General features: G+C 49.9%; 31 protein-coding genes. 5 read left to right on the forward strand and 26 right to left on the reverse strand.

Annotation, left to right across the window (positions count from 1 at the left end):
• Positions 1-360: 360 nt before the first annotated feature.
• Positions 361-807, forward strand: a complete 447-nt coding sequence (locus tag Q0J75_RS12345; protein WP_297201792.1) for a hypothetical protein — start codon at positions 361-363, stop codon at positions 805-807.
• A gap of 96 nt (positions 808-903) precedes the next feature.
• On the opposite strand, the gene Q0J75_RS12350 is transcribed toward Q0J75_RS12345, so the two are convergent.
• From Q0J75_RS12350 to Q0J75_RS12455, 22 genes are all read right to left on the reverse strand, one after another.
• Positions 904-3,252 carry a glycosyltransferase family A protein gene (locus tag Q0J75_RS12350; RefSeq protein ID WP_297201795.1) on the reverse strand — a complete coding sequence of 783 codons (2,349 nt, stop codon included), beginning with the start codon at positions 3,250-3,252 and terminating at the stop codon, positions 904-906.
• A 106-nt stretch (positions 3,253-3,358) separates the two neighbouring features.
• Positions 3,359-4,414 (reverse strand): glycosyltransferase family 2 protein, encoded by a 1,056-nt coding sequence (locus tag Q0J75_RS12355; RefSeq protein WP_297201798.1) that lies wholly within the window; start codon positions 4,412-4,414, stop codon positions 3,359-3,361.
• Positions 4,415-4,426: 12 nt separating this feature from the next.
• Complete coding sequence (locus Q0J75_RS12360) at positions 4,427-5,539, reverse strand: FkbM family methyltransferase (protein ID WP_297201800.1); 1,113 nt, start codon at positions 5,537-5,539, stop codon at positions 4,427-4,429.
• Between the two features lie 46 nt (positions 5,540-5,585).
• Positions 5,586-6,893 (reverse strand): radical SAM protein, encoded by a 1,308-nt coding sequence (locus Q0J75_RS12365; RefSeq protein WP_297201803.1) that lies wholly within the window; start codon positions 6,891-6,893, stop codon positions 5,586-5,588.
• Positions 6,894-8,186 (reverse strand): radical SAM protein, encoded by a 1,293-nt coding sequence (locus tag Q0J75_RS12370; RefSeq protein WP_297201806.1) that lies wholly within the window; start codon positions 8,184-8,186, stop codon positions 6,894-6,896.
• Positions 8,187-8,245: 59 nt separating this feature from the next.
• On the reverse strand, positions 8,246-9,367 hold the full coding sequence (locus tag Q0J75_RS12375) for an FkbM family methyltransferase (protein WP_297201883.1): 1,122 nt from the start codon (positions 9,365-9,367) through the stop codon (positions 8,246-8,248).
• A 96-nt stretch (positions 9,368-9,463) separates the two neighbouring features.
• Positions 9,464-10,591, reverse strand: coding sequence for an FkbM family methyltransferase (locus Q0J75_RS12380; RefSeq protein WP_297201809.1), 1,128 nt, complete (start codon positions 10,589-10,591; stop codon positions 9,464-9,466).
• On the reverse strand, positions 10,588-11,517 hold the full coding sequence (locus Q0J75_RS12385; RefSeq protein WP_297201812.1) for an NAD-dependent epimerase/dehydratase family protein: 930 nt from the start codon (positions 11,515-11,517) through the stop codon (positions 10,588-10,590). The genes Q0J75_RS12380 and Q0J75_RS12385 overlap by 4 nt, the downstream gene beginning before the upstream one ends.
• Positions 11,518-11,536: 19 nt before the next feature.
• Positions 11,537-13,324: a thiamine pyrophosphate-binding protein gene (locus Q0J75_RS12390; RefSeq protein WP_297201814.1), complete on the reverse strand. Its 1,788-nt coding sequence runs from the start codon at positions 13,322-13,324 to the stop codon at positions 11,537-11,539.
• 93 nt (positions 13,325-13,417) lie between these two features.
• The gene (locus Q0J75_RS12395; protein WP_297201817.1) at positions 13,418-14,575 is read right to left on the reverse strand and encodes an FkbM family methyltransferase; all 1,158 of its coding nucleotides are present in this window, start codon (positions 14,573-14,575) and stop codon (positions 13,418-13,420) included.
• A 13-nt stretch (positions 14,576-14,588) separates the two neighbouring features.
• On the reverse strand, positions 14,589-15,410 hold the full coding sequence (locus tag Q0J75_RS12400) for a pyruvate carboxyltransferase (RefSeq protein WP_297201820.1): 822 nt from the start codon (positions 15,408-15,410) through the stop codon (positions 14,589-14,591).
• Between the two features lie 24 nt (positions 15,411-15,434).
• Complete coding sequence (gene rfbH, locus Q0J75_RS12405; protein WP_297201823.1) at positions 15,435-16,751, reverse strand: lipopolysaccharide biosynthesis protein RfbH; 1,317 nt, start codon at positions 16,749-16,751, stop codon at positions 15,435-15,437.
• A 28-nt stretch (positions 16,752-16,779) separates the two neighbouring features.
• Positions 16,780-18,033 (reverse strand): UDP-glucose dehydrogenase family protein, encoded by a 1,254-nt coding sequence (locus Q0J75_RS12410; protein WP_297201826.1) that lies wholly within the window; start codon positions 18,031-18,033, stop codon positions 16,780-16,782.
• A complete protein-coding gene (locus tag Q0J75_RS12415) occupies positions 18,027-19,115 on the reverse strand; it encodes an NAD-dependent epimerase/dehydratase family protein (protein ID WP_297201829.1) in 1,089 nt (362 codons plus the stop codon). The genes Q0J75_RS12410 and Q0J75_RS12415 overlap by 7 nt, the downstream gene beginning before the upstream one ends.
• Before the next feature lie 5 nt (positions 19,116-19,120).
• Positions 19,121-19,894: a glucose-1-phosphate cytidylyltransferase gene (gene rfbF, locus Q0J75_RS12420; protein ID WP_297201831.1), complete on the reverse strand. Its 774-nt coding sequence runs from the start codon at positions 19,892-19,894 to the stop codon at positions 19,121-19,123.
• On the reverse strand, positions 19,891-21,993 hold the full coding sequence (locus Q0J75_RS12425; protein ID WP_297201834.1) for a glycosyltransferase: 2,103 nt from the start codon (positions 21,991-21,993) through the stop codon (positions 19,891-19,893). Before Q0J75_RS12425 ends, rfbF begins: the two co-directional genes overlap by 4 nt.
• A 101-nt stretch (positions 21,994-22,094) precedes the next feature.
• Positions 22,095-23,588: a flagellin gene (locus Q0J75_RS12430; protein ID WP_297201837.1), complete on the reverse strand. Its 1,494-nt coding sequence runs from the start codon at positions 23,586-23,588 to the stop codon at positions 22,095-22,097.
• A 360-nt stretch (positions 23,589-23,948) separates the two neighbouring features.
• Positions 23,949-24,155, reverse strand: coding sequence for an alpha/beta-type small acid-soluble spore protein (locus tag Q0J75_RS12435; RefSeq protein WP_297201840.1), 207 nt, complete (start codon positions 24,153-24,155; stop codon positions 23,949-23,951).
• A 183-nt stretch (positions 24,156-24,338) separates the two neighbouring features.
• Positions 24,339-25,787 carry a nicotinate phosphoribosyltransferase gene (locus tag Q0J75_RS12440; protein ID WP_297201845.1) on the reverse strand — a complete coding sequence of 483 codons (1,449 nt, stop codon included), beginning with the start codon at positions 25,785-25,787 and terminating at the stop codon, positions 24,339-24,341.
• Between the two features lie 5 nt (positions 25,788-25,792).
• Positions 25,793-26,329, reverse strand: a complete 537-nt coding sequence (locus Q0J75_RS12445; RefSeq protein ID WP_297201847.1) for a cysteine hydrolase family protein — start codon at positions 26,327-26,329, stop codon at positions 25,793-25,795.
• Between the two features lie 54 nt (positions 26,330-26,383).
• Positions 26,384-26,890 carry a GNAT family N-acetyltransferase gene (locus tag Q0J75_RS12450; protein WP_297201850.1) on the reverse strand — a complete coding sequence of 169 codons (507 nt, stop codon included), beginning with the start codon at positions 26,888-26,890 and terminating at the stop codon, positions 26,384-26,386.
• 9 nt (positions 26,891-26,899) lie between these two features.
• Positions 26,900-27,697, reverse strand: a complete 798-nt coding sequence (locus tag Q0J75_RS12455; RefSeq protein ID WP_297201853.1) for a TIGR04255 family protein — start codon at positions 27,695-27,697, stop codon at positions 26,900-26,902.
• 135 nt (positions 27,698-27,832) lie between these two features.
• Between Q0J75_RS12455 and Q0J75_RS12460 the strand changes: the two genes are divergently transcribed.
• Positions 27,833-28,711, forward strand: coding sequence for an aldose 1-epimerase family protein (locus tag Q0J75_RS12460; protein ID WP_297201855.1), 879 nt, complete (start codon positions 27,833-27,835; stop codon positions 28,709-28,711).
• A 61-nt stretch (positions 28,712-28,772) separates the two neighbouring features.
• Here the strand turns inward: Q0J75_RS12460 and proS are convergent, their stop codons facing one another.
• Complete coding sequence (gene proS / locus Q0J75_RS12465) at positions 28,773-30,212, reverse strand: proline--tRNA ligase (protein WP_297201859.1); 1,440 nt, start codon at positions 30,210-30,212, stop codon at positions 28,773-28,775.
• Between the two features lie 132 nt (positions 30,213-30,344).
• Positions 30,345-31,973 carry an S-layer homology domain-containing protein gene (locus tag Q0J75_RS12470; protein WP_297201862.1) on the reverse strand — a complete coding sequence of 543 codons (1,629 nt, stop codon included), beginning with the start codon at positions 31,971-31,973 and terminating at the stop codon, positions 30,345-30,347.
• 202 nt (positions 31,974-32,175) lie between these two features.
• On the opposite strand from Q0J75_RS12470, the gene Q0J75_RS12475 reads away from it, so the two are divergent.
• The 3 genes from Q0J75_RS12475 to Q0J75_RS12485 are packed head-to-tail and all read left to right on the forward strand — an operon-like array spanning position 32,176 to position 38,373.
• Positions 32,176-32,748: a TetR/AcrR family transcriptional regulator gene (locus Q0J75_RS12475; protein ID WP_297201865.1), complete on the forward strand. Its 573-nt coding sequence runs from the start codon at positions 32,176-32,178 to the stop codon at positions 32,746-32,748.
• 13 nt (positions 32,749-32,761) lie between these two features.
• Complete coding sequence (locus tag Q0J75_RS12480; RefSeq protein ID WP_297201868.1) at positions 32,762-35,206, forward strand: efflux RND transporter permease subunit; 2,445 nt, start codon at positions 32,762-32,764, stop codon at positions 35,204-35,206.
• Positions 35,203-38,373 carry a peptidase gene (locus Q0J75_RS12485; protein WP_297201872.1) on the forward strand — a complete coding sequence of 1,057 codons (3,171 nt, stop codon included), beginning with the start codon at positions 35,203-35,205 and terminating at the stop codon, positions 38,371-38,373. The genes Q0J75_RS12480 and Q0J75_RS12485 overlap by 4 nt, the downstream gene beginning before the upstream one ends.
• Before the next feature lie 111 nt (positions 38,374-38,484).
• Here Q0J75_RS12485 and Q0J75_RS12490 read toward each other — a convergent pair whose 3' ends face one another.
• Positions 38,485-40,086 (reverse strand): peptide chain release factor 3, encoded by a 1,602-nt coding sequence (locus Q0J75_RS12490; RefSeq protein WP_297201875.1) that lies wholly within the window; start codon positions 40,084-40,086, stop codon positions 38,485-38,487.
• 73 nt (positions 40,087-40,159) lie between these two features.
• Positions 40,160-40,807, reverse strand: coding sequence for an HAD family hydrolase (locus tag Q0J75_RS12495; protein ID WP_297201880.1), 648 nt, complete (start codon positions 40,805-40,807; stop codon positions 40,160-40,162).
• Positions 40,808-41,041: the final 234 nt, after the last annotated feature.

A 41,041-nucleotide genomic window follows, 5' to 3' on the forward strand; every position in this document is an offset into this window, starting at 1 on the left:
CTCCATTCCACCAACCGCTGTTGTTGATTGGCTCTCTGTAAACTTGCCGCCTTCTCCATGCCTGCACCTCACTATCTTGGAGTCTGGGATACTCTCTGGTACTACCTTGTACTACCATGCACTTCCTCAGACTCTTATAGTTTGGCAGAGGCTTTCTTTACTGACAAGTCGCCGACTGTTTTTACGCTTACTTTCGCTGGACTTTTTCGACAGGCTGAGGAACGGCCCGCCGTACGGCGGGCCGTTCCTGTTTTCTGCTGAAAAATATTTTTTGTTGGGTGTATGCAAACGTACACCAAAGCCCCCTGTTTCACCATAGGTAAACGGGGAAGCGCCGCTCCCCCTCAGGAGGGATGAGCTATGTCGGATTCTATGTTTTCTTTTTCGCCCCATACCAAGGGGGAGGCCCAGCAGCTTTACCGGTTGCTCCAACTGTTTGCCGCCCAACTGGAACCGGCCCAGGCCATGGAGGTTGCCTGGGTCTACCCGGAGTTTACCCCCGGAGCTGTCTATCAAACGGGTGAGTACATTCGCTGGGGGACCAACGGAGTGGGAGACCCCCAGCTCTATCAGGTAACGCTGGACCATCGCTCCAGTCCCGGCTGTTCACCGGAGCAGGCCCCAGAGCTCTATGAGGCCATTGGGGTGGACAGCCAGGGGGTGCCCTTATGGAGCCGCCCAGCGGGAGACGGGGACGGCTACGAGGCGGGGGATATCGTTTGCTTCCGGAAGGTCCGGTACCGCTGCCTGCGGGGGCCCTGCCTGTTCAGCCCCGAGGAGGCACCGGAGGAGTGGGTCATAACTTAAAGTGCACAAATAGATACCCAAAGATAAGTTAAGGCTATTTTCACATCATAGTTCTACTATTCTATTTTTATAGCATCATATTCTTATATAAACTACCTATATTGTGAAAGTATTGTCGTGAAATATTCTTTCAAATAATTTCACCGCATCATATACATTTTTAACCATATATTCTGACGCATCTAAAACAATACCGCCACCAGGCATTTTTTGTTTTTTATAGCTTTTTACCTGCTTCATTTCTTCAAGTCTATTGTTATCAATTGTTCTTGGAGACAGGCAATGATAGTAAATTTCCTGATCAAACCAGCATAAAAATTCTTCTCCTTTCCGCATAGCAGTATATCTCATTTCATGAATCTTTTTATCAAAAACGACATCACGAACATCTAATTCACTTGCAAGTTTTTTATATATTTGTTTCCAATCAAATAATCCATCCAAAGATTGTTCAGAAAGCACCCCTATAGTCATTGCTCTAAGCAAACTGCAATATAGCGACCATGTATCCGTACTTGTAAGGGGTATCTCTCTTTCCAGATATGAACGGCAAAAGCCGCCCATATTGTGGTCTGCTTTTGTCTCTTGGAGGATCTGCATATATTCTTGATCTGTGACAATTCCTTTGTTAGATTTTGTTCCAATAGAAGCACTGCTCATCCCTGCAATGGATAGTGGATATTCTAGATTTAAAATTACTGGTTTGATACATGCTGAAATTACTCCCATATAAATGTCCTGACAAGCCCAATCCCATAAGCGACCGGTTTTCTCCCACAATGTTGTAAAATAGCTTCTTTTAAAACAAGAATTGATATACATCATGGGCAGCGTATACATAGCCTGAGATTCTTTCAGGACAGTAGCAATATAACTGGCACCACTTTTATAATAACATCCATATTCCCCTTTTTTGTATGCTCGTGGAATAATAAATTGATTTTGTTGCCCATAGTTAAAGCCCGGCCAAGCATAAAAGCCTCTTTCCCATTGAATAATCTCTTCCTCTGGATACTGTTTAGTAACACTATCCAAAGTTTCCAATGCCCACGGTAATAAACCGTCATCTGATCCCAATGCAAATATATATTCTCCATGTGCTTGAAGATACGCATACTCGAAACTTTTACATAGTTGCAAATCTCTAGGTGTTTTTCTATAAATAATGCGTGGATCATTAATCTCTTTACACAGTGAATAGATTTCCGCATTTCCGCCCGTTGAATTATCGCTAACTACAATTTCATAGGACCCTTTATACGTCTGTTCCAAGCACGTCTTAATGGTATGAAAAAGTGTAGTTGCTGAATTACGTGCTGGGATTACAATGGAAAATTTACACTTGGCTGGTTGCATTATGGCTTCTTTGACTGAAAATCCGTAAATCTCACTTACATACGATAAATAATCTCCACACCACCCAAAGGTAAGGACACATTCATAATAATCTGTTTGAAAATTATAAAGTCTTCCCATTTGTTTTTGTAGCAACGGAGTTTGGCAGAGCTCGTCCATAAGATAGCCACTGCTTAACAACAAAGCATGATCATTGTAAAACTCGTTTTGATTGAGATGCTGAATAACATAATCAATGTTGCTTCCTAAGGATTCTCCATTTTGAATGAGTTCTATAGGATGTAGCGTTGTAAGAAGACCTTCTTCTTCGATATTTTGTAGTGTAATTGCCAAAGTTTCCTCTAACTGCACTGTATGTTGTACTTCAATTTGAATAGATATGTCGATAAAATATACCTTTTTGTTTAGCAGAGTTAATGCCTTGGCTACAGCTTTACATGTAGTTTGATCCGCAAAGTCACTGACAGCAACTATAAAAACGTGATTACTTTCCTGCCTCAGTCGGTATTCTAGCTCTCCACTATTTGGCAGTTCTTTTATCCACGGCCTAAAGCAACTATCGTCTTGGAAAATAGCTTCATAAGCAGCACTAAATATAGGATATGCAACAAGATCTTGCTGCACATAACTATAGTTTAACATCTTTAAAAACACAGCTTTTGAGTGATCGCCATCTAAAAAAGCTTGGTAAGTATTATTGATTTCTACGCCAATTTTTTCAATAAATTTCCGTTCTTCCTCATTTGATTCCCCATTCCATTGGTTAAAGCAGCAAAGCAAGTAGTAGATTCTTTTTGCATCCAAAGGATCGTCATAACTTCTTACAAGTTGTAAATACGCCTTTAATGCATCTGCAGCGCCATTATATGCGTACAGCGCCCAACTCTTATCTCTTAAAACATCATATATTTCTTCTACACTATAGGCTTTACTTTTAAGCATGGCCAACGCTCGTGCAACATACCATTTCGTACGAACTGGTTTTATTTCTGCCAATTGATCCAACGTCAGAATAGTTTGTGCAGCGTTGGATTCATCCAAATTATCTATTAAATTTTCTAGTAAAGCCAGATATTCTTTTTCATTCATTGTTTTTCACCATTCTTTTATTTGTACAGGAAAGGGCGCGTTGCAATACTTGCGACGCACCCTTTTAATATTTACTGGTATTTTTTATTTTATAGGAGAGCTTTTATCAATGCTTCCATGGAATAAATCCTTCGGGCGGATCATAAGAAACTGTTCTTTTTGTCGTATATGTATGTTCAATCTTCTGTAACATTTGAACTCTATCCTTTTGATCTCCATCAATACAGGCTTTTAAATCTTGATATAGACCAGAATCCGCAATCTCGAAATCAAAAGCACGAGACTGGCACAAATATCTTTTGGCAGCCATGATATCACCCGAATATAACATTTTAATTGCATAGCGTAAACACATATTTCCTAATTTTTTGGTCGCCTCATCCAATCTTTTTGCTGGCTTTGTCATGCCGTATTCAGATGTGACCTTAGCAATTTTATTAATAATTTGAAAATGTTCCATCACAGCAGTCAGATTTCGTTCAGACTCACTGGTTTCATTTCCTGAATGTACTCGGTACTGCATAAGCGGTTCATTAATATAACCAATATCTCCTGCGCATGCAAATAATGCATTTGTATACCAGTCGTTCGCAACTTGGAAGCCACAATTCCATGACTTTATCTGCATTGCAGAGGCCATTCGATACATTCTTTGTCCAGGTATGGCAATACCAGACATCATAAATACTGCGGCCTGATCTTCTCCTGGAACGACACAAGACTGGTTATAAAAGGCTGGTGTTTTTGTTATAATTCCATGTTCATTAATTTCATCGCGATGGGTCATTACCATGCTTACAGTCGGGTTTTGTACAAATATATCTACACATTTTTCAATAAATTCAGGATAAATTGCATCGTCACTAGCAAGAACTAATATAAGCTCTCCTTCACAATCTCGAAGACATAGGTTGCTATTCCGATCACTTCCAAAATTATACTTATTTTGTACAGCACTATAATAAATTCCCTTTTCATGGAACTTTGGAATATAAGACAGTGCTATGTCATAGGAGTTATCAGTCGAATGATTATCATGCAATATCACTTCATAATTATCATAAGTCTGGCTTAAAATACTATCTAAGCAATGATTTAGATATTTACCATAATTATAGTTTGGTACACAAATACTTACAAGCGGTTTATAATTATATAACATATTTTACCCCAATCATATACATGCATAACAATCTGTGTCACCAACATTTGCCGTATGATGACGCAAATATATTTTATATTTAGGATTGAATTCCTTAATTTTTAAAGGGACATTCCACAAATCACTCAAATAATGATACGCACTAATCGCTAGTTTGGGCGATTGATTCTTAATTATCTCACTAGCTCCTTCCAAAGCGGGTAGCTCAGAACCTTCAACATCCATCTTAATAAAAGTGACTCTGTTCCCCTGAACTACTTCATCAATTGACACAACATCAATTTCATTTTGGGCATTATCAGAAATATGAGGAGCTATACCTTTTCCTGCAAACTTTAGTGTTGCTTTGTGGCTCCATACGCCTTTATTAATAAATTGAATTCTTCCATCTTGATTATATACAGCAAGTCTCTGGCACATCTTATTAAAGTTATCTTTTTCAATTTCAAATGCATAGACTTTATCGAATGATCCATTGACAATTTCAATAAATTTCAAAATAGTATCTCCATCATATGCCCCCGCATCTACCATAACTTCATGAGGTCCAAAATCAAATAAACCATGTCCAAAATACTCTCCAGAGGATTTTAACTGATTAAATATTTTAGTGGCTAAATGCGGTGCTATTCTATTACATACTGCTTCAGTATATATCTCTCTTGACACTTCATCTTCAAATATAGATACTACATACAAAGCTTTATCCAAATTATCTTGAAACCATTTTTTGTTGTATTTGGAATCATATGCATTTGTATATATATCATCAAAATTATAATTTTCAATTTTCAGTTCATTCAATTGCTTTTGAATGGGAAAATAATCAGCAACCATGACCAAAACAATAGGATCTTGTAAAGCTTTCAATTCTTCAATTGAAATGCAACGTTTTCCTTTAAATGTCTTTCCCCATTTTGATGAATCATTATCACAAACATAGTCGAAATCAAATCCAGGGAGCTTATAACACTTGTTAAAATGTTCACCTGTACCCCAAAAGCAAATTGTTTTTGCTTCCATAAATCTTTTTTTTATATAAATTTCACGATCATATCGATCAAATTCACTTTCAATTGCATGAGCAAAAGCATCACTAATCTTTTTAACATAAAGATTTTGCATAAACACACATCCACATCTCGTTGTATTTTACTATATTTTCCTACTCTTATTCGTGAATCAATGGCTTTTTAAAATCCATATATCCCTGCTCTGCAGCTTTAGAGGTAATCCCCATTCCGCCAATGTGACAATGTCCACAAACTTGATAATATGATTGATCTATAAAATTCCGAATATCTTCCTTCAGTTTTTTAGGTTCTACTACTCCTTCCAAATTGACATAATCCGTTGTATAGTCCGCTATTTTAAGTCCATATACTGCTGCAGCAAAATCGCAAGGATGTAATTTACCATTCTTAATCATCATACACCGCGGTGGATGAAGGCACCTTTGTTTTTTCTGTGTCATTTCCTCTACAGTTTCCCCAAGAGAATATAGCGTTGATGGTACAATCCACTCTGGCATATGTACACCTACGGTATAAGAAATATTTTTTTGCTGCATCTTTTCAATATTTTTATACATCTTTTTTTTAGGACCTTCACCAATACTTTGCTCATAATTGGAGAAACTTACATTTACTCGTTTATCTGTAAGCCCTTCTAACTGTTCATCTGATATATCACATGTTCCTGTAGTAGCAATGCAGATAAGCCCTATGTTATCTTTTTGAAGTAATTTCTTAATAATTTTAGAGATATCAGGATGTAAAAATGGTTCTCCGCCCATTACTGTCACAGAACCAACACTATCCACGGCGTCAAAAAAAGCATCAATATCTTTTTCAATTTGATCAAAAGGCATATTGATACGATCTTCTTTAGGATATTCATTCATATATGACGTACAGCATTTACATCCTAAACTACATTTTTGGTTAATAGTTAATGTGATGTGATAGATAGACAACGGATTCTTTGATGGAGACTTTTTCTTTACAATGTTCTCAACTCTTTTACAGAACATGGCCCTGCAGCACATACTTCCTTGACAAACTTTTGAGTCAACACCCGTCTTATAATCAAAAGGACAAACAGTTCCTTCATATAAATAATCTCCACGCAGTACATGATTATACCCTTGTTCATTTAACTCGCCTAGTAATGCACCTCTTACAACATTATTGCCAATACAAAAAATAACAAGAGTATTATCTTTGTCAGTTGTAGAAAATGGTGATATTACACTTATCCCGTTTACTTCTTTAAGCTCATCTTTTCTCAAATCCCAATAATTTTCAATATTAACATTATGATCTAACAAATACTTGCCTAACGCTTCACCTAAAAAACTTGCCCCCCATAAAATAACATGAGAAAAAGATTTTATGTAATCTAACATTTCTTGATTAACACTGTGCGGAACTACTTCTCCTGAATGTGCAATTTCATAATATTTATTCTGGTTAAACATTTATACTTCCCCTTCTATAGGTGTAACAAAGTCATAAAACCCTTGCTCACCAGCCATATCTGTGCTGCCACCACCCCCACCGCAATGACCGCAAGATCTATAATAAGGCTGGTTTATAAATTTTACAATGGCTTCTGACAGATTTTCTTGGTCCAAGGATACATAATCTTCCGGATAATCTGCCACTCCTACCCCATGCAAAGAAACACTATACAGGCATGGGTAAAGCTTACCATTCATGACCTGCATACAACGCACAGGAATTCTACATTGCGCCTTTTTCTGCATCATAATTTCTTCTGAATAATGCCGGTCCCAAAGCGTCGGTGGAATAGCCCACTCAGGCATTCTTACACCAACTGTGACAGGAACATTATTTTCTTTCAAAAACTCTATGTTTCTATAAAAAATATTTAGTTGTTCTTTGGGTAGGGCATCGTAGTAACCAGAAAATGCAACATTTAATCTCTGATCTCCCGTAAGGCTCTCTAACTTCTCCTTTGAAATTTGAAAAATACCATTTGTAGCTATAGATAAAATACCAAAGTTTCTTTTTTCCAGGAGCTTTTTAATTATTTTATCTAAATCTGGGTGCAGAAAAGGTTCTCCGCCTTGTACTGTAATTGAACCCACAGCATCTACATCATCAAAGATTGCATCAATATCTTTGGCAATCTGATCATAGCTAAAATATGCTCTCCGTTCTTTAGGGTAACTATTTATATAAGAAACGCAATACTTACATCCTAAGCTACAATGGGTTGTAATCATAAACGTAAGATTTTCTAAAAATAGTCCGCCATGATTATATTTATTTTTTACAATATTTTGCAATCTGGAACAAAACATACTCCTACAAGTCATTGAACCATTGCATACCAGTCCATTTACTCCTGTCGTCGAATCAAATGGGCATACCGCACCCATAAATATCTTGTCACCTAATAGAATATGATTATATCCATGCTCTCTTAATCGCTGCATCAAATTATTGTGTATTGCCGTATTTCCAATACATAATATAATAAGAGTATTTTGTTTTATATCAGCATCTGCATCTGGAAAAGGGCTATTTACACATATTTCGTTTATATGGCCTATTTCATCGGCACGCATATCCCAATAACTATCAATGGAAATGTTATGATTTACAAGATATTTCCCAATTTCTTTTCCTAAATAACTTGCTCCCCATAATATGATACAGGGAAACGCTTTTATATAAGTAAGTAATTCAGAATTATCAACTTTATCTCCACTATGCACTTTTTTGTAATACTGTTCTATATCCATGACTGTGCAATACCCACTTTCATCAAAAAATGCTACATCTTAAAGTTTCTTAACTTAGCTCAGTGTGCATATAAAACTGTATCACCCAAAGTGTTAGTATGGTGACGAATTTCAAATTTATAATCAGGAACTAAACTTTTTAAATAAGTTGGAATTGTCCACAAATCTTCTATCTTATGATAGATACAAATTGCTAGCTTTGGCCGCTGAGATTTGATAATTTGCTCTGCGCCTTTGAGAGCTTTAAGCTCCGCTCCTTCAACATCCATTTTTATCCATGTCACTCTTTTTCCACTAAGTATGTCATCCAGTTTAACAGCCTGAACTTCTACTCCATTCTCATCTTTTAATAGACTAAAGCCCTCCTTTGGCGCCGTTTCCTCATTTCCATATTTTAGTGTTATTTTGTCGTCCCATACCCCTGCATGGTAACAATAAATTTTATTTCTTTTAGATTCCTCTAAACTATGTACATATGCTGTCAATTGCCTAAAGTTACTTCCTTCCATTTCAAAGGAGTAAATCCCATCAAAATCTTTTACTACACTAAGAAAATCTCTTACTGTATCTCCATTGTAGGCTCCACAATCTACAAATGTTTCATTGTCTGTTATCTCATAACAACTATGATCAAAATAGGTCGCCGGAGAACACAACTCATCAAAGTATTTTGTGCTAAATTGTGGTGCCAACCGCTGTGCCAAGACTTCCACATATATTTCCTTCGATCTGGCCGAATTGATACTTTCAAAAACATCTAAAATTGTATTTTTTTCAAAATCAACTTCATCTATTTCCCCGTGAATTGCCATTTCGAGAACTAGGTCATATCCTCGAACATACGGTATATTCCAAGCCTTAAATTGCTCCTCCAACTCTTTTGGTGCTCCAACTAAAATAATAACCACTAAATTCTGAATATTTTTTAAATCTTTCGGCGGCACACATTCTATACCATAAAATGTTTGGTACCATTTACTTTCATCCGAATCAGATAAATAGTTTACACCCAATCTTTCCTTAAGTTCCCTGTATGCAAAAGCATCTTTAAAAAATTGTCCTAGTCCATATACACAAACGTTCTCAAACGAACGAACCCATGTTTGCTTACAGTAACTTTTTGTATTCTTAGCAGTTTCTATAATATCTTTTAGTCGTTCACGCATCTCTTTTTTCAACACCAACTGTCAATCCTTCTTTCTAATTTTTCTCTTAAAATCCAAAGTCCACTTATTATGCAATTAAATTTATGGAGGAATACAACATTATTTTTCAATTCACTCGGCATATAGAACCGTTCCATAAAAGTTATAATTACTATGATGACGAATTTTAAATTGGTAATCAGGAACTAAACTTTTTAAATAGCTTGGAATTTTCCAAAAATCATCTATTTTATGATAAAGGCAAATCGCTAGCTTTGGCCGCTGAGATTTAATAATTTGCTCTGCGCCCATCAAAGCATTAAGTTCGGCACCTTCAATATCCATTTTAATCCACGTAACTTTTTTACCGCTAAGTACATTGTCTAATTTGATAGCCTCGACTTTTACTCCATGTCGATTTTTTAATACACTAAATGCATCTTTTGATGATTTTTCCTCATTTCCATATGTTAGTATTGTTTTTTCATTCCAGACTCCTGCATGGTAACAATTAATTTTATTCCTCTTCTTTTCTTCTAAAGTATGCACATATGCAGTCAACTGTTTATAGTTATTTTCTTCCATCTCGAAGGCATAGATGCTATCGAAATCTTTTACTGTGTTAAGAAACTCTTTTATAGTATCTCCATTGTAAGCTCCGCAGTCTACAAACACCTCATTGTCAGTGATATGATAACAACTTTGGTCAAAATAATCGGTTGGCGAAAACAGCTCTTCATAAGTTTTTGTACTCTGTTCTGGCGCCAGCCTTTGTGCCAAGATCTCTACGTATAGTTCTTTTGATCTGGCCGAATTGATACTTTCAAAAACATCTAAAATTGTATTTTTTTCAAAATCGTCTTTATTTATCTCCCCATGGATTGACATCTCAAGAAGTAGTTCATATCCCAGAATATATGGTATATTCCAAGTTTTAAATTTCTTTTCTACCTCCTTTGTGTCTCCACCAATCAAGACAATAACTACTAAGTCCTTAACTCCCTTCAAATGCTCTGGTGGCACACATTCTATACCATAAAACATTTGATGCCATTTACTTTGATCTGCGTCAGATAGGTAGTTTACACCCAATTTTTTCTTAAGTTCTCTGTCTTCAAAAACATCTCTAAAGAATTTTCCCAGTCCATATATACAAACGTTGTTAAAGGAACGAACCCATGTTTGCTTACAATACCTTTTTGAACTCTTGGCACTCTGAATAATAGCATTTAGTCTTTCCCGCATATCTTTTTCCATCATATTTCCGACACCCCTATGCTCTGAATTCCATTAGCAAAATCCACCCGACACTCAAATGACAGATCATAAAGTCTGTCACATTCAGGTTCCATCCAAAAGGTCCTGCTAAGATCGCATGCTTTTGCTCCAAACTGTAACTGGCCTGTGGGTGCAATCACATCTCTGATTTCTTTTACAAAGTCCTTTAAGATTCTTGTGTCTTTCGATGCAACATGATAGATCCCCTCTGCATGCGGTGCTTCTCCCAAAATACGCAGTGCGCGGACACAATCTGTAATATACATAAAATTCCACATATTTTCGCAGGATGTTAACTGTGGGACCTCACCCTTTTTAAGCGTATCAATAACATAGTTTACCAGTGTGCCTTGATTTTCGCCTACACCATATACACTATAAATTCTTGGCCAAACAAATGTAATTCCTATTTGCTCCGCTAACACTTTCCCCATATGATAAGCTGCTAGTTTTGCTGCTCCATACATCATAAATGGACGGGGTACCGTTTTCTCTTCTCTCGCAATCCCATGCACAACACCATATTCAGCTTGGCTGCCTGCACCTATGATCTTTGTACATCCACATGCCTTAGCTGCCTGTATAGCATTGGCAGTATACTGCAAATTTTTATATTGTACTTCAAATATCTCTCTATCGGAACCAGATGAACCATTCCATGCTAAATGAAAAAATACATCTGCCTCTATATGATATTTTTCCGAAAGGTCCGTTAATTGATCCAGTGGAAGTTCAAGAATCCGCAAATGATTTTGGGCAAACCTATTTTCCGATAAGCTTCGCTCCAGTTTCTCCCGTTTTTTTGTTCCTGGCCGAATAACTGCTGTTACTTCATATAACTGTTCCAACAATTCCTTACATAAAGCTATCCCAATAAATCCTGTGGCCCCTGTAACAATCGCTCTCATTATGAACTCCTTGTTGTGACTATTCGTTATATGCCATACATTCTGCCAATTCATCTCGGTCTAGCAATGGAGTCATATCCTCTAATGGCCGGCTCGCCATCTGGCCATCCTCACGCATATAATTCGCCTGTTTCGGCAGGATCTTTTGCGTAATATCCGCATGAAATGTACATACAACCGGGCCATCATAATCTAAAACTGCTGCAACGTGTTCAGAAAGATGCTCTTCTGTTTCAATGTGCATTCCTTTAATACCAAACGCTTCAGCAATTTTTTTCATATCAGGTAAAGTCAAGCCTGATTCTTGCGTACAACCAGTAAGATGCCCATTAAAATTTCCACTTTGGGAACCATAAATCATACTGTACCCTTTATTATCAGACACAAATATTTTAATTGGCAGATTTCTTCTTTTAATAACTTCCAATTCCTGCATATTCATTGCTATACTGCCGTCGCCTGTTACACATACTGTTCTGCGCCCATTTGATGCAATGCAAGAACCAATGCTGGCCGGAACATCATATCCCATAGCTGCAAGCCCTTTTGTCAAAAAGGCCCTTTGTCCCCATTGAATACGAAATGTTTTCATCGCAATATCTACAGTTGTACCAGAACTGGTAAACTGATAAATATCATTCGACTTCATTTGGCGACAAACCTCATCTATCAAATGATAATTGCTTACATATCCTTCTCTTGCAGCTTGCTCAGGAATAAATGTAGGATATTTTTTCCACAATATATTACAACGTTCTAACCACTTCTGCCTATCTATCTTTTTGAGCTCTGTCTTTCGTTTCAATATGGCACAAAGAAATGCCTTTGCATCACATACGATTTTTAATTGAGGATGTACACTTTTCTTTTCCATTTCATGTACATCAATGTCCACCATAACGTGGGTTGCATTTTTCAAAAAGCCCGCATAGTTATAGCCTGTATTTAGCAAATTAAGCCGGCTGCCGATCGTCAGCACAAAATCAGCATTCTGCTGAATGAGATTGGCCGCCCTATGGCCTACAGAGCCAGGGCGGCCATAATAAAGCGGGTGATCCTCTTCTATTAAATCAACACCATTCCATGAGGTCAGAACAGGAATACCAAGATACTCATATAGCTCTCGCGCTTCTTTTACTGCATGGCTAAGGCGAATACCATGCCCCAATAAGAGAACAGGCCGCTTAGAGCAATTAAACAGCTCAATTGCTTTTGTAATATCTGTATCTTTCACAGGGTATTGAGGAAGCATCCCCACATCGAATCCACGCAAAGAACCAGGCTCAATACACATCGCCTGAATATCTAACGGAATATCGATCCAAACTGGGCCGGGGCGTCCATGAACTGCAACTGCTGCTGCTTTTTCTAACTCGTACCGAATATCTTCTGGGCGATTAATCTGTACGGCATATTTGGTATGAGACCGTACCATAGAAATAATGTCAACTTCCTGAATGCCGAATTGACGAATTCCTTGTGTTCCAACCAAATCTTCTCTTTTAACTTGCCCTGATAAAAAGATAACAGGTATAGAGTCAAGGTAAGCGCCAACCAAACCAGTAAGTGCATTTGTGCCACCAGGACCGCTAGTCACAAGGCAAACACCATAACCTTCACTGATCCTTGCATAGGCTTCAGCCGCAATAGAGGCGCCTTGCTCATGAAGCATACATACACCTTCCAGATTCTCTTGCCTTCCAAGAGAATCATTTAAATGCATCGCACCTCCCCCTGAAACGTAAAACACCTTCCTTACACCTAAGGCCTCAATATATTGCATTATATAGTCAGAAATTTTTATCATGTATGGTTGCTCCTTGTGGTACAGTTATGCCAGACCAGTTAAAATACATTTGTATTACGCCCTGAACAAAATAGCAACATAAGTAAAATACCTTTATGGAATTGCATAACAAACGGTTTCTGATACCCAAAACTTTGCATGGTGCCTAATATAAATTTTGTACTCAGGATTTATTTTATGAAGAAATAGAGGAATTTTCCATAAATCTTCAATCTTATGGTATACACATATAGCCATTTTAGGGCGCTGCTCTTTTATAATCGTTTGAGCTCCTTTGAGTGCTTCCAGCTCAGAACCTTCAATATCCATTTTAATAAAGGAAACCTTTTCATGGCGTAAAAGACTATCCAGCTTGATCATTCTTGCTGTCTTTACTTCACGAGGATTATAAACACTATAACTATCAGCAGATGCCATCGTTCCATAAGAAATCATGGTATCTTCTTTCCAAACTCCATATGGATAACAAATTACTTTTGCACCGTTTTTAGAATTGGCTTGAATAAGCTCCCCTTTTTTTAGTAGTTCCGCAAAATTATTCTCATCTAATTCAAAAGCATAATACTTTTTAAACTTTGCATCCGTTAAATTAGAAAAAATTTCAAGGGTATCTCCAATATAAGCACCACAATCTACAAAACATTCATCTTGTGTTAGTTGAATAATATCTTGAGGAAAGTACTGCGGTAAGGTACACATTGCTTCATAGGTTGTATTTGCCAGATCTGGTGCAACTCTTAAGCAAAAAATATTTGTGTATATTTCTCTTGAAAGATCGTCAGCAAGAAGATCAAAAACTGTAAAAAGTTCTGCTTTTGAAGCTGTATAATCGTTCAGTTCTTTATCAGAACCCATAATATCATCAAGTACCAAATCATTGTAAGAAATGCAGTTTTCAATTCCTACTAGTTCTTTGATCTGCTCTATCGCTGTTCTAGGATCCCCCAACATAAAAATTACAACTGTATTTTTCAATTTTTTCAGTTCATTGGGTGATATAATATGAAGGTCTTGAAATCTGTCATCCTGCTTGAGTTCAGCAAGCCGCCCTTCATTATTATCACATAGATAGTCGACTTGGAATCGCTTGCGTACATTCTGCTGAATAAAAGCTTCTCCAAAGTATTTTCCAAGTCCAAAGACGCAGATGTGATCTGCCCTCTTTAGCAGATTCACTTTGCTAAAACTGTTTCGCTTTATAGCAGAGTCAAAAGCTCTTTCCAATTGTTGCTCTAATTGTAAAGCGCTCATCCCATTCCTCCCACTATACCGCTGCACTAAATTCGTGATACCGAATTAAGTCCTCAATAATCTCATTTTTTATAATAGTAGCTTCATAACCACCAGTGATACCCATCTTTCTCAAAAGGTACTCCATGGTGAGATTTCCGTCACGCCATTTGCCGCCCAATCCAATATGGGTCACATCCATATAATCCGCACCTTCTGCAATAGCGAGATCTGCCAGTTTTTCAGCCGTGCCATTGCGATCATGGAAATGACACCCCATACGAACCCCAACTTTATGACATTCATGAATCGTGTTTTTGACATATTCCTCTGTCATTACACTTTCTGTGTCTGCAAATTCAATTGCGTGTACCCCTTTGGCTTTCGCAAACTCAGCAAACTCAATATTTTGCTCGATTGTATTATGTCCCGAGCTGGTAAAATTAATAAACACTTCGTATCCAAGTTCCAACGCTTCTGTCGCATATTTATCCAAAATTTCAAAATCGGTTTCAGAAGAACGTGTCAGCAGCCGAATGGTGTCTATTATACTGTCTTTTGCCGGCAGAAGCGGGGACAATGGACGCTGAATATCCCTCATAGCAGATAATTTTGTGGTGTTTTTTGTCTTCTGAAAAATCTCTTTGATCTCATCATTTCTTAAACTGCAGTAACGGAAATTTCCTCTGCCAGGGTCGGCCTGCTCATTATGGAAAAATCCAAGCTCTACATAGTCAATTCCTTTTGCCTGGGCAAAAATATAAATATCAGTGGCTGTTTTGGGAGAAAAATACCATCCCGTCTGATAGCCAATCTCTCTTAACGAACAATCAAAAATTTCTATCCCGTTAATCATGGTTACTCCCTCTTCCTTATACAATTATTCAGCAATTGCCTCTTTGATAAGGCGTACCATTTCATCCAACATCTCTACTGTCATTCCAGGATAAACGCCCACCCAAAAAGCATGGTGCATAGCATAATCTGTACGCTCCAAGTTTCCAACGACTCGATAGTCTATTCCATTTTTATAAGTTTCAAAGCATGGATGCCGCAATATATTTCCAGCAAACAAGTTTCTGGTCTGAACGTTGTGTTTCTCTAAATGAGCAACGATTTCATTGCGGGTTTTGGGGCACTCGGGTCTAGTTGCAACAATAAACCCAAACCAGCAGGGCTCTGCACCTACCTGCTTTTCCGGAAGAATCAACTGGCTGCTGAGACAACTCAGCTGCTCTCTCATATAACGCCAATTTTCTTGTCTTCTTCTTACAAAATGATCTAGCTTTTCAAGCTGTGCTGTTCCAATCGCCGCCTGCATTTCAGTTGTCTTTAAATTATATCCCAGATGAGAATACACATATTTGTGATCATAGCCCTTTGGAAGTGTACCAAACTGTCCATCAAAGCGATGACCGCAAAGATTATCCTGCCCGCCAGAGCACGCACATTCCCGTCCCCAGTCGCGCAAAGAACGGATGATTTTATGCAGCAGAGGATTTGAAGTATATACCGCTCCACCCTCGCCCATTGTCATTTGATGCGCTGGATAGAAGCTGGAAGTACCAATGTCACCAATTGTCCCTGTTTTTCTGACTTGGCCGTCGAGCTCATATGTCCCACCCAAAGCATCACAATTATCTTCAATCAGCCACAGATTATGCTTATCACAAAACTGTTTCACACGGGCAAGATCAAATGGATTGCCCAAACTATGGGCCAAAAATACAGCTTTTGTCTTCTCAGAATATGCTTGCTCCAGATAGTCCACATCAATGTTATAAGAGGGAATATCAATATCAACAAATACTGGTACCGCTCCGCACTGAATAATGGGAGATACTGTGGTTGGAAAAGCCGCAGCAACGGTAATGATCTCATCACCCTTTTTTAGGCGACGTTCTTTTAGCAATGGTGAGGTCAACGCAGCTACTGCCAGCAAATTTGCTGAGGAGCCTGAGTTCACAAGTGAGCAGTAGGGCACCCCTTGAAATTCAGCCAATCCTTTTTCGAATTTATTTGTATAAGCACCTGCCGTCAGCCAAAAGTCCAGTGCTGAGTCAACAAGATTACAAACTTCTCGCTCGTCAAATACACGACCCGCATAGTTGATCCTATCTCCTGTTTTATATGGCTTCTGCTGGTGATGTTCTTTGACATATTCCGCTACCATCTTCAGTATTGTGGCTTTATCCATCTTTTTTCTCCTATATTAAACACGGTCTTTATATACTTCTGCTCAACGCATAACGGCAATCAATTGTTTTTTCCATTTTTGTTGCTGCAAGCTCTAAAAACGAATCCCATGCGGTAATCATCGCAACAATATTTGAACAATTATAAACTTCTTCCGCAGAAGACAGATATTGAATGTTTATATCCGGATAAGCTCTCCTAAACTCCTGCATGGCCGCTGGATCAAATGCAACAATCTTGTTGTAGCCCAGATTTTGAAGTTCTTTTATAACTTTATATGCAGCACTATCTCTAACATCATCTGAGCCAGGTTTAAACGACAAGCCCAATATTCCTATTACATCATCACGATGCTGCCCTTGTATAATTTTCTCTGCAACAATCTTAGCCCTATTTTGATTTGTCTCGATCACATGTTTAAGAATCGGCGGTTCAAAGCCCTTTGCAACAGATTGTGCAAATAATGCGCATGTATCTTTTGGTAAGCAATACCCTCCATAACCACATCCCGGATACACATAGCTCGTCATATCACAATGATTCCATCGTTTATCCATATGAAGGATATGAAACGCATCCGCTACATCAATTCCGCCAATTGTATCTGCAATATGGGACATTTCGTTTGAGTAGCTAATCATGGTTGCCAGAAGCGTATTGGATAGGTATTTAATAAACTCACTTGTGGTATATGAAACACAATAAATCGGTATTCCCATGGGCTCATACAGCTTTTTAAGCATTTTTTCAGACACGGTATCATTGCATCCCAGCACAATTCTGTCCGCATGGATAAAGTCATCCCAGCAATGCCCTTCCCGCAAAAACTCAGGATTATTGGCAATCCCTATATGTTGCGCTACCTGTCCTTTGCCCTGGACGTAGGGATAAATTTTTTCCGCTGTTGTGGATGGTGGAATGGTCGATTTTGTTATGAGTATTCTATATCTTTCGTCCTTAATTGCAGCAATCGTTGTATCAATAGCGGAGAACAAATAAGTAAGATCCGCACTGCCTTCTTTTCCATAGGGCGTTCCAACACAGTAAAAAATATATTCACTGTCTGAAACCGCCTGTTCTATGTCCTCTGTAATAATAAAATTTTTATTTAAGTGGTGTTTTAATTCATCCTCCATCTGAGGTTCCAGGAAGGGAAGTTTCCCGTTTTGCAACGTCTCCCTTCGCTGATGATCAACGTCAATACCGTATACTTTATATCCCAAATGGGCAAAACCAAGCGCAGTTGTCAGCCCTACAAATCCCAATCCAAAAACTGTTACCATATCAAATTTTCCTCCGGACTCTCTTTCAAAAACTGAAGAAAGCGACGCACGCCTTCATTTACAGAGATTGTGGGAAGATATCCAAGGCATTCTTTTGCCTTACGAATACTTGGGCACCGACGTTGGGGATTATTCGTTAAATAATCCTTATCTTCCGATACGGCATAAACAACTTTTCCACCATACCCGAAAATCTCTCTGCCCTGTTCTTGATAGATCTCGGCCAGCTTGCTGATGGGAATCTCCGGTTTCTCAATTCCAATGTTGAAATAATCATACTTGCCATATAAGAGTATCTTTAAATACCCCGCTACAGCATCCGCAATATAACAAAATGTTCTGCTAGGGCTTCCATTGGATAAAATCACAATATCCTTGTCTTCCAACACATTTTTTGCAAAATCAGCCGGGACACGCTTATCATTAATCTTCATGCCGGGGCCATAATTATTAAACGGGCGCACCACACCAATTGGCATGTTATATTCCTGGGAAAACAGTCTGCACATGGTTTCCCCAAATCGTTTTGCCTCGTCATAGCAGGCACGTGGTCCTGTGCAGCATACATCCCCGTGATACTCTTCCTGAGTCGGTACGGCCTCTGGTGCAGGATCACCATAGATTTCACTGGAAGAAAAGAACAAAAATCCCTTAATATCTTTTTCCCGATAGAAATCCAGCAGGCTCCGCAATCCCCATATATTCGCATCAATGGTTTTAATCGGAAATTTACGATAAAATGTCGGTGAAGCAATGGATGCCATGTGAATAATATAATTGGCATCTACGGCCTCTGGGATCGTGGCAATATTGTCATGAATAATGTCAAATTTTTTCACAAGAAACTCTTGGGAAATTTCATCCATCCATCTAGGATACCCCAACATAAAATTGTCGAGGCAAATAACCTGTTTCAGATCTAGCTCTTTTCGAAACTGGTAAAGAAAATGGACCAGATAAAATCCTAAAAAGCCGGCGCAGCCAGTCAGAAGAATACGGGCTCCCTTCAACTGGTCCCGCTCATGAGGAGAGAGTTTGTCAAAGGTATACTGTAAATCTTCCGCTAATTGTTTCGTTATCATACCATTCACCACCGCTTCCACTGCGCTTGATGTGTATTCCAAAGATACTCCAGACCCTCTTTATCTCTTAAAGTATCCATACACTTCCAAAATCCCTGATGTTTATATGCTGTCAGCTTTCCTTCCTGTGCCAGTCGCTCCAACGGTTCCCGCTCAAAAACAGTGTCGTCACCGTCTATATATTGGAATATGTCTGGTTCCAACACCATGAAACCAGCATTGATCCATCCGCCGTCTTCTTTTGCCTTTTCTGTAAATCTCCGTACAGTCTGGTCCTGGTCAATTTCCAAAACGCCAAAACGTCCGCCAGGCTGGATAGCCGTGATAGTGGCGTACTTTTTATTTTGTTTATGAAATTCCAACAGACGATTCAGGTCCACATCCGATACGCCATCTCCATACGTCATCATAAATGGTTCCTGATCCAAGTATTTTTGGACACGCTTGAGCCGTCCTCCGGTCATGGTATTCAGGCCCGTATCTACCAACGTAACTTTCCATGGTTCGGCCACATTATTATGAACGATCATCCGATTGTCATGAGCAAAATCAAACGTGACGTCGCTTCTATGCAAATAATAGTCTGCAAAATACTCTTTAATAATATAGCCTTTGTATCCGCAGCAGATAATAAACTCATTAAAGCCAAAGGAAGAATAATACTTCATAATGTGCCACAAAATTGGAGTATCCCCAATTTCAATCATGGGCTTTGGCTTTAAATGGCTCTCCTCACTAATGCGGGTACCCAAACCACCGGCTAAGATAACAACTTTCATTGCAGGATGCCTCCATCCAGTAAATAAGCCACCTTCTGATAGGCCGGGCTGGCCTTAAGTTGGACAACTGCCGGATCATCCGGCGGATAGCTGGCAAGAATCTGGTTGATCTGCGCTGCCAACGCCTGTAACTCTGGAGATGCAGGCGGGCATAATGCGGCAGGGTGCTCCAATAGGAAGGCAACCGCTTGTTTCATGACAGGTGCGGCATCTAAGGCAGCTCGCAACACTGCAGGATATTCTGAAAGTTGAGCACTTTGCGCAATTTGAGAGGCCTTTCCCACATGGAGCATAAACTGGTGCAGCCCAGGCAGTACATTCCAGTGCTCTGGCTGAGAAAGAAGCACAGGGTTGTAATAAGCAGGCAGATATCGCTCTGATAGAGAGACACACAGACGCATCAAGGCCGCGCTGGAAACCGCATCCTCCCAGGTTTCCCTGCGCAGCGCCGCAAGGGAAAGGTCAAAGAAAAATTGCAGTTGAGACACGTCCGCACAGTGCTCCATCTGGGGATGAAGACCCAGGACTTTATGCGCTGCATCGGACCATGTCATTACAATCTCTCCCGCCAATCGGCGCAGAACATCTGAACTCAGTTGGAAAAATACGTTCGGGAGGGGAATCGCATATTCCAACAGGTGAGCCAAAACAGGCGCAGGAATATCCTGCCAATTTTCAACCTGCTCCATCCAATAGCCCGCTGTTTTAGGATCTGTACACTTCATCAACTGAACTGCCCGACCCAAATCGGTCTCCTTCAGCGGCTCAAAGAGCTCATATGCAGGACGCTCCGAACCATCCGCAAACAGTTCACCAGCGGCCTGTACCAATTCTAGCCGTGAGGGAGACAGTTCTGTGTCTGTAAGAACCGGGGCCAAGCGGCAAACCAACCGCTCCACAGAAACCCCTGCCTGATAGAGTAGTTTTAAATACCCCAGAAAGCGCAGACATTCTTTCGGATCTTCCTCCGACAGGGGAGCGGCAACCAGTGCTCTCTCCATCTGCTCATACGCACCAAGCGCATAGAGACTGTTCAGATAGCTGATGAACGCTTCCCGCCGTGCGCTGGGCAGAGCGCCAAACAACTTGCTGACACAAAACTGGAGCAGCTTTGGCTCATGCTCAATACGGTCCAGGCCTTGCTGGTAAAGCGCATAATACCGCAATACGCCTGAGTGATTCCCACACTTATCATACCATTTTACAGCGAGAAATGATACATCAACCTGCGTATATAGGCTATCCGGGAAAATTTTCCTTGCTAGTATACTCCATTTCTCCTGCTCCTGGTTATGGCCATACATGGCAGCACAGCGTACAGAGAGGGAAACAACGGCCGGTCCAAATCGTTCCCACTCCCACTTCCACGGCTCCTCAGATGGTTTTTGTGCCACCAGCTCTATTCCCATTTGGGCAAAGCGCCAAGCCTCCTCGGGAAAAATCAAGGAAGACTCCAGGCACTGTACCATGCGCCGGCAGCTCAGCGGGAACTGCTGGATCAAACGCTCCAGAAGAGTCAGATTACGGCGGGCTTTCGCCTGTGCCTCTTCCGGTGTGGCGTAGGTATATCCATCGTGTCGAAGAATGGTCTTGGAAAGCAGACCAGAATAAAAGCCTGCTTCCCGCACAGGCCAATATTCGTGAATTGCCCCCTGATAGCGCAGGCCGGTATCCATGCGCAGCAGGCGTTCTGCTGGAAAATCGCTGTACTCTCCATCCATAGTACGGGTGGTATAGTTCCGCTGGAGCACCAGCAAAGAGGCCACGGTGGGGTTTTTATTTGGATTTTTTAAAAAGGCGATTAGCTCGTCCGGGTCATCCAGATACTCATCGGCATCGACGGTAAAATACCATGCACCCTGGCAGCGTTCCATGACCGCGTTGCGGGCGGCAGAAAAGTCATTGGGCCAAGTGAGGTCAAAGAGAAGATCGGCATAATGGGCAGCCACCGCCCTTGTGCCATCTGTAGAGCCGGTGTCCGCAATGACCAGCTCGCACGAAATTGCATCACGCAGGGGCTGAAGCGCACGCAGGCATCGCTCGATGCTGCGGATGTCATTGCGTACGATCATACCGATGGACAACAGCGGCTTGCTCATGGAGGGTTCATCCTTTCTCTAGTAAGAAAAACGGGGCCGGCCAGAAGGACCGGCCCCGTACAGGGAGATCTTGTGATTGACTTGAAAGAAACAGGGATTGCTTACTGCAGCAGCTGCAGCACGCCCTGAGGCACGGAGTTGGCCTGGGCCAGCATGGCCTGGGCGGACTGAACCAGGATGTTGTTCTTGGTGTAGTCCATCATCTCCTCGGCGATGTCGGTGTCGCGGATGGTGGACTCGGCGTCCTGGATGTTCTCCTGCATGACGGACAGGTTGTTGATGGTGTGGTCCAGACGGTTCTGAGTGGCGCCCAGCGTACCGCGGATGTCGGAAACCACATTGATGGCGTCCTTGATCTTGTCCAGAGCCGCCTTGGCGCCGCCCTGAGAGCTGATATCCAGGGTGGACAGACCCAGAGCCTTGACGTGAGCGTCATTGATGGAGACCTTCAGGTGGTTGTAGTCGTCGCTGGTGTCGCCGATCTGCAGGTTCAGAGCGCTGCCGCTCTTAGTCATGGTCGTAGTAGCACCAGGAGTGTTGAGGGTAATGCCGTTCTTGGAGGCGGCTACCGCCAAGGTAGTAAGATCCTTGAAGGTTGCGCCGTCATTGCCGTCGGCGTTCTTGTTATAGGTGTACTTCACGCCGTTAATGTTGACGTAGTCGCCTTCACCAAAGGTACCGGACAGATCCACCGAAGCATCTTTGCCGGCAGTCTTAGTGCCCTCGGCAAACGATGCAGCAGTAATGGTTTGACCGTCCTCAGTGGTCAGGTTCAGAGAGATGCTCTTGATGTTGGCCTGGCCGGTCTTACCGTTGGTAGAGACAACGCCGCCCTCCTTGGTCTCAAACTTAACACCAGTACCGTCAACGCTGATGTTGAACAGGCTGCTCAGCTGGCTGTTGCTGTTCAGGGCGCCCACAATGTCGTTAATGCTGATGGCGCTGGCGGTAGTGAAGTCGGGGATATCCACCTCCACGGTTTGGGTGTCGCCGTTGCCATCCAGATAGCTGACCACCAGGCTGCCGGAGCCGCTGCTTACAGCAGTAGAGGCCGTATAGTTATAGGTTACCTCATTGTTGACAGCATCCGTAATAGTCAGGCTCTTGCCACCCACCAGGCCGCTGACGTTGTCGGCGGTGAACTGGAAGGGCTTGGCCACGGTGCTGGCGGACATGGAGCCGTCCAGCAGCTTGATGCCGTTGAAGTTGGAGGAGTCGGCGATACGGTCGATCTCGGTCTTGAGCTGATCCACTTCCTTCTGCATCTGAGCACGGTCGGTCTCGTTGTCGTAGGTGCCGTTGGCGGACTGCTCAGCCAGGGAGTACATACGGTTGAGCATGTCGTGGACCTCGGTCAGAGCACCCTCAGCGGTCTGCACCAGGGAGATACCGTCCTTGGCGTTCTTCTGAGCGCCCTCCAGACCGGTGATCTGGGCACGCATCTTCTCAGAAATAGCCAGACCAGCGGCGTCGTCACCGGCGCGGTTGATCTTGTAACCGGAAGACAGCTTCTCCAGGTTCTTGGAGAGAGCGGAGTTATTGGTGTTGTAGTTGCGGTAGGCGTTCATAGCCATAATATTGTGCTGGATACGCATATTGGATTCCCTCCTAATAAATTTCCGCATAACCGGCGCGTTCCTTCGCTCCGGTTCCAGTTACGGTGCGCGTTCTGTTATGGCCGCTGTGCGCACAACGGGCATAACAGAACGTGCGGTACTATTTCAGCCGGCCCGTCGACCGAATGAAATCATGGGGTGTGCCAGAGGCAATTTGCCTTCACTGCTTATATCGGCAGATTTTCAAAAAACGTTAGGGTATTTTGAAAAAATTTTTTCTAATATCTGGTGCGGTGTTTTTTCACAATGCCGAACCCCCCGTCCACAAAAAGAACCGCCGGTCTGTTGACCGGCGGTTCTTTCGCGATTACAGGACTTTTCTAGCCCAACAGGCGGTCATTACTGACCGGTCATGCCCTGCTCGTAGGCCTGGATCATCTTCTTGACCATCTGGCCGCCCACGGAGCCGGCCTCACGGCTGGTCAGATCGCCGTTGTAGCCCTGCTTCAGGTTGACCCCCACCTCAGAAGCGGCCTCCATCTTGAACTTGTTCAGGGCCTCACGAGCGCTGGAAACCACGGGCTGATTGCTGTTGCTGTTGGACATGATGTTGCATCTCCTTTGCAATCGTTTTGTTGGATCAGGTGATCCGAACATAGCTTTGCCCAGCGCCGGTTTTCTATGCGAATTTTCGTTTTCCAATCCATGGCGTACAAAAATCAGCCAATTTCACCACAATAAGTGAAAAAGCGGTCGCCAGACGGCGGCCGCTTTCCATGGACGGTATGCTTATTTACCTTTCTGATTCAGCAGGTCCCGCTTCAGGTCCCACAGCTTCTGGGACAGGTCCACATAGTAATTATGGGGGTTTTCAAAGCGTTTGACCTCGTCCCACAAAAGGTCGATCTGCCCGGCGCACCAGGCCCGCATCTCAGCGATGGGCGGAGAGTCGTACACCCGCTTTCCCCCCTGGAAGATGGGTACCAGCAGCTCCTTGGCGGTAAAGTTGGTAAAGACGCTGCGTTTCCAGGTGGCGTCCGGGTCAAAGAGCTCCAAAGGCTGGCTCTGGTCCACCACCTCATCCCACAGGGTGATGAGGTCGGCAAAGGCCTTGCCGGTCTCGTTGTCAAAGAGACGGTATACCTTCTTGAAGCCAGGATTGGTAATTTTATCCGGGTTGGCGCTGATCTTGATCTTGGGGATGATGGTCCCTTCCTTGTCCTCCACCGCCGACAGCTTGTACACGCCGCCAAACACCGGCTCGCTCTTGGAGGTGATAAGCCGCTCGCCCACGCCGAAGGAGTCGATCTTGGCCCCCTGGAGCAGCAGGTCCCGGATGATATACTCGTCCAGAGAGTTGGAGGCCACGATCTTACACTCGGTCAGTCCCGCCGCGTCCAGCATTTTTCGGGCCTTTTGGGACAAATAGGTCAGATCCCCCGAGTCCAGCCGGATGGCGCAGCTGGTAATGCCCTGGGGAAGCAGCACCTCTTTAAAGGCACGGATGGCGTTGGGCACGCCGGACTTCAGCACATTATAGGTATCCACCAGCAGGGTGGCTGAGTGGGGATAGAGCTGGCAGTAGGTTTTGAAGGCGGTATACTCGTCGGGGAACATCTGGACCCAGGAGTGGGCCATAGTGCCCCCAGCCGGGGAGCCGTACACCTCGTCAGCCAGGGTGCAGGCAGTACCGGCGCAGCCGGCGATGTAAGAGGCTCGAGCCCCCAGGATGGCAGCGTCGGGTCCCTGAGCCCGGCGGGAGCCGAACTCGCTCACCGGCCGGCCGTCCGCCGCCCGCACGATGCGGTTGGTCTTGGTGGCGATGAGGGACTGGTGGTTCAGGGTGAGCAGCAGGAAGGTTTCGATGAACTGGGCCTCAATGGCGGGCGCCCGGACAGTTAGGAAGGGCTCCCGGGGGAAGATGGGCGTGCCTTCGGGCACCGCCCAGATATCGCCGGTAAACCGGAAGGTGCGCAGATAGTCCAGAAAACCGTCGCAGAAGCAGCCCTTGCTCCGCAGGTAGGCAATATCCTCCTCGTCAAAGTGGAGCCGCTCCACATAGTCGATGACCTGCTCCAGACCGGCGGCAATGGCAAAACCGCCCCCATCCGGCACATTGCGGAAAAAGACGTCAAAATAACAGATCTGGTCGGCGTAGCCCTCCGTCTGGAAGTAGCCGTTGCCCATGGTGAGCTCATAGAAGTCACAGAGCAAAGTATAGTTCATGTGTTGCTTCATGGTATTCAAACCTCCCGGTTGATAACCGTGATTTGCAGGGCCTCCATCAGGTCCAGCACCTGCTTGTGAAGGACCAAATCCGGCCCGGCGGTGCAGGAAGCGTCCACCACCAATTCCGCCTCGGGCAGCGCCGCCTTGGCCATAACGGCGTTGGACAGCACGCACAGATAGGACACCAGTCCCACCAGCTCAATGCGGTCATACCCCTGCTTTTTCAGCCAGTTACCCAGCCAGAGCGAGGGAAAGGCCCCCTTGCACACCACCATGTCCCGGCTCTTATCCTGAGCCGCCCCGGTCTGGCCATACAGCTGCCAGCCCTCCGAGTTGAGCAGACAGTGAGGCACCGGCAGCTTTCGCCCCTCCTGGGTGTCCAAATAATTGGGGGTATGGGTGTCCATAGTAAAGGCCACGTCGTCCCCGGCGGCCCGGTAGGCAGCAATTTTGGCGACGATGGGGCCGTCCAGCTTCTCCGCTCCGGCAAAGCCCAAAGCGCCGTCCACAAAATCCTTCTGGTAGTCCACCACCAGCAGCAGCTTCTTCATGGCGGTCCCTCCTTCCATCTGTCAAGACACCTGTCCATTATAGCTGTGCCCCATTCAAAATGCAAGGGACTTCTCAAAGCAGGGATAGGTGAGGGGCCGGCCATGGAGGTGGATCTCCCCCACCTTGGAAAAGCCCCGCTTGCGGATCAATGCCTGCATCCGGTCGTTTAAGGAATAGGTATCCATCCGCATGGCTGTAATCCCCTGGCCGCGGGCTTTTTCCTCGGCAAAGGCAAACAGAGCGGTAGCCACCCCCTGCCGCTGAAAGACGGGGTCGATGGCCATGCGGTGGATCACCATGGCCGGGCGGGGGGTAGTCCAGGGCAGGGGGTCGTACTCGGGGGACTCGCTGGTGTTAATGCAGGCCACCCCCGCCAGTACGCCGTCCACCTGGGCGGCGTACAGCTCCCCCCGGGCAATGTCCCCGGCGTAAAAGTCCCGGGTGGGGTAGTCCTCCCCCCACTGAGGATTGCCCAGCTCATTCATGTGGACCACGGCCCGGCGGACCAGCGCCCACACCGTGTCCAGCTCCTGGGCCTGGACAGGACGAATGGAGATCATGGCGCCCCCTTATTCCGCCATGGGGGTGGGGCCCATGGCCTCATGGAGGGTATTGGTCACCGCGCCCCGGAAGAGGCAGACGGCAAAGCGGTGCATCTTCTCCAGTTTCTCAGGCACTGCGTCGGCGGTGAGCTGGCCGCCGGTGGCGAAATCCCCGTCCAGGATGAACCGGGTCTCCTTGGGCTGGTTGGGGTTATTGCCTCCCACCAGGCCGGGACCGGCGTGGAGCTTCATGCGGTAGCCGCCCACCAGGGGGGTCTCCACATCCAGGGCGCACTTGACGATCTCGCTCTCCTCCACGTCAGGCTCTCCCAGAATACCGATATACTGGCTCTGGATCAAATCGTCCCACAGCTGGTCCTCCAGCCCCAGGGCCTTGCGGGAGATGGCGTTGACATACCGCAGGCCGATGCGCTCAAAATAGGCGGGCTGGTAGATCTGGATAAACTGGGCCAGCGGCTGGTCCAGCCGGGTGGCAAAGTCCTCCCACCGCTGATAGGTCAGGGTGGACAGGGCGATAAAGTTCTGGGTCAGGTTGATCTTCCAGCGGCCGTCCTCCGAGATGAAGTGGTAGTTGGTCACCGGCTTCTGGGGCTCCAGCACGGTGCCGTTGCCCTTCTTCACCATTTTGGGGGGCATCTGCTCCTGACGGGTCATATACTTGGGGAAATCCTTCCGAATGGCCTCTTGAAAGGCGGCGGGCTCATTGGCCCCGATGGACAGGATGGTGGGGAAACGAAGCTGACAGATCACCTCCACCAGAGGGGACCGGGCATAGTGGAATCGCTCGTATGGCGCAAACAGCATAGTGGCTGCTCCTTCCTTTTTTCATAGTCTTATCTATTTTATCCCCGAATCTGTTCCATGTCAAACGCTTCGGCCTTGCAATCCCAAACTTTGGCCGGTATAATGCTTGTGACAAGAAATAAGGAGGCGCATAGGATGGAACTGGAACTGAAGCGGGGCGGGCGCACCGCCCGGGTGGCCACCCATGGCGGCGAGCTGGTGTCCTACCGGGACGAGCACGGTCTGGAGTACATCTGGACGGGAGATCCGGCCTATTGGCCGGGGCGCAATCCCCTCCTCTTTCCCATCGTGGGCGGGCTGCGGGACGGCAAAGTGTACATTGGGGAGAAAGAGGTCTCCATGAACCGTCACGGCTTTGCCCGGACCAGCGAGTTTACCGTGGCCGGTCAGGGGGAGGACTGGGCGGAGCTGGAGCTGCGGGAGAGCCCCGACACCCTGGCGGTCTACCCCTACCCCTTCAAACTGGTGGTACGGCAGCAGCTCACCGACACCGGCTTTACCACCACCATCACGGTGACCAACACCGGCGATCAGCCCATGCCCTTCTGCCTGGGCGCCCATACCGGTTTCCGCTGCCCCCTGGAAGAGGGAGAGGCATTTTCCGACTACCAGATCCTCTTTGACCAAAAGGAGACCTGCCCCACCCTAATCCCCGACGCCAACGGGCTGGATCGGGCCCGTATCCGGCCTTTCCTGGAGGACACCGACGCACTGGATCTGGACCACCGGTACTTTACGGAGATGGATACCCTGATTTTCGAGGGGCTTCAGTCCCAGTCGGTCCGGCTGCGGAGCAAAAAGAGCGGCAAGGGGGTGCGGATGACCTTCCCCGGCTTCCCGGTACTGGCCCTGTGGACCATGTCGGACAAGGCGGCCCCCTATCTGTGCATCGAGCCCTGGCACGGCGTGCCCGCGGTAGTGGGAGAGGGTCCCCAGCTGGCGGACAAGGCCTTCTGCATCACCCTAGCCCCCGGCGAGAGCCGCACCCTGGGTTATCAGGTGGATACCCTGTAACAGAAAGAACCCGGAGCATTTGGAAGAAACCAAACGCTCCGGGCTCTTTTTTGATACATTTTTAATAAGCCACGCCCCAGTATACCATGTGCTTGGCGGGCTTGCCGCAGATGGGGCACACGTCCCCCAGATGCTCCTGCTCCAGAGGGATGCAGCGGGAGGACACACCGGCCTCCTCTTTCATTTTCAGCTCGCACTCCAGATCGCCGCACCACATAGTCTTGGCAAAGCCACCCTGGGTGGCCATCTTCTCCTTGACCTCCTCCAGAGAGGAACAGGCATAGGTGTTCTCGTCCAGGTTCTTCTTGGCCTTGTCAAACAGACCCTGCTGCACGGCATCCAGCATGGTCTGGACGGTCTGCTCGATGTTGTCCAGGGAGACAAAGCTCTTCTCGCCGTTGTCCCGGCGGACCAGCACACACTGGTTTTTCTCCATATCCTTGGGGCCCATCTCCAGCCGCAGGGGCACGCCCTTCATTTCATACTCGGCAAACTTCCAGCCGGCGGACTGGTCGGAGACGTCCATCTTCACCCGGATGCCGGCGGCCTTCAGCTTGTCCATAACGGCCTGGTTGGCCTCGATGACGCCGGGCTTGTGCTGGGCCACGGGGATGATGATGACCTGAGTGGGGGCGATGCGCGGGGGCAGCACCAGACCGTTGTTGTCGCCGTGGGTCATGATGACGCCGCCGATGAGCCGGGTGGACACGCCCCAGGAGGTCTGGAAGGGGTGGTGGGGCTGGTTGTCCTTACCGGCAAAGGTGATGTCGAAGGCCCGGGCAAAGCCGTCGCCGAAGTAGTGGGAGGTACCGGCCTGAAGGGCCTTTTTGTCGTGCATCATGCACTCCACGGTGTAGGTGGCCTCCGCCCCGGAGAACTTCTCCTTATCGGTCTTGCGGCCCTTTACTACTGGCATGGCCAAGTAATTCTCGCAGAAGTCGGCGTAGATGTTGAACATCCGCTCGGTCTCTTCGATGGCCTCCTCAGCGGTGGCGTGCATGGTGTGGCCCTCCTGCCACAAAAACTCCCGGTGGCGCAGGAAGGGACGGGAGGTCTTCTCCCACCGCAGGACGGAGCACCACTGGTTGTACAGCTTGGGCAGGTCCCGGTGGGAGTGGATGATATCCTTGTAGTGCTCACAGAACAGGGTCTCGGAGGTGGGGCGGATGCAGTAACGCTCCTCCAGCTTCTCGGAGCCGCCCATGGTCACCCAGGCGCACTCGGGGGCGAAGCCCTCCACATGGTCCTTCTCCTTCTGGAGCAGGGACTCGGGGATGAGCATGGGCAGGTATACGTTCTCGTGGCCGGTCTCCTTGAACTTCTCATCCAGAATTTTCTGGAAGTTCTCCCAGATGGCGTAGCCATAGGGCCGGTAGATGAAGATACCCTTGATGGAGGAGTAGTCAATGAGCTCGGCCTTCTTGCACACGTCGGTGAACCACTTGGCAAAGTCCACCTCCATATCGGTGATCTGCTCCACCTGCTTTTTATCCTGTGCCATATCTATTCTCAATCCTTTATTCTAAAAATATATGCGGGGTTCAGCATTAGGCCTATCCATTTTATGCATTTATTGCTGAAAAGTCAAGCACAGGGCCCGGCTTACAAGAGCCGGGCCCTGTTTTTTCTTTTCTTACAGCTTGATGACCAGAGTGGCGGCAAACTGGGCGCCGGAGTACTGGCCGTAGAGCTGGAGCCGGTTCCCTGGCAGCAGGTCGTTCAAGCCCACTGTGGCGCCGCCGCTGGTCATAATGCTGGCGGCGGACACGTCGGCGGTGACCACGCTGCCGTCGGGCAGCTGAAGCGCCATGGTGTTGGTCCGGCTGTCGGCCACCAGCAGCGTGCCGGACAGCTGGGTGTCACGGTTGGGGGTATTCTGGGAAAAGGCCTGGATCTGGGACACCTGGCCGCCCCGGGTGGTGATGGTGAGCCGGTCCCCGTTGGACAGCTTGTCAAGGGTGCTCTCCACGCCATCCCGCCGGATGGTGGGCATAGTGGCCAGATCCAACTGGTAGACCGCGGTCTGCCCCTGGTCCGTCTGCACCACCAGGATGGTGGGAGTGCCGTAGGTGATACTCTGCAGCACCCCCTGGGCGGTGGTGGCGGTGCCGCCGGACAGCTTCAGCTCGGCCAGATGGCCCATGCCGTCCACCCAGCACTGGACCTGGGTATAGCCCGCCGCCGGATCAATGAGCTCCTGCCCCCCCACCTTCTGATCCACCTGCACCTTGGTGAACCGGTCGATGTCCAGTCGTCTGCTGGTTCCGTCCGCCACCAGGGAGATGCTGCCCTGGTCAATGGTGGAGACGGTGCCGGTCAGGGCGGTGAGGGTACCGCCCAGCCGGGCCGACTGGGCTCTGCCCGCCCCGTCCAGATTCACCCGGACATACTGCCCCGTCCGCAGGGCGGCGGTGGTGGTGCGCATATTATTCTCATAGATGGGCGTACCCGCCGGCAGGGTCTGGGTGCTCACCCCGCTGAGGTTGCTGGAGAGTACCATCACGGTGGTGCCGCTGCTGTCGGTGGATACCGAGCTGATGGTGCCCCCCACCCAGGGATAGGTGGTATAGGCGGGCAGCTCGGCGTAAATGCCCTGGGCATCGGTAAAGTCGATGGCCCGGCGGAGCATGGTGGCCATCTCCGCCCGGGTCAGGTAGCCCTTGGGCATAAACTGATTCTGGCTGTTGCCCTGGATGATGCCGTAGGTGCTTAGCAGATAGGCATAGGGCTTGAGCACCTCGGCAATGGCGTCGGCGTCGGTGTAGCTCATGGAATAGCTGGTCAGATTCTTGGCCACCGGCTCCAGCTGCATGGCCCGCACCAGATACATGGACAGATTTTCACGGGTGATGGCCTTGAGCAGGGCGCCCGATGTACACATGGCCTCCAATTCCTGGGTGCTGATGATGCCGGCCTCCAGACAGACGGCCATTTCCTCCGCCGCCCAGCCGTATACCGACTGGGGCAGGATCTGGCCCAGCTCCTCCGCCCAGCTGGCGGCAATGCGGGCTTTGTCCCCAGCGGACACGCCGGTGGTCCGGGAGCAGAAGAGCAGCGCCTCACAGGCGGTCATCTGCCGGGCCGGGGAGAAGGTGGTGGCACTGGTGCCGTTGATAATGCCCAGCCCGGCCAGATATTCCACATCTTCCTGGGCCCAGTGGCCCCTCATATCAGTAAAGCTCACCGCTGCGGCGGGGAGCACCAGCAGAGACAGCGTCAGCGCCACAGTTAACCCCAGGGCGGCAATTCGCTTTCCTTTCATCCTAATTTCCTCCGTTAAATACCAACAACTCTGGTTTCCATAAATACGATAGCTTCATTATACTGGCCCCACCAAAAAAATGCAACCTGGAAATCCCACAGGACAGATAGGCGGTTTTATTAATCGACATTTGTATTTTATCTTGACAGATGTAGTGTAATATAGTATGCTGTAGCGGTCTAAGAAAGGAGGCGGACCCACGATGGAAGAACGATCCGCAGAAAAGCTGGACCTGCGCCAGCGCAAGACCCGCCGCCAACTGACCCAAGCTCTGGTGGAGCTGATGGAGGCGCGTCCCTTTCAGGAGCTGTCGGTCACCGACATCTGCCGCCAGGCCATGGTCCACCGCACCACCTTTTACGCCCACTTTACCGACAAGCAGGAGCTGCTGCACTATCTGATGAGCCAGGTAGAACAGGAGTGCATTGCCGCCTGTGTGCCCCAGGACGCCCCCACCCCACGCCAGTTCTTTCTAACGGCGGCCCGCAACACCCTGGCCTTTTTCAAGGCCCGGAAGGCCTTTTACCGGGCCTGCCTGGAGAGCGGGGCGGACACCCAGACCCGCCGGTTGGAGGAGACCGCCGCCGAGGAGCTGTGCCGCCGGATGAGCCAGCCCCCCTTCCCCGACGCCATGCCGGGGGTGGACCCCCAGATCGCCGCCCGGTTTTATGTGGGTGCCATGCTGTCGCTGGTGCGCTGGTGGCTCAGCAGTCCCGATCCCGTACCGGAGGCGGTCCTGCTGGACCACCTGGACCATTTCATCCCCCACGCCTGAGAGGAATCTGCCTATGCAACCGGAAAAAAAGACCGAAACCCCCATGACCAAGCTGGCCCGCTTCATCGTAGACAAGCGCAAGGCCTTCTTTCTCATCTTTATCGCCGCCCTGATCTTCTGCGGGGCCTCCATCAACAAGGTACAGGTCAACAACGACATCACCTCCTATCTGCCGCCGGAAACCGAGACCCGCCGGGGCCTGACCTTGATGGACCAGGAATTCATCACCCTTGGCACCGCCAACGTCATGGTATCCAACGTGACCTATGACACGGCGGCCGCCCTGGCCGGACGGCTGGAGCGGCTGTCCGGCGTGTCGGAGGTGGCCTTTGACGACACCGCCGACCACTACCGGGATTCCGCCGCCCTGTTCACCATCTCCTTTGACGGCGAGGCCGCCGACCCGGCCACGGTGGAGGCCCTCCACCGGGTGGAGGAGGCTTTGGAGGGCTACGACGTGTCGGTGTCCACCGAGGTGGGCCGGGACACCTCCGCCTCCCTGCGGCAGGAGATGACCGTCATCCTGCTCATTGCCGCCGCCGTCATCGTGGTTGTGCTGCTCTTCACCTCCAAAAGCTACATGGAGGTACCGGTGTACCTCATCGTCTTTGTGGCGGCGGCGGTGCTCAACATGGGCACCAACTTCATCTTCGGCACCATCTCCTTTATTACCAACTCCATCGCCGTGGTGCTCCAGCTGGCCCTGGCCATCGACTACGCCATCATCTTCTGCCACCGGTACATGGAGGAGCGGGACGGAGGCCTGGACCCCCGGGAGGCCGACATCGCCGCGCTGAGCAAGGCCATCGTGGAGATCTCCTCCTCCAGCCTGACCACCATCTCCGGTCTGGTGGCTCTGATGCTTATGCAGCTGCGCATCGGCTTTGATATGGGCATCGTGCTGGCCAAGGGCATCGTGTGCTCCATGCTGTGCGTTTTCTTTCTTATGCCCGGGCTGCTGATGGTATTCCAAGGCCCCATCGAACGTACCCGCCACAAAAATCTGGTGCCCCAGATCAACTTCTGGGGCAAGGGCGTGGTAAAGCTGCGCTTCGTGGTGCCCCCTATCTTTTTGGTGGTGGTCATCGCCGGGGTAGTACTGTCCAGCCAGTGCGTCTATGTCTTTGACACCAACGACGCCGATTTTGACAACAAACCCGACTGGCAGCTGGCCGACGAAAAGGTGACCGCCACCTTCGGCAAGAAAAACACCATCGCCATGCTGGTGCCCCGGGGAGACTACCACAAGGAGCAGCTCATCCTGGAGCGGGTGTCCCAGCTGCCCCAGGTGACCCAGGTCACCGGACTGGCCAACATTCCGGTGGAGGACGGCCGGATGCTCACCGACGACATCTCCCCCCGGCAGTTTGCCGAGCTGGCAGGGGTGGACGTGGAGCTGGCCCGGCTGCTTTTCCAGGCCTACGGCCTCAGTGTGGAGGAGTACGGAGCCATCTTCCAGGACCCGGACGACTACGCCGTCCCCCTGCTGGACATCTTTCAGTTCCTTTTGGAGCAGAAGGACAAAGGGGTGGTCAGCCTGACCGGCGATCAGGCCAGGCAGGTGGAGGACCTGCAGGCCCAGCTGGACACAGGCCTCAAGCAGCTCCAGGGGGAGAACTGGACCCGGATGGTGTTTGTGGCCGACGCGCCCACCGAGGGGGACGAGACCTACGCCCTGCTGGACCAGATCCGGGCCATCGGCCAGGACTACTACGACGACGTGGTGCTGGTGGGCAACTCCACCAACGCCTTTGATCTGGCCAGCTCCTTCTCCGGCGACAACCTGAAGATCAGCGTACTTACCGCCCTGTTCGTCATGGTGATTTTGCTGTTCACCTTCAAGTCTGCCGGTCTGCCGGTGCTGCTGGTGCTCACCATTCAGGGCTCTATCTGGATCAACTTCTCCTTCCCGGTGCTCACCGGCACCAATCTGTTTTTCCTCAGCTATCTGGTGGTCAGCTCCATCCAGATGGGAGCCACCATCGACTACGCCATTGTCATCACCAACCGCTATCTGGAGCTCAAGACCGTCATGGAGCCCCGGCAGGCGGTGGTGGAATCTCTGAGCCAGAGCTTCCCCACCATCCTCACCTCCGGCTCCATCATGGCGGTGGCCGGGTTCCTCATCGGCGGCATCTCCACCGACGCCACCATCGGCTCGGTGGGCCTGACCCTGGGCCGGGGCACTCTGACCTCCATCCTGCTGGTCATGACCGTGCTGCCCCAGCTGCTGCTGTTGGGAGACGCCCTCATCCAGCGCACCGCCATCACCCTCAACCGAGACCGGGCCCAGCGGTTCAACAAGGGCACCGTGCGGCTGGACGGCCACGTCCGGGGCCATGTGTCCGGCTTTGTGGACGGGGAGTTCAAGGGCCTCATCCACGGCAGCGTGGACGCCCTTATTGAGAGCAAGTACCAGGAAATCGAAACCCAAGACAGCCAGGAGGACCAGCCATGAACCGAACCAAACGTATTCCAGCCCTGCTGCTGGCGGCGGCAATGCTGTGCTCCCTGCTCCCCCCCGCCGCGGCGGCCAATCAGGTGACCATCCGGGACCTGTCCGGCTTTCTGGACTTTGCCCACAGCTGCACCAAAGATACCTGGTCGGTGGGGCTGACGGTGGAGTTAGCCGCCGATCTGGACCTGAAGGGGGCCGACTTCTCCCCCATCCCCATCTTTCAGGGCACCTTCCACGGCAACGGCCACACCATCAGCGGGCTGTCCTTTCAGGACAAGGGCTCCCGGGTGGGCCTGTTCCGCACCCTGACGGATACCGCCGTGGTGGAGGACCTGACGGTGGAGGGTACCCTCCAGCCGGGCGGCACCGCCGGGCAGGTCGGCCTGGTGGCCGGAGAAAACCACGGCACGGTGCGGGGCTGCACCGCCCAGGGCACCGTCTCCGGGCAGGAGGACGTGGGGGGCGTGGTGGGCCTTAACGGCGAGAGCGGCACCGTGGAGGGCTGCGCCAACCACGCCGCCGTCTCCGCTCCCCTCAACGCCGGTGGGGTGGCCGGGCAAAATCTGGGCACCCTGTCCGCCTGCGCCAACTCGGGCACCGTCAACATCGACCCTGACCAGGAGGCCCCTTCCAACTCCGGCGGAATCGCCGGACTGTCCCGGGGGACCATCGCAAGCTGCACCAACACCGGCGCGGTGGGCTATCAGCATCTGGGCTACAACGTCGGGGGCATTGCCGGTCTCCAGTCGGGGACCATCCTAACCTGCTCCAACACCGGCGCCATCCTGGGCCGGAAGGATGTGGGAGGCATTGTGGGCCAGTTTGAGCCCAGCGTAGAGGTGCGCTACGGCACATCCCCGGCGGACGCCCTCAATTCCAGTCTCTCCACCCTCTTTGCCGGAATGGAGGACTTCAGCAGCCAGCTCAACGCCATGGCGGGCCGGGGACTGGAGGACGCCCAGGTCATTCAGGACGCTTTGGGGCAGATCCGGGACCGGACCCAAGCCGCAGGCAGCGAGGGGCTGGAGGACTACCGGGCCATGACCGACCAGCTGGATCAGGATGTGGTGGCCCTGGGGCAGGCGCTGGACCGCCTGCGGGCCCGGGTGGACCAGTTCTCCGACATTGCCGGGAACCAGCTGGACATTCTGCTGGACGAGACCGCCCGCTTCCGGCGCAGCCTGAACCAGTGGATGGACAGCGCCGACAGCGCCTTTACCCAGGCGGTGGATGCCCTGGATGTTACCGCCGGCCGCATCGACAGCCAGGTCCGCCAGATTCAACGCCAGCTCCAGGCCATATCCAACGAGCTGGACAACCTGAAGCGTTACCTGGAACAGCTGAGCGACTGTCTGGTCCGCCTGGATCTGGAGGGGGCGCTGGCCCTCACCTTCCCCACCCTGGACCCAGCGGGCCACCTGTCCGCCATACGGGATCTGCTGGCCGGGCTGCCCGGCCTGGTCAGCGATCTGACCAGCCGCTGGAACCAACTGAGCCAGCAGGCCTCCCAGGAGATGGGGGCGGCCCGAGACCAGGCCAATCAGGCCGCTGACGCCATCCATGCCGCCTCCAGCGTGCTGGTGGAGGCGGGCCGAGCCCTGTCCGACGGGGCCCAGCAGGAACTGGATGCCGTCAGCGCCCAGTCCGACGCCATCCGCGCCCTGTTGAAAAACTATTCCGACACCCTGGGCGACAAGGCACAGGCGGCGGCCGAGGACATTGGAGACCAGCTGGACGTGGTCCAGGACCGGGTGGCTCAGATGACCCAGGCCGCCGGGGCGGACAACGCCGCCCTCCACGCCGCCGCCCAACGGGTCACGGCGGCTCTGGACCAGGTGCGCCAGGCTATCTACGAGCTGGGGCAAGAGCCGGAGCTCACCACCTCCGACCTGTCTCAGGACCTCACCCAGGGACCCGGCCTGGTATCCGGCTGCACCGCCGCCTGTACTGTGGAAGGAGACTCCAACGTGGGCGGCATCGTGGGAGCTGTGGGGGCCGAGGTGGGAGACGACCCGGAGGCCACCTTTGATGTGGGGGATGTGAAGCTGCTGGCCGACGTGTACGCCACCCTGCGGGCGGCGGTACGGGACTGCCGCTTTGACGGCGGGGTCACCGTGAAAAACGACTGCGGCGGCGGTATCGCGGGCCGGTGTACTGTGGGCGCTCTGGTGGACTGCGCCGCCCGGGGCACTGTGGAGACGGGCACCGACTACTGCGGCGGTATTGTGGGACGCACCAACGGCACAGTCGTCCGCTGCGCCGCCCTCACCGACCTGACCGGCGGCAGCTGGCTGGGCGGCGTGGCCGGTCTGGGCGGGACCCTCACCGATTGCCGGGCCATGGTACGGGCCCAGGGCGAGGGAGAATACCGGGGAGCCGTTGCGGGCCAGGCCGACGGTACACTCTCGGGCAACCGTTACTTGTTGGAGGAGCTGGCGGGGCTGGACGGGGTGGACCTGACCGGCCAGGCCGAGGGGCTGGACTTTACCGCCTTCTCCCAGCTGGATCACCTCCCGGCGGATTTTCTTACCTTCTCCTATCGCTTTGTGGTGGACGGCCAGACGGTGGCCGAGATCCCCTTCTCCTACGGGGCCGATCTGGACCAGACGCTGGTGCCCGAGCCCCCGGTCCGGGACGGCACATATGGAGAGTGGCCCGATTTCCCCGTGCAGGGACTTACCCGCTCCATGGTGCTGGAGGCCCAGTTCACCCAGCCCACCGCTACCCTGTCCTCCGGCGGGGAGTTCCCCACCCTGCTGGCCCAGGGCAGTTTTGACCCCCAGGCCACGCTGACTTTGGAGGACCGGTCCGATCTGCCCGCCCTGCCGGGCTATCAGAGCCTGGGGAGCTGGTCCTATACCATCACTGGCGGCGAAACGAACACCGTGACCCTGCGCCTGCGGGCGGCGGAGGCGGTCCGCCCGGCGGCGGCCATCCAGGACGGGGATGGGAACTGGCAGGTGGTGGAGGCCCAGCAGGACGGCAGCTATCTGGTGTTTGAGGCCCCGGCCAGCGGACAGCTGCTTTTGCTGGACCAGCCCACACCCAATCTCATCCCCATCGTTCTGGGGGTGTGCATCGGACTGCTGGCCTTGGCGGCAGTTCTGCTGCTCCTGCGGCGGCACCGGAAAAAGCCCTCCAAGCCCGCCCCCAGTCCGGTCAATTGACGCAAAACCCGGCACGCCACCGTTGGTCGAGTCCAGTATTTCCAATGGTTTGCGGGTTTTGGCCCGTACACGCAAAGCGGCCCGCGCAACGCTGCGCGGGCCGCTTTTTGCTTAGAATTTGGTGCCGCCGAACTCGTGGAAGGTGAGGTTTTTGTTGCGCTCCTCCGTCCAGCCCACAGCCCACTGGGAGCCGAAGAGCAGCAGCTGGTTGCCCTTGTAGTCCTCCACCAGCTTGGTGTCGGTGCCCAGGTTCAGGTCCTCCTCCTTCACCGGCTGGCCGTCCTCGGTCTCGATCCACCGCAGGTACTCGTAGGGCAGGCCCTCCATGTAGAGGTCCACGTTGTACTCGTTTTTCAGCCGGTACTCCAGCACGTCAAATTGCAGGATACCCACCACGCCTACGATAACCTCCTCCATGCCGGAGTAGGGAGTCTTGAAGATCTGGATGGCGCCCTCTTGGGCGATCTGCTCCATGCCCTTCAAAAACTGCTTGCGCTTCATGGTGTCCAGGCTTCTCACCCGCTTGAAGTGCTCGGGGGCAAAGGTGGGAATGGGGTCAAACCGGAACTTCTTGGCGGCGGTACACAGGGTATCGCCAATGGAGAAGATGCCCGGGTCAAACACGCCGATGATATCCCCTGCGTAGGCCTCCTCGATGATCTCCCGCTCGGCAGCCATCAGCTGCTGGGGCCGGGACAGGCGGATTTTCTTGCCCCCCTGAACGTGGTAGACCTCCTTGTCCGCCTCAAACTTGCCGGAGACAATGCGCATGAAGGCAATCCGGTCCCGGTGGGCCTTGTTCATGTTGGCCTGGATCTTGAAGACAAAGGCGGAGAAGCTGTCGTCCATGGAGTCAATGATCTCCTCCCCCGCCTTCCGGGGCAGCGGGGCGGTGGTCATCTGGAGGAAGTGCTCCAGGAAGGGCTCCACACCGAAGTTGGTAAGGGCGGAGCCAAAGAACACGGGGGACAGCTTGCCGTGGCGCACCCGGTCCAGGTCGAACTCGGCGGCGGCGCCGTCCAGCAGCTCGATCTCGTCGGTGAGCTGCTGGTGGAGCCGCTCCCCGATGAGGCCGTCCAGGTTGGGGTCTCCCAGTTCCACCTCGGTGGCGGTGGCCGCCTTGGCCCCGCCGTTGGAGGTAAAGTGGATGATCTTCTTGCTACCCCGGTCGTAGACGCCCTTGAACTCCTTGCCGCAGCCGATGGGCCAGTTGACGGGATAGGTCTCAATGCCCAGCTCCTTTTCCAGCTCCTCCAGCAGCTCAAAGGAGTCCCGGGCCTCCCGGTCCATCTTGTTGATGAAGGTGAAGATGGGGATGTCCCGCATGGCGCACACCTTGAACAGCTTGCGGGTCTGGGCCTCCACGCCCTTGGCGGCGTCGATGACCATGACAGCGGAGTCGGCGGCCATGAGGGTGCGGTAGGTATCCTCGGAGAAGTCCTGGTGGCCGGGGGTGTCCAGAATGTTGATGCAGTAGCCCTCATACTGGAACTGCATGACGGAGGAGGTGACCGAGATGCCGCGCTGTTTCTCGATCTCCATCCAGTCGGAGGTGGCGGCCCGGGTGTTCTTCTTGCCCTTGACCTGACCAGCCTGGGCGATGGCCCCGCCGTAGAGCAGGAATTTTTCCGTCAGAGTGGTCTTACCGGCGTCGGGATGGCTGATGATGGCAAAGGTACGCCGGCGCTTGATTTCAGATTCGTATTGTGACAAGGTGATGTCCTCCTTGTTAAAATGTCAAATATTCATTGGTGAGGGGCGGCGTCCCCGACGTCCCCTGTCCATATCACGGCGGGCTGAGCCGTTCCACCGCCGCCGGGATATCCGCAAAGGCATCCGCCGACGGCACCGGACGGTCAATGTGCCCAAACCCATAGGCGGCGTGGAGGAAGGGCACCCCGGCTGCCATAGCGGCGTTGTAATCCCCCTGGGTATCCCCAATGTAGAGGGGCTTTTTCAAACCATTGCGCTGGACCACCAGGGCGATGTTGTCCCCTTTGGGCTTGCCGGTGCGGCCGGGATTTTCATAATCCTTAAAAAACCGGCCCAGGCCGTGGGCCTGGAAAAAGGCCTCGATATACCCGGCCTGGCAGTTGCTGACGATAAAAAGGGGGTAGTCCGCCACCAGCCGCTCCAGGGTCTCAGGCACCTGGGGGTAGAGCACCCCGCCGTGCTGGGCCACATAGGAGTTCTCCACCTCCAGCAGCTCGTCCAGCAGGGGGCGGATCTCCGCCTGGGGAATATCAGGTACCAGCTTTTTCACAATGTCGGGCAGCAGCATCCCCATACAGCCGGTGACATTCTCCCGGTTCACCAGCCCGGCCAGTTGGGGGGCCCGCCGTTCCAGCACGCTGTTCCAGGACAGGCAGATGGCATCTACCGAATCCCACAGGGTACCGTCCAGATCAAAGAGCAGTCCGTCAAACAAAAACACGCGCCTCCCGCTTCAGCCTCAAAAAACGACCACATCCACCCGGATGCAGCCGACAAGAATACGATGTTACTATATCATACCCCAACCTGATTTTTCAAGCCTTCCCCGGCCCGGTTTTACACAAATAAGCCGGGACTGCACTTATGCAGTCCCGGCCCAGCCTGTCGAAAAAGTCCAGCGAAAGCTGGGCTTTTTCGTTTGCAAGAGGTAAAATAGCAATAGGTGGTGAGAAAG

The organism is uncultured Flavonifractor sp., from assembly GCF_944385615.1.
Lineage (GTDB): Bacteria > Bacillota > Clostridia > Oscillospirales > Oscillospiraceae > Flavonifractor.

Bases quoted from the DNA above. Each gene is read 5' to 3' on its own strand.
- Q0J75_RS12435 (WP_297201840.1), bottom strand. From the start codon at position 24,155: ATGTCCAACAGCAACAGCAATCAGCCCGTGGTTTCCAGCGCTCGTGAG.
- Q0J75_RS12400 (WP_297201820.1), bottom strand. From the start codon at position 15,410: ATGATTAACGGGATAGAAATTTTTGATTGTTCGTTAAGAGAGATTGGC.
- Q0J75_RS12370 (WP_297201806.1), bottom strand. From the start codon at position 8,186: ATGGATATAGAACAGTATTACAAAAAAGTGCATAGTGGAGATAAAGTT.
- Q0J75_RS12460 (WP_297201855.1), top strand. From the start codon at position 27,833: ATGGAACTGGAACTGAAGCGGGGCGGGCGCACCGCCCGGGTGGCCACC.
- Q0J75_RS12385 (WP_297201812.1), bottom strand. From the start codon at position 11,517: ATGAGAGCGATTGTTACAGGGGCCACAGGATTTATTGGGATAGCTTTA.
- Q0J75_RS12380 (WP_297201809.1), bottom strand. From the start codon at position 10,591: ATGATGGAAAAAGATATGCGGGAAAGACTAAATGCTATTATTCAGAGT.
- Q0J75_RS12350 (WP_297201795.1), bottom strand. From the start codon at position 3,252: ATGAATGAAAAAGAATATCTGGCTTTACTAGAAAATTTAATAGATAAT.
- Q0J75_RS12470 (WP_297201862.1), bottom strand. From the start codon at position 31,973: ATGAAAGGAAAGCGAATTGCCGCCCTGGGGTTAACTGTGGCGCTGACG.
- Q0J75_RS12475 (WP_297201865.1), top strand. From the start codon at position 32,176: ATGGAAGAACGATCCGCAGAAAAGCTGGACCTGCGCCAGCGCAAGACC.
- Q0J75_RS12445 (WP_297201847.1), bottom strand. From the start codon at position 26,329: ATGAAGAAGCTGCTGCTGGTGGTGGACTACCAGAAGGATTTTGTGGAC.
- Q0J75_RS12440 (WP_297201845.1), bottom strand. From the start codon at position 25,787: ATGAAGCAACACATGAACTATACTTTGCTCTGTGACTTCTATGAGCTC.
- Q0J75_RS12455 (WP_297201853.1), bottom strand. From the start codon at position 27,697: ATGCTGTTTGCGCCATACGAGCGATTCCACTATGCCCGGTCCCCTCTG.
- Q0J75_RS12410 (WP_297201826.1), bottom strand. From the start codon at position 18,033: ATGGTAACAGTTTTTGGATTGGGATTTGTAGGGCTGACAACTGCGCTT.
- Q0J75_RS12480 (WP_297201868.1), top strand. From the start codon at position 32,762: ATGCAACCGGAAAAAAAGACCGAAACCCCCATGACCAAGCTGGCCCGC.
- Q0J75_RS12395 (WP_297201817.1), bottom strand. From the start codon at position 14,575: ATGAGCGCTTTACAATTAGAGCAACAATTGGAAAGAGCTTTTGACTCT.
- Q0J75_RS12485 (WP_297201872.1), top strand. From the start codon at position 35,203: ATGAACCGAACCAAACGTATTCCAGCCCTGCTGCTGGCGGCGGCAATG.
- Q0J75_RS12360 (WP_297201800.1), bottom strand. From the start codon at position 5,539: ATGCAAAATCTTTATGTTAAAAAGATTAGTGATGCTTTTGCTCATGCA.
- Q0J75_RS12345 (WP_297201792.1), top strand. From the start codon at position 361: ATGTCGGATTCTATGTTTTCTTTTTCGCCCCATACCAAGGGGGAGGCC.
- Q0J75_RS12355 (WP_297201798.1), bottom strand. From the start codon at position 4,414: ATGTTATATAATTATAAACCGCTTGTAAGTATTTGTGTACCAAACTAT.
- Q0J75_RS12415 (WP_297201829.1), bottom strand. From the start codon at position 19,115: ATGATAACGAAACAATTAGCGGAAGATTTACAGTATACCTTTGACAAA.
- Q0J75_RS12425 (WP_297201834.1), bottom strand. From the start codon at position 21,993: ATGAGCAAGCCGCTGTTGTCCATCGGTATGATCGTACGCAATGACATC.
- rfbH (WP_297201823.1), bottom strand. From the start codon at position 16,751: ATGGATAAAGCCACAATACTGAAGATGGTAGCGGAATATGTCAAAGAA.
- rfbF (WP_297201831.1), bottom strand. From the start codon at position 19,894: ATGAAAGTTGTTATCTTAGCCGGTGGTTTGGGTACCCGCATTAGTGAG.
- Q0J75_RS12450 (WP_297201850.1), bottom strand. From the start codon at position 26,890: ATGATCTCCATTCGTCCTGTCCAGGCCCAGGAGCTGGACACGGTGTGG.
- proS (WP_297201859.1), bottom strand. From the start codon at position 30,212: ATGGCACAGGATAAAAAGCAGGTGGAGCAGATCACCGATATGGAGGTG.
- Q0J75_RS12390 (WP_297201814.1), bottom strand. From the start codon at position 13,324: ATGATAAAAATTTCTGACTATATAATGCAATATATTGAGGCCTTAGGT.
- Q0J75_RS12365 (WP_297201803.1), bottom strand. From the start codon at position 6,893: ATGTTTAACCAGAATAAATATTATGAAATTGCACATTCAGGAGAAGTA.
- Q0J75_RS12430 (WP_297201837.1), bottom strand. From the start codon at position 23,588: ATGCGTATCCAGCACAATATTATGGCTATGAACGCCTACCGCAACTAC.